General features: G+C 62.9%; 53 protein-coding genes (2 of these 53 cut by a window edge). 30 read left to right on the top strand and 23 right to left on the bottom strand.

Annotation, left to right across the window (positions count from 1 at the left end; all coding sequences use genetic code 11):
* A protein-coding gene (rfbD, locus tag RA302_RS10635; protein ID WP_020907092.1) for a dTDP-4-dehydrorhamnose reductase crosses the window boundary here: on the bottom strand, nt 1–548 show its 5' portion. The gene continues 292 nt to the left of window position 1, outside the view; 548 of the gene's 840 nt are visible here — the first part of the coding sequence; its start codon is at nt 546–548; its stop codon lies off the left edge, out of view.
* A 114-nt stretch (nt 549–662) separates the two neighbouring features.
* Here rfbD and RA302_RS10630 point away from each other — a divergent pair, with 114 nt between their 5' ends.
* Together RA302_RS10630 and RA302_RS10625 are read left to right on the top strand one after the other, a co-directional pair.
* Nucleotides 663–2,147, top strand: a complete 1,485-nt coding sequence (locus RA302_RS10630; protein WP_046379866.1) for an LCP family protein — start codon at nt 663–665, stop codon at nt 2,145–2,147.
* Between the two features lie 70 nt (nt 2,148–2,217).
* The gene (locus RA302_RS10625; protein ID WP_020969208.1) at nt 2,218–2,931 is read left to right on the top strand and encodes a TIGR03089 family protein; all 714 of its coding nucleotides are present in this window, start codon (nt 2,218–2,220) and stop codon (nt 2,929–2,931) included.
* A 3-nt stretch (nt 2,932–2,934) separates the two neighbouring features.
* Here RA302_RS10625 and RA302_RS10620 read toward each other — a convergent pair whose 3' ends face one another.
* From RA302_RS10620 to RA302_RS10590, 7 genes are all read right to left on the bottom strand, one after another.
* On the bottom strand, nt 2,935–5,385 hold the full coding sequence (locus tag RA302_RS10620) for an ABC transporter permease (protein ID WP_338480564.1): 2,451 nt from the start codon (nt 5,383–5,385) through the stop codon (nt 2,935–2,937).
* Entirely contained in the window at nt 5,382–6,179 is a 798-nt protein-coding gene (locus RA302_RS10615) for an ABC transporter ATP-binding protein (protein ID WP_019747760.1), read from the bottom strand. The genes RA302_RS10620 and RA302_RS10615 overlap by 4 nt, the downstream gene beginning before the upstream one ends.
* A gap of 135 nt (nt 6,180–6,314) precedes the next feature.
* Nucleotides 6,315–7,007: a response regulator transcription factor gene (locus RA302_RS10610; protein ID WP_338480562.1), complete on the bottom strand. Its 693-nt coding sequence runs from the start codon at nt 7,005–7,007 to the stop codon at nt 6,315–6,317.
* 35 nt (nt 7,008–7,042) lie between these two features.
* The gene (locus RA302_RS10605) at nt 7,043–8,230 is read right to left on the bottom strand and encodes a sensor histidine kinase (RefSeq protein WP_019747758.1); all 1,188 of its coding nucleotides are present in this window, start codon (nt 8,228–8,230) and stop codon (nt 7,043–7,045) included.
* Nucleotides 8,231–8,265: 35 nt separating this feature from the next.
* A complete protein-coding gene (locus RA302_RS10600) occupies nt 8,266–8,643 on the bottom strand; it encodes a hypothetical protein (protein ID WP_019747757.1) in 378 nt (125 codons plus the stop codon).
* A 7-nt stretch (nt 8,644–8,650) separates the two neighbouring features.
* Nucleotides 8,651–9,163, bottom strand: coding sequence for a 5-(carboxyamino)imidazole ribonucleotide mutase (gene purE, locus RA302_RS10595; RefSeq protein WP_019747756.1), 513 nt, complete (start codon nt 9,161–9,163; stop codon nt 8,651–8,653).
* Entirely contained in the window at nt 9,147–10,415 is a 1,269-nt protein-coding gene (locus RA302_RS10590) for a 5-(carboxyamino)imidazole ribonucleotide synthase (RefSeq protein ID WP_021332551.1), read from the bottom strand. The genes purE and RA302_RS10590 overlap by 17 nt, the downstream gene beginning before the upstream one ends.
* A 122-nt stretch (nt 10,416–10,537) precedes the next feature.
* On the opposite strand from RA302_RS10590, the gene RA302_RS10585 reads away from it, so the two are divergent.
* Entirely contained in the window at nt 10,538–11,119 is a 582-nt protein-coding gene (locus RA302_RS10585; protein ID WP_092763706.1) for a GtrA family protein, read from the top strand.
* A gap of 26 nt (nt 11,120–11,145) precedes the next feature.
* Here the strand turns inward: RA302_RS10585 and RA302_RS10580 are convergent, their stop codons facing one another.
* The 5 genes from RA302_RS10580 to RA302_RS10560 all read right to left on the bottom strand — a co-directional run bounded on the left by RA302_RS10580 (nt 11,146) and on the right by RA302_RS10560 (nt 15,402).
* Nucleotides 11,146–12,468 carry a HAMP domain-containing sensor histidine kinase gene (locus tag RA302_RS10580; RefSeq protein ID WP_019747754.1) on the bottom strand — a complete coding sequence of 441 codons (1,323 nt, stop codon included), beginning with the start codon at nt 12,466–12,468 and terminating at the stop codon, nt 11,146–11,148.
* Between the two features lie 26 nt (nt 12,469–12,494).
* Nucleotides 12,495–13,175 carry a response regulator transcription factor gene (locus tag RA302_RS10575; RefSeq protein WP_003940916.1) on the bottom strand — a complete coding sequence of 227 codons (681 nt, stop codon included), beginning with the start codon at nt 13,173–13,175 and terminating at the stop codon, nt 12,495–12,497.
* 37 nt (nt 13,176–13,212) lie between these two features.
* Nucleotides 13,213–13,779, bottom strand: a complete 567-nt coding sequence (locus tag RA302_RS10570) for a PH domain-containing protein (RefSeq protein WP_021343702.1) — start codon at nt 13,777–13,779, stop codon at nt 13,213–13,215.
* Nucleotides 13,780–13,853: 74 nt separating this feature from the next.
* Nucleotides 13,854–14,429 carry a DUF308 domain-containing protein gene (locus RA302_RS10565; protein WP_003941007.1) on the bottom strand — a complete coding sequence of 192 codons (576 nt, stop codon included), beginning with the start codon at nt 14,427–14,429 and terminating at the stop codon, nt 13,854–13,856.
* A gap of 118 nt (nt 14,430–14,547) precedes the next feature.
* Nucleotides 14,548–15,402 carry a biotin--[acetyl-CoA-carboxylase] ligase gene (locus RA302_RS10560; protein WP_338480554.1) on the bottom strand — a complete coding sequence of 285 codons (855 nt, stop codon included), beginning with the start codon at nt 15,400–15,402 and terminating at the stop codon, nt 14,548–14,550.
* A gap of 115 nt (nt 15,403–15,517) precedes the next feature.
* On the opposite strand from RA302_RS10560, the gene RA302_RS10555 reads away from it, so the two are divergent.
* From RA302_RS10555 to RA302_RS10545, 3 genes are read left to right on the top strand one after another with little or no spacing between them, the layout of a single operon-like run.
* Nucleotides 15,518–17,158: an acyl-CoA carboxylase subunit beta gene (locus RA302_RS10555; RefSeq protein ID WP_003940853.1), complete on the top strand. Its 1,641-nt coding sequence runs from the start codon at nt 15,518–15,520 to the stop codon at nt 17,156–17,158.
* Entirely contained in the window at nt 17,155–17,496 is a 342-nt protein-coding gene (locus RA302_RS10550) for an acyl-CoA carboxylase subunit epsilon (protein WP_019747751.1), read from the top strand. The genes RA302_RS10555 and RA302_RS10550 overlap by 4 nt, the downstream gene beginning before the upstream one ends.
* Nucleotides 17,497–17,511: 15 nt before the next feature.
* Nucleotides 17,512–18,153 (top strand): nucleoside triphosphate pyrophosphatase, encoded by a 642-nt coding sequence (locus tag RA302_RS10545; protein ID WP_007731146.1) that lies wholly within the window; start codon nt 17,512–17,514, stop codon nt 18,151–18,153.
* A gap of 124 nt (nt 18,154–18,277) precedes the next feature.
* On the opposite strand, the gene RA302_RS10540 is transcribed toward RA302_RS10545, so the two are convergent.
* Complete coding sequence (locus tag RA302_RS10540) at nt 18,278–19,582, bottom strand: DUF222 domain-containing protein (protein WP_338480548.1); 1,305 nt, start codon at nt 19,580–19,582, stop codon at nt 18,278–18,280.
* A gap of 64 nt (nt 19,583–19,646) precedes the next feature.
* The gene (locus RA302_RS10535) at nt 19,647–21,344 is read right to left on the bottom strand and encodes an MFS transporter (RefSeq protein ID WP_338480546.1); all 1,698 of its coding nucleotides are present in this window, start codon (nt 21,342–21,344) and stop codon (nt 19,647–19,649) included.
* A gap of 150 nt (nt 21,345–21,494) precedes the next feature.
* On the opposite strand from RA302_RS10535, the gene RA302_RS10530 reads away from it, so the two are divergent.
* The 9 genes from RA302_RS10530 to RA302_RS10490 all read left to right on the top strand — a co-directional run bounded on the left by RA302_RS10530 (nt 21,495) and on the right by RA302_RS10490 (nt 30,439).
* Nucleotides 21,495–22,988, top strand: coding sequence for a condensation domain-containing protein (locus tag RA302_RS10530; protein WP_338480544.1), 1,494 nt, complete (start codon nt 21,495–21,497; stop codon nt 22,986–22,988).
* Nucleotides 22,988–24,451: a condensation domain-containing protein gene (locus RA302_RS10525; RefSeq protein WP_092763712.1), complete on the top strand. Its 1,464-nt coding sequence runs from the start codon at nt 22,988–22,990 to the stop codon at nt 24,449–24,451. Before RA302_RS10530 ends, RA302_RS10525 begins: the two co-directional genes overlap by 1 nt.
* A 118-nt stretch (nt 24,452–24,569) precedes the next feature.
* Nucleotides 24,570–25,475 (top strand): sulfurtransferase, encoded by a 906-nt coding sequence (locus tag RA302_RS10520; RefSeq protein WP_019747746.1) that lies wholly within the window; start codon nt 24,570–24,572, stop codon nt 25,473–25,475.
* The gene (locus RA302_RS10515; protein WP_019747745.1) at nt 25,472–25,888 is read left to right on the top strand and encodes a SufE family protein; all 417 of its coding nucleotides are present in this window, start codon (nt 25,472–25,474) and stop codon (nt 25,886–25,888) included. Before RA302_RS10520 ends, RA302_RS10515 begins: the two co-directional genes overlap by 4 nt.
* A 4-nt stretch (nt 25,889–25,892) precedes the next feature.
* Nucleotides 25,893–27,293, top strand: a complete 1,401-nt coding sequence (locus RA302_RS10510) for a condensation domain-containing protein (protein ID WP_046378325.1) — start codon at nt 25,893–25,895, stop codon at nt 27,291–27,293.
* 138 nt (nt 27,294–27,431) lie between these two features.
* The gene (locus RA302_RS10505; protein ID WP_019747743.1) at nt 27,432–29,228 is read left to right on the top strand and encodes an acetyl/propionyl/methylcrotonyl-CoA carboxylase subunit alpha; all 1,797 of its coding nucleotides are present in this window, start codon (nt 27,432–27,434) and stop codon (nt 29,226–29,228) included.
* Nucleotides 29,229–29,304: 76 nt separating this feature from the next.
* The gene (locus tag RA302_RS10500) at nt 29,305–29,730 is read left to right on the top strand and encodes a DUF1707 domain-containing protein (RefSeq protein WP_029255031.1); all 426 of its coding nucleotides are present in this window, start codon (nt 29,305–29,307) and stop codon (nt 29,728–29,730) included.
* On the top strand, nt 29,730–30,080 hold the full coding sequence (locus tag RA302_RS10495) for a hypothetical protein (RefSeq protein WP_003940792.1): 351 nt from the start codon (nt 29,730–29,732) through the stop codon (nt 30,078–30,080). The genes RA302_RS10500 and RA302_RS10495 overlap by 1 nt, the downstream gene beginning before the upstream one ends.
* On the top strand, nt 30,077–30,439 hold the full coding sequence (locus RA302_RS10490) for a VanZ family protein (protein WP_020969195.1): 363 nt from the start codon (nt 30,077–30,079) through the stop codon (nt 30,437–30,439). Before RA302_RS10495 ends, RA302_RS10490 begins: the two co-directional genes overlap by 4 nt.
* Here RA302_RS10490 and RA302_RS10485 read toward each other — a convergent pair whose 3' ends face one another.
* Nucleotides 30,440–31,240, bottom strand: a complete 801-nt coding sequence (locus RA302_RS10485; protein WP_041814841.1) for a tyrosine-protein phosphatase — start codon at nt 31,238–31,240, stop codon at nt 30,440–30,442.
* Nucleotides 31,241–31,356: 116 nt separating this feature from the next.
* On the opposite strand from RA302_RS10485, the gene uraD reads away from it, so the two are divergent.
* The 6 genes from uraD (at nt 31,357) to RA302_RS10455 (ending at nt 38,075) form a co-directional block, all read left to right on the top strand.
* On the top strand, nt 31,357–31,875 hold the full coding sequence (gene uraD, locus RA302_RS10480) for a 2-oxo-4-hydroxy-4-carboxy-5-ureidoimidazoline decarboxylase (RefSeq protein ID WP_019747739.1): 519 nt from the start codon (nt 31,357–31,359) through the stop codon (nt 31,873–31,875).
* Nucleotides 31,872–32,201: a hydroxyisourate hydrolase gene (gene uraH, locus RA302_RS10475; protein WP_020907070.1), complete on the top strand. Its 330-nt coding sequence runs from the start codon at nt 31,872–31,874 to the stop codon at nt 32,199–32,201. Before uraD ends, uraH begins: the two co-directional genes overlap by 4 nt.
* 64 nt (nt 32,202–32,265) lie before the next feature.
* Entirely contained in the window at nt 32,266–33,183 is a 918-nt protein-coding gene (pucL, locus tag RA302_RS10470) for a factor-independent urate hydroxylase (RefSeq protein ID WP_338481167.1), read from the top strand.
* 53 nt (nt 33,184–33,236) lie between these two features.
* On the top strand, nt 33,237–34,550 hold the full coding sequence (locus tag RA302_RS10465; RefSeq protein ID WP_242459955.1) for an 8-oxoguanine deaminase: 1,314 nt from the start codon (nt 33,237–33,239) through the stop codon (nt 34,548–34,550).
* A 7-nt stretch (nt 34,551–34,557) separates the two neighbouring features.
* A complete protein-coding gene (locus tag RA302_RS10460; RefSeq protein WP_060938629.1) occupies nt 34,558–35,367 on the top strand; it encodes an FAD binding domain-containing protein in 810 nt (269 codons plus the stop codon).
* A complete protein-coding gene (locus RA302_RS10455) occupies nt 35,364–38,075 on the top strand; it encodes a molybdopterin cofactor-binding domain-containing protein (protein WP_338480528.1) in 2,712 nt (903 codons plus the stop codon). Before RA302_RS10460 ends, RA302_RS10455 begins: the two co-directional genes overlap by 4 nt.
* Here RA302_RS10455 and lat read toward each other — a convergent pair.
* On the bottom strand, nt 38,072–39,400 hold the full coding sequence (lat, locus tag RA302_RS10450) for an L-lysine 6-transaminase (protein WP_338480526.1): 1,329 nt from the start codon (nt 39,398–39,400) through the stop codon (nt 38,072–38,074). The two genes, RA302_RS10455 and lat, sit on opposite strands and share 4 nt — an antisense overlap.
* A 66-nt stretch (nt 39,401–39,466) precedes the next feature.
* Nucleotides 39,467–39,931, bottom strand: a complete 465-nt coding sequence (locus RA302_RS10445) for an Lrp/AsnC family transcriptional regulator (RefSeq protein WP_019747732.1) — start codon at nt 39,929–39,931, stop codon at nt 39,467–39,469.
* Between the two features lie 30 nt (nt 39,932–39,961).
* On the opposite strand from RA302_RS10445, the gene RA302_RS10440 reads away from it, so the two are divergent.
* Nucleotides 39,962–41,278 carry a VOC family protein gene (locus RA302_RS10440; protein ID WP_338480523.1) on the top strand — a complete coding sequence of 439 codons (1,317 nt, stop codon included), beginning with the start codon at nt 39,962–39,964 and terminating at the stop codon, nt 41,276–41,278.
* Nucleotides 41,275–42,780 (top strand): aldehyde dehydrogenase family protein, encoded by a 1,506-nt coding sequence (locus RA302_RS10435; RefSeq protein ID WP_338480521.1) that lies wholly within the window; start codon nt 41,275–41,277, stop codon nt 42,778–42,780. Before RA302_RS10440 ends, RA302_RS10435 begins: the two co-directional genes overlap by 4 nt.
* On the opposite strand, the gene RA302_RS10430 is transcribed toward RA302_RS10435, so the two are convergent.
* Genes RA302_RS10430 through RA302_RS10420 form a run of 3 tightly spaced genes read right to left on the bottom strand, consistent with a single transcriptional unit; the run spans nt 42,731 to nt 45,934 of the window.
* On the bottom strand, nt 42,731–43,516 hold the full coding sequence (locus tag RA302_RS10430) for an alpha/beta fold hydrolase (protein ID WP_211917041.1): 786 nt from the start codon (nt 43,514–43,516) through the stop codon (nt 42,731–42,733). The two genes, RA302_RS10435 and RA302_RS10430, sit on opposite strands and share 50 nt — an antisense overlap.
* Nucleotides 43,513–44,577, bottom strand: coding sequence for a 2-oxoglutarate and iron-dependent oxygenase domain-containing protein (locus RA302_RS10425; RefSeq protein ID WP_338480517.1), 1,065 nt, complete (start codon nt 44,575–44,577; stop codon nt 43,513–43,515). The genes RA302_RS10430 and RA302_RS10425 overlap by 4 nt, the downstream gene beginning before the upstream one ends.
* Nucleotides 44,558–45,934, bottom strand: a complete 1,377-nt coding sequence (locus tag RA302_RS10420) for a nucleobase:cation symporter-2 family protein (RefSeq protein ID WP_338480515.1) — start codon at nt 45,932–45,934, stop codon at nt 44,558–44,560. Before RA302_RS10420 ends, RA302_RS10425 begins: the two co-directional genes overlap by 20 nt.
* Before the next feature lie 134 nt (nt 45,935–46,068).
* Here RA302_RS10420 and RA302_RS10415 point away from each other — a divergent pair, with 134 nt between their 5' ends.
* Genes RA302_RS10415 through RA302_RS10405 form a run of 3 tightly spaced genes read left to right on the top strand, consistent with a single transcriptional unit; the run spans nt 46,069 to nt 48,820 of the window.
* Complete coding sequence (locus RA302_RS10415; protein ID WP_003940980.1) at nt 46,069–46,632, top strand: cupin domain-containing protein; 564 nt, start codon at nt 46,069–46,071, stop codon at nt 46,630–46,632.
* 57 nt (nt 46,633–46,689) lie between these two features.
* On the top strand, nt 46,690–47,694 hold the full coding sequence (locus tag RA302_RS10410) for an acyl-CoA dehydrogenase family protein (protein ID WP_020907059.1): 1,005 nt from the start codon (nt 46,690–46,692) through the stop codon (nt 47,692–47,694).
* A gap of 34 nt (nt 47,695–47,728) precedes the next feature.
* Complete coding sequence (locus RA302_RS10405) at nt 47,729–48,820, top strand: N-formylglutamate amidohydrolase (protein WP_020907058.1); 1,092 nt, start codon at nt 47,729–47,731, stop codon at nt 48,818–48,820.
* Nucleotide 48,821: 1 nt separating this feature from the next.
* Here RA302_RS10405 and RA302_RS10400 read toward each other — a convergent pair whose 3' ends face one another.
* The gene (locus RA302_RS10400) at nt 48,822–50,153 is read right to left on the bottom strand and encodes an anaerobic C4-dicarboxylate transporter family protein (protein WP_020907057.1); all 1,332 of its coding nucleotides are present in this window, start codon (nt 50,151–50,153) and stop codon (nt 48,822–48,824) included.
* A 106-nt stretch (nt 50,154–50,259) separates the two neighbouring features.
* Between RA302_RS10400 and RA302_RS10395 the strand changes: the two genes are divergently transcribed.
* Together RA302_RS10395 and RA302_RS10390 are read left to right on the top strand one after the other, a co-directional pair.
* Nucleotides 50,260–54,807 (top strand): ATP-dependent helicase, encoded by a 4,548-nt coding sequence (locus RA302_RS10395; RefSeq protein ID WP_256063545.1) that lies wholly within the window; start codon nt 50,260–50,262, stop codon nt 54,805–54,807.
* 48 nt (nt 54,808–54,855) lie between these two features.
* On the top strand, nt 54,856–55,647 hold the full coding sequence (locus RA302_RS10390) for a DNA-formamidopyrimidine glycosylase family protein (protein ID WP_264614190.1): 792 nt from the start codon (nt 54,856–54,858) through the stop codon (nt 55,645–55,647).
* On the opposite strand, the gene RA302_RS10385 is transcribed toward RA302_RS10390, so the two are convergent.
* Entirely contained in the window at nt 55,634–56,203 is a 570-nt protein-coding gene (locus RA302_RS10385; RefSeq protein WP_019747721.1) for a TetR/AcrR family transcriptional regulator, read from the bottom strand. The two genes, RA302_RS10390 and RA302_RS10385, sit on opposite strands and share 14 nt — an antisense overlap.
* Nucleotides 56,204–56,290: 87 nt before the next feature.
* On the opposite strand from RA302_RS10385, the gene RA302_RS10380 reads away from it, so the two are divergent.
* Both RA302_RS10380 and RA302_RS10375 read left to right on the top strand, forming a co-directional pair.
* Nucleotides 56,291–57,232, top strand: a complete 942-nt coding sequence (locus RA302_RS10380) for an oxygenase MpaB family protein (protein WP_019747720.1) — start codon at nt 56,291–56,293, stop codon at nt 57,230–57,232.
* A gap of 17 nt (nt 57,233–57,249) precedes the next feature.
* Nucleotides 57,250–57,671 carry the 5' portion of a hypothetical protein gene (locus RA302_RS10375; RefSeq protein ID WP_019747719.1) on the top strand. It continues 115 nt past the right edge of the window, so only the first 422 of its 537 coding nucleotides appear in the window; the start codon lies at nt 57,250–57,252; its stop codon lies beyond the right edge, outside the window.

The following is a 57,671-nucleotide window of genomic DNA, read 5'->3' as shown; positions in this document are numbered from 1 at the left end:
GTGGGTGACCCGATCTGGTCGTCCACGACGTTCACGAATTCTCGTTCGGCTTCGAGCCTGCGCATCGTGGCGACAAAATCCGTACCGACACCCGAATACACCCACGCGGTACGGACAACGGCCACGTCGGCGCCCGACTCTCGTACTGCGATCTCGCCGTCCAGCTTGGTTCGGCCGTAGACCGTCGCGGGACCGGTCGGTGCATCGACGTCGTATGGAGTGCTCGCGTCACCCGGAAAGACGTAGTCCGTCGAAACGTGGATCAACCGCGAACCGGCCCGCGCACACGCTCGCGCGAGATTCAGCGGTCCGATCTCGTTGACCGCCCTCGCTGCCTCCTGGTCGGTCTCGGCGGCGTCGACCGCCGTGTACGCAGCGCAGTTGATCAGCACCGAATCGGGCGAGACGAAGTCGTCGACCGCGCGGCTGTCTGTGATGTCGAGCTCGCGGGAACCGACGGCCGTCACAGTGTGACCCGCCGACGTTGCGAGAGCATCGATACGTGTTCCGAGCTGCCCTCGGGCGCCGGTGAGCAGGATATTCGTCACATGGTTGAGTCTGGCACGCCGCGTCGAGGTACCCGCGGCCGAGCATCGGACCAGTAACCTGAAGGGGTGTCCCACCAGCAACCGCAGCGCCGCGCGCGTCCACGACCTGCGCCGATTCGGACCAAGACGAGCCCGGCTCGCATAGCGGTCGCGGTGCTCTCCGTGCTCGTACTGCTGGTCACCGGGTTCGCATGGCGAGGTGTGGACTCGTTGAGAAACAGCCTTGCCACTGCAAGCGGACTCGGCCTCGGTGGGGGCAAGGACGGAGCCATCGACATTCTGATGGTGGGAACCGACAGTCGCACCGACGCACACGGCAACCCGCTTTCACAAAGCGAGCTCGACTCGTTGCGCGCTGGTGAGGAAGTTGCGTCCAACACCGACACCATCATCTTGATCCGCGTCCCCAACGACGGAAGTTCGGCAACCGCGATCTCGATTCCCCGAGACGCGTACGTCAACGTCCCCGGTATCGGTATGTCGAAGATCAACGCCGCGTTCGGTGCCACCAAGGAAACCGAGCGACTGAAGTTGGTCAACAACGGGTCGTCCGACAGCGACGCAGACAAGAAGTCGACGGAAGCCGGCCGGACCGCGCTCATCGGGGCGGTAGGGAATCTGACCGGCATCACCGTCGATCACTACGCCGAAGTCGGTCTACTCGGATTCGTCCTGCTGACAAACGCAGTGGGCGGAGTCGACGTCTGCCTCAACGCGCCAGTCGACGAACCGATGTCCGGGGCCAACTTCGCAGCCGGGAAACAGACACTCGACGGCGCCGACGCGCTGAGCTTCGTGCGACAACGACACGACCTTCCCCGCGGCGACCTGGACCGGATCGTTCGCCAGCAGGTGTTCATGGCGTCCCTCGTCAGTAAGGTACTCAGCGCAAAAACCCTCAGTGACCCGGGCAAGCTCAGTCAGTTGACCTCGGCCGTTCAGCGTTCCGTCGTCATCGACGACGACTGGGACATCATCGAATTCGCCAAGCAGTTGCAGAATCTGGCCGGCGGAAAGGTGCAATTCGAGACCATTCCCGTTCTCGACATCAACGGCATGACCGATTACGGCGAGTCCATCGTCAAGGTCGATCCCAAGGCCGTCAAGAAGTACATCGCCGGATTGGTCGGCGCCGACAGCGAAGACTCGGAAGAGACCTCCGAGGCACCGACCACCGTGAATGCATCCTCGATCACGGTCGACGTCGCTAATGCCAGTGACGTCGCGGGGTTGGCCAGCGGGGTTTCCGAGGCATTGAGTGCCCTCGGGTACAAGCAGGGACAGGTCGGCAACAACACCGGCTCCGACGTCTCCGAATCGACGGTGTTCGCAAAGTCCGCGGACGACGACGCTGCACTCGCGGTGGCCGAGGCACTCGGCGGTCTGACGGTCAAGGCGGATTCGTCATTGTCCTCGGGCAAGGTTCGGGTTGTCATTGCCGAGGACTACTCCGGACCGCAATCCGCGGACGCGGTATCCCCGTCCGAAGGCGCGACAAGCACGACTGAATCGGCGAGCACCACCGAGACCAGTCCCACCCCTGCCCCTCCCGGTCCGCCGATCGACGCAGCCTCCAACGGCCCGCGCTGTGTCAACTGAAAACTGTGTCAACTGAAAAACTGTGTGAACTGAAAGCGGTGTGAACTGAACGGCTGCGTAAGCTGATTACGTGCCTTCGCCTGTAGACAACCTGACCGACGCCCTCCTCGGACCGATCCTGGCTGCCGACCCGGCCGGCCCTCGCGTGACCTACTACGACGACGCCACCGGCGAGCGCATCGAATTGTCTGCGAGCACTCTGGCCAACTGGGCGGCAAAGACAGCGAACATGGTTCGGGACGAGTTCGCCCTCGAGCCCGGCGGCAAAGTTGCCGTGCTGCTGCCCGCACACTGGCAGAGCGTCGCCGTCTTGCTGGGTGTGTGGTGGGCAGGCGGTGAGGTCGTCCTCTCCCCCGACGCCGACGCCGAACTGGCTTTTGTCACTGCCGACCGCCTGGACGATGTTGCGGACGTACCGGAAGTAGCCGCACTCTCACTCGACGCGTTCGGCAAAGGTTTGAGCGATCTTCCGCTCGGCGTCGCCGACTACGCAACCTCCATTCGTGTCCACGGGGACCAGTTCCGTAGCGCCGGAGCCGGTTCGGCGCTGGAAGGCCGGTCCGTAGCGGACACGATCGACGCCGCACGGGCATCGGCGAAGAACGTCGAATTGGCGTCGACGGATCGTGTCCTCTCCAGCCGCACGTGGGACACGGCAGACGAATTGATCGACGGGCTTCTGGCCGTTCTCGCCGCGGGCGCCTCACTCGTGCAGGTAGCCCACCCGGACGCGGAAGCTACCGCGCGCCGAGTGGGCACCGAGAAGGTCACGAAGCAGTTCTGAACGCTAGCTCGCGAGAGCTGTCACCGGTGACACCAGCCCCGCCCGCCTAGCGGGGAGCAGTGACGCGATCACACCGCAGATTCCGCCGATCAACACGATGGCTACCAATTGCGCCCACGGCACTGCGCTGAGGGCGACGTCCTCGATCCCGAACACCGATGCGGTACCGGCTACACCGAACACCATCCCGAACAGCACTCCGATCACCGATGCGACTCCTGCCACCAGCAGTGCTTCCCAGATCAACATGGCTCGAATTCCCTTCTTGGTCAGTCCGAGTGCGCGAAGCAGTCCGGATTCGCGGCGCCGTTCGAGAACCGACAGTGCCATGGTGTTTCCCACCCCGATCAGAGCGATCAACACCGCTACCGACAGCAACCCGGCAACCACCATGAGCATGGTGTCGAGGATCGAATCGAGAGCCGAGCGCATTTCGGTCATTCCTTGAACATCGCTGCCCGGAGCTTCCTGGCGTGCCAGTTCGGTGATGCGGTCGGTGACAGCGAGCGCCTCTTCGTCGGTGTCCGTCCCCAACCTGACCCAGTAGGAATCGGTGGTCGGCGTGGTGGCCGCTGCACCCAGATCGCCTCGATCCAACAGCGCTGGTTGACCTTTCACACCCTCGACCACGCTGACGTTCACGGCACCGCGATCCCCACGCACCGTCGCCGTCTCACCCGCCGAGAGTTTGTATTCGGTCAGGTCAGCGGGCGAGAGCACCAACTGACCGGCCGCGGGTACCGAGATCTCGGTACGCAGAACATCTTTCACCCGAGCAGTGTCGACACCGAACCCGGCCAACGAACCGCGCCCGTCGATCGTCAGTTCGGCCTTGTCCAGACCGCTCACCGCGCCGACGCCGTTGACCGCGGCGATGTCTGTGCCCAACCCTGCGGGAAGCGGTGCCGAACCGGAACTGCTCACCATGACGTCGACGGGGAATTGACTGTCCATCGCCGCGGGTGCGGCTTCCTTGACCGTCGCGATTCCCACGACGAGCGTGCTCGTCAAGGCCACCCCGATCAACAGGGCCGTAGCTGTCGCCGAGGTCCGGCGTGGGTTCCGACCGGCGTTGCCTGCTGCCAGGCTTCCCACCGGACCGATCAGTCTCGCCAGCACTCCGCCGGCGGCATTGATCAGCGCGGGCACGATTCGCCCGGACAGTGCTGCGATCCCCAGGAACGAAAAGAGTCCACCGGCAGTCGCCGCCGGCACCTGCTGATTCGTCACTCCCAGAACGGTCATCGCGATTCCCGCGAGCAGTATCACGACGCCCAGAACCCGGCGCACGACCGATACCTGAACGCTCTCGGGCTTGGACTCCATCGGCTGCAGTGCCGCCAGCGGGGAGAGCCTCGTTGCCGCCCGCCCGGGCGCAGATGCAGCGAGCATCGTCATCACGATGCCGACGGCAAGACCGACCAGCACGGTCACCGGGGTGACGCTCAGTGACGACAGAGGAACCGGCACATCTGCGGCCGTTGCTACGCGACCGATCGCCCAGGCAAGTCCGACACCGAGTCCGACGCCGATCACCGAGGCGATCACGCCGACCGCAGCGGCTTCGCTGCGAATGCTCCGGCGAACCTGTTTGGCTGTGGCGCCGACGCATCGCAGCAACGCGAGTTCCTGAGTGCGCGCGGCGAGCAGAACGGCAAACGTGTTGGCGATCACCAGCGCGGCAACAACAACGGCGATGGCACCGAAGGCGAGCAACACCGTGCTGAGGATCTTGGTGCCACCCATGTATTCCGCTGCCGCGTTGTCGGTTGCTTCTTCTCCTGTCAACACGGTGGAGTCCGCGGGCAACGCGCTCGCGATCGAATCCACGAGTTGTTGCTGAGAGCGCGAACCGTCACCGGCGACACGGAACTCACGTTTGGCGCTGTCCCCGGCCCACGCGCTCACCTGCTCGGCGGTGGTGAATATCTTGATCCCGCCCAGTCTTTGCGCCGAACCGGAGAGATCGACCAGTCCGACCACCTGTGCGGTGGGCGCAGCGGCACCGACCGTCGAATCCCTTGCCGTGACAGTGATTCGGGCACCCGTCGGTATCCCGGAGTCCGCGCTCACCAACACCTGCCCCAGACCGGCCGGAAGCGAACCCTCCGACAAGTTCTCCCAACGCAATTCGGGATTGTCGGCGATCGAGAGAGCATCCCCGTAGGACGCGCCCTTTGCCTCGGAGTCGACACGAACATACGTCGACACGTCGTCGGCGACTGCCGAAACGCCCGGCACCGCACTCAGCAGTGCTTCCGTCACGCCTGGACCGGAGGCGACGACATCCGTGGTTTCGTATTGCGTCGCAAGTGATTTACTCACACTCGCATCGACCGTCGAGCTCAATGTCAAAGTCGCGACGATGTATCCGACTGCGATCACCACGGCGAGTATCGAAGCCACATAGCGCCCGGCATGTGCCCGCGCCTGGGCAAAAGCCAGACCCCTCATCGCAGTGCACCCGAAACTGCAGGAACATCAGCCAGGTCGTCGGCACCGAGTGCTCGCATGGCACCGATCACCGAGTCGACGGTGGGATGGTCGATCTCTCCGGCAATACGCCCGTCCGCGATCAACACGACTCGGTCCGCATACGACGCCGCCACCGGATCGTGTGTCACCATGACAACCGTCTGACCGGTCTCCCGAACACTGGTGCGCAAGAGGCCCAGAACCTCGGTCCCGGAACGGGAATCCAAATTTCCCGTGGGCTCGTCGGCAAAAATCACGTCGGGCTGCGGCAGTAGTGCGCGGGCGACAGCTACACGCTGCTGCTGACCACCGGACAACTCGTGCGGCAGGTGGTCGAGGCGCTTCGACAGGCCCAGTTTCCCGATCACCTCGTCCATCCACTCGGGCGAGGGTTCACTACCCGCCAGCTTCATCGGCAGCAGCATGTTCTCCCGAGCAGTGAGCACCGGCAGCAGGTTGAACGCTTGGAAGACGAATCCGATTCGCTCGCGTCGAAGTTCGGTGAGTTCTGTGTCGCCGAGTTTCGTGACTTCGGTGTCGCCCAGGAAGACCTGTCCGCCCGAAACCGTGTCGAGCCCGGCCAGGCAGTGCATGAGCGTCGACTTTCCGGAGCCGGACGGGCCCATGATCGCGGTGAACCGCTCACGACCGAAGTCCACGTCGACCCCGCCGAGCGCGTGAACCGTGGTCTCACCGGTGCCGTACACCTTGGTGACACCGCGGGCAGTGATCGCCGGCACTGCGGCTGGTTCCGTCGTGGTGTGCGCATGCATTTTTTTGCCCTCCGTAAAGCTTCTCGCTATGACGGAATCGACGTTATTGCAGCGCAAGTGGTCTCCGCGTCGGAGCGCGGGGCGATCTTGGAGAGCCCGGTGTCATCCCGGGGTAGGACTGAACAGGGCTGCGCGTCAGCCCTCGGTTCCCAGGAGATCTGCGCGCCGGACAAGTCCGATCTGGAAGGCAAAGACGACGGCCTGCACACGATCACGTGAATGAGTCTTCGAAAGAACCCGTCCGACATGGGTTTTCACTGTCGTTTCGGAGACGTGGAATTTTGCGGCGATCTCCGAATTCGACAGCCCGTACGCCATGGCCTCGAGCACCTCGACCTCGCGCGGTGTCAGCTCTTCGGGCAACTGCGATTCGGGCGCCGAACCTTCCAGGAGAGGTCCGACGTGCTGAAGCAGTCGCCGAGTGGCCCGAGCTTCGATCACCGCGTCCCCGCGATGCACGGTGCGGATGGCGTCGAGCAACTGTTCCGGTGGTAAGTCCTTGAGCAGGAAACCGCTGGCGCCCGCCCTGATTGCCGACATCACGTACTCGTCGTTGTCGAAGGTGGTGAGCACCACGACCTTCGGCGCATCGGGGTCGGCCAGGAGCCGACGGGTCGCCTCGATGCCGTCCATCTTCGGCATCTGGACATCCATCAGGACGACGTCGACATGTCGGGCCGCCAACTCGGTCAATGCCTGCTGACCGTCCGAAGCCTCGACCACCACGGACAGATCCGGCTGCGAGTCGATGACCATTCGAAAACCTGCGCGGACCAGCTGCTGATCGTCGATCAGTGCCACTGCGATCGGAGCCACGTGTTCGTCCATGCCACTCACCTTAAGACCTTCAGACGTTTCAAGACCTACCCAGACGTTCGTTCGTACGGCAGGACGGCCCGGACACTGTATCCGCCGCCAGATTTCGGCCCGGCAGTTACTTTGCCTCCGTGCAGTTTGGCGCGCTCGGCCATTCCGATCAGTCCCTGTCCACCTGGTGACGATTCGACCAGCGCGGCGCTGCCGCCTCGTCCGTCGTCGGTGATGCCGAGAACGAGTTCGGTTTCAGCCCACGTCATCTCGACGCTCGCCTGTGCTCCTGGCCCCGCATGTTTGAGAACGTTCGTCAGCGATTCCTGGACGATGCGATACGCCGTCAACCCCGCACCCGCAGAGAGTTCGCGTGGTTCACCGGTCACACTGACGGCGATGTCGAGTCCGCTGCTGCGTAACTCGTGGAAGAGACTGTCGATATCACCGGCGCCCGGGATCACCGAGAAATCCCGGGGCGTGTCCTCACGCAGGACGGACAGAAGCGATCGCATGTCGGTCAACGCTTGGCGACCGGTGGAGGCAATGGTTTCGAGCGCCTGGATTGCAGCCTGAGGATCCTTGGCCGCGCTGTAGCGTCCGCCGTCGGCCTGAGCGATGACAACGGTCAACGAATGCGCGACGATGTCGTGCATCTCGCGCGCAATCCTCGAGCGTTCGCTGATCGTCGCGATTTCCGCTTCCTGCGCACGCTCGAGTTCGAGCAACCGTGCGCGCTCGGTCAGACCTTCCAATTGTTTGGTGCGAACTCGACGCAAATCACCGAACGCCCAGACCGCGAGCATGAAGATCATGACGGCCACGGACTGCATGACCTGCGAAGACACCGGGATTCCGTCGTAGCCGAAGTATCGAACAGTTCCGGCAATCGAGCCGAGCAACGCGAGCACCAGGCCGGTGAGCGAACTCCACCGAGCGCCATAGGCGGCCAGCGCGTACAGGGAGATGGGCACGACAACGGCCGATGCGAGCAGTGTGTTGCCGATGAAGATCACGTGTAGAACTGCGAACCCTGCGATCACCATGCCGGAGAGTTCGGGGCGCGAGCGTCGCCATGCCAACGGAACGGTCATACCCAGCGAGACGAACACCGCCAGCGGACTCGCCTCGACCGCAACGACAACGCTGAACAGTGCGGCAACCGTCGCAATGCAGATGTCCACACCGCGAGCATGTTCCGCGCTCCAGCGGACGAAGCGTTCACTAGTCGGAAAACGAGCCATGCCGCCAAGAGTAGCTTTTACTGACGAGCTTTCACTCAGGTGCGGTAACCGCCGTCTTCGAGACCGGCCTCGATTTCGAATCGGTTCCGCGGACCGCGATGACGCAACTCCTCACGCAGGTACAGCAGCCCGAATACGATTCCGTACCTGGCCCATTGGTCCGCGTGAACTGCCTCGTGGCGAAGGACGGATCGAGTCGTGTTTCGCCGGGTGAGGTACACACCACCGAGAGTTGTTCCGCCTCTGGCGAACCCGCCGCGCAGCCCGGAAGCGACAAAGATCCCGGACTCGTTGTCGAAGCGGATGTCCGCGCCGAGAATCCCGGCGTAGAACAGCGCGACGCGAGTGACGAATGCGGACTGCGCGCTGCCCCGACTCGCTCGGATCAGCGGCAGCCCACGCCGTGCACACACGAGAAGATCAGCCCAGCAGTTTCTCGCGAAGCGCCTTGTCCTTGTCGAGCACCATCGCCTCGAGGCTCTCCTGGAAAGCCACCATCCGCTGCTGCAGTGCGGGATCCGAAGCGCCGAGGATCCGAGCAGCCAACAGACCGGCGTTGCGAGCGCCGCCGATCGAGACCGTCGCCACCGGGACGCCGGCCGGCATCTGCACGATCGAGAGGAGTGAATCCATACCGTCGAGGTACTTGAGCGGCACCGGAACACCGATGACCGGCAACGGTGTAGCCGAGGCAACCATGCCCGGAAGATGCGCGGCGCCACCGGCACCGGCGATGATGACCTTGATTCCGCGGCCCGCGGCTTCCTTGGCGTAGTCGAGCATCCGCTGAGGCGTGCGATGCGCCGAGACGACACCGACCTCGAAGCGGATACCGAACTCGGCCAGAGCTTCGGCTGCAGCTTCCATGGTCGGCCAATCCGAATCGCTGCCCATGATCAGGCCGACCTGCGCGCTCTCACTCACCGTGTACATCCCATCCGTCGGTCCAAACTGCATACGAAAGCCAATGTGCTGCGCGCTCGGCGCGTTCCCGAACTGCGGCAACGTAATTCGGATCGTCGATGGATCCGGCGCCGCCGACGATGTTGACGTGGCCGATCTTGCGATCCTTGCGCTCGCCCTTGCCGTACAGGTGGATCTTCGCATCGGGCATCCGCGCGAAGAGGTGATGGACACGCTCGTCCATCGTCATCTCGGGCGCTTCCGGTGCACCCAGAACGTTTGCCATCACCGTGACCGGCGCGATCGGCGAGGTGTCGCCGAGCGGGTAGTCGAGAACGGCACGCAGATGCTGTTCGAACTGAGAGGTGCGTGCGCCGTCCATCGTCCAGTGACCGGAGTTGTGCGGGCGCATTGCCAGCTCGTTGACCACGAGAGTGCCGTCAGTCGTCTCGAAGAGTTCGACGGCCATCGAGCCGACGACACCCAACTCGGAAGCGATGCGTAGCGCCAATTGTTCGGCTTCCTCGGCAACGGCACTCGAAAGGGCGGGGGCAGGTGCGATCACGACGGCGCACTGGCCGTTGCGCTGAACGGTCTCTACGACCGGCCACGTAGCGCCCTGTCCGAACGGCGACCGCGCAACCATGGCAGACAGTTCCCGACGCATCGAGACCATTTCCTCGACGATCAGCGGAACAGCCTTGTCCAACTGCTCGGTGACAATGGCTTCTGCTTCGTCCTGATCATCGGTGATCCAGACGCCCCGGCCGTCGTAGCCTCCGCGGGTTGCCTTGATGACAAGCGGCCAACCGTGTTCGGCACCGAAACGCACGACGTCTTCCGCCCACGTCACTTCGGCGTACGCGGGTACAGGTGCGCCCAGTTCGGCAAGTTTGCGACGCATCAGCAATTTGTCCTGAGCGAAGATCAGAGCCTGCGGCGGAGGCTGAACGTTCACGCCTTCGGCAACAAGAACCTCGAGATGTTCGGTCGGCACGTGCTCGTGGTCGAACGTCAACGCGTTGGAACCGACCGCTGCGCGGCGAAGAGCGTCGAGGTCGGTGTGGCTACCGAGCACGACATCGGGGCTGACCTGAGCTGCCGGCTCGTCCGCAGTCCCGGAGAGCACTCGGAGCGTCTGGCCCAGGGCCACCGCCGCCTGGTGAGTCATCCTGGCCAACTGTCCGCCACCGATCATGGTGACGACGGGCATGGATGCTTTTGCCGGTCGAGGGGTGGTCGGGCGGGCGGGGATCTGCGCGGGATCGTTGTTGCCGGTCACGGCTCTCTATGTTGTCATGTGCCGCGTTCGCCCGTTCATTCAGCGTTCCCAATCTGTGATTCTGCTGATGAATCCGCGGCAAATTGGTGGTAACGCGGTTTCGTTTCGTAAACTCATCTGTTGTGCCATTTGTCGACGGGGTCATTGCCCGCATACCCCAACCGTTTCGTGACATCGCTCTGCGTCACAGCGAGCTGATCAAATTCGCGATCGTCGGCGGAACTACCTTCCTGATCGACTCAGGCATCTTCTACACGCTCAAGCTGTCGATCCTCGAATCCAAGCCGATCACGGCCAAGATCATCGCCGGCGTCGTCGCGGTGATCGCGTCGTACATTCTCAACCGCGAGTGGTCGTTCAAGAATCGTGGTGGCCGTGAACCAGCGCACGAAGCTGCGCTGTTCTTCATCATCAGCGCCATCGGCGTCGTCATCAGCTTCATCCCGCTCTACATCTCCAGTTACGTCTTCAACCTGCGCGTACCCGAAGTCAGCTTGGCGACGGAGAACATCGCCGACTTCATCAGTGCGTACGTCATCGGCAACCTGCTGCAGATGGCGTTCCGATTCTGGGCCTTCCGCAAGTTCGTGTTTCCCGACGAGAATCCGGAACCGCTCGAACTGTCCGACACCACAGGATTGTCCGAAACCACGGCGCCTGACCCGGTCATTCCTGATGCCGAAGAGGAGCTCGGGCACTCCTGAGTTTTCCGTCTGCGCGAGCCTTTCGGTCAGCGCGGTTCGCGGTGCGGAACGACGTCCGCGGTCGGCGCAGTGTTGGCCACCGGCAGGAAGACCGCGAACAAGGCAGGCTTACGCCTCTGCAGTTCCAGTCGGCCCCCGTCGGCTTCGATCAGTGCACGTGCGAGCGCCAACCCGACGCCGGTGGACCCGGCCCCCGAAAATCCTCTGTCGAAGATGTGCGGTGCAAGATCGTTCTCCACGCCGGAGCCTTCGTCGGTGACCTCGACGCACACCATCGAGTCACGACGAGACGAACTGCGACCGGTACCGTCGATCAATCGGACAGACACCGTGCACGTACCTTCACCGTGTTCGAACGAATTGTCGACCAAAACGGAAACAGCTTCACGCAGACGCGAACCTGTGGTCGCGGCCATCACCGCGCGATCGCCGCGTAGGCGGAGCCTGCGTCCCTCTCCGTCGAATTGAGCCTGCCAGTCGCGGGTCACCTGTTCCAGCTCGCCGACTACCGACACCAGACTCGCCGATGACCCACTGGTGCGCGACGAGCGAATCAGGTCGTCGATTCCGTCGGTGAGCCTGTCCACTTGCGCCATGGCTTCCTCGGCCTCGTTCACGACGTCAGGATCTTCGTGAACGGACAACTCGTCCAGGCGCAGCCGCACTGCAGTCAGTCGACTGCGCAGTTGATGCGAGACGTCCGCGACCAGCGCGCGTTCTCGTTGCAGCCGCACCGAAATCTCCACAGTTGCCGCGTCGAGGACGTCGGACACGCGGTCGAGTTCGGGGATGTCGTGCCGACGAGGATCCGGCCGGAAGTCACCTTCGGCGAGGCGCGCCGCCCGGTCGGCCACATCCTGCAGCGGATCGGCAAGCCGACGTGCAGTGACCACAGCGACCACGGTGCCTGCCGTGATGGACAGAAGCACGAGCACACCGACGGCCATCACCGCTTGCTTCTGCTGGGTGCGCAAGTTCTCCGACGGCACCTCGAGGCGCAACGAGCCGGACGTTCCCATCGCGAGCGATTCGACGAGTGCGTTCTTGACCGTCGCCTCACCGACGTCGACGCGTGCAGCGCCGTCGACGACGGTCGGATACACGACGACGAGGCGCCCGTCGTTCGGGGTGAGAACCTTGAGCGAATCGGTGTTCAACGCACCTTCGACGAGCCCGTTCGTCCCCTCTTGCGCGATGACCTCAGCGGCCATCCGGTCGAGGCGCACCCGGAGATCACTTCGCGTCACGTCCTCCACCCAGAGCCACGCCGTGTAGATCAGCGGAACTCCCAGCAGCAACGCCGTCATGATCACGACAGCGAGAATCGACTGCAATATGCGACGCCGCATGCCGGCAGTTCCTGATTCTCGAGAAGTTAGTCGGTGTTGATTCGGAAACCGACACCGCGGACGGTGGCAATTCTGCGTTCCACGGCAGGGCCCTCGTCACCGATCTTGCGGCGCAGCCACGACATGTGCATGTCGAGCGTCTTCGATCCACGAAGCTCGACGTCGCCCCACACCTCACGAAGGATCGTATCGCGCGATACTACTTCCCCGGCATGCTCGAGGAGGACCCGCAGAAGTTCGTATTCCTTGTTGGCCAAGGCGATTTCGGAGCCGTTGACGAGTACGCGTCGTGCCGCGGGCTCGAGCCTGATGCCACCGACTTCGACGATCGTGTCCTCGCGGCCACCGTGGCGACGCAGGAGTGCTCGCACACGTGCCATCAACTCGGCGAGACGAAACGGCTTGCTGACGTAGTCGTCGGCGCCGGCGTCCAACCCGACCACGAAGTCGACTTCGTCGGTCCTGGCGGTCAACATCAGCACGGCGAGCGAGGTGCGATGCGCACGAATCTGTCGACAGACCTCGAGGCCGTCCATGCCCGGAAGGCCGAGATCGAGAATCAACAGATCGAAATCACCTTCGAGCGCCTGCTGCAACGCAGCGGGTCCGGTCGGTTCGACCGTCACCGAATACCCTTCACGCCCCAGTGCGCGGGAGAGGGGTGCGGCAATGGCCTCGTCGTCTTCGGCTAGCAATACGGCAGTCACACGAACAGACTACGGACAACACGCCTTTGCACGTTGATTACCAGCCATTTCGATCGTTCGGGTCGTCGTTTTCACCCGCCGGCCGCTGCGGTGGCTGCGATGGTGGCTGCTGCATGGAATCGAAAACCTGGTGATACAGCAGGGCGTGAACGTGCTCGACGTCAGGAATGTCGTCGAACTCGAGCGGATCGTCACTGGCAGAGGCGATGACCAGAGTTCCGGTCTTGAGCATTCGATCGATCAAGCCGTGGCGGAACTGAACATTGCTGATCCGCCCCATGGGGATGTCGATACCGGTATGCGTGAGCACTCCGTGGCGGATGAGCACCCGCCGATCGGTGACGATGAAATGCGTGAACTTCCAGACCGTGAACGGTGCAACCGATCGCCAGGCCACGACACCGAGCCAGATGATTCCGATGGCGATGGACGACACGGTGCGAGCCGTGCCGTCCAATCTCGTCTGTGCGAGGCCCAACAAGAACCCGGCGACGGCCGTCGCAAGCACGAACGTCAGCGCCGGAAGCACCAACATCTTCCAATGAGGATGGCGATGCAGTATCAGTTCCTCGTCCTGAGCGAGGGCGTCTTCGGGATATCCCATGACGGGAAGTCTGCCATCCCGCACCGACTTTCAGGCACACCGACTTTCAGGCACACCCACGTTCAGGGCAACGCTCAGGGCTGAGCGATCTTTCGCAGCACCAACGGGGTCACGACGATGATGATGCCGTACAGCACCATCCACACGCCGACCACGATGCGGAAGACGTCGAGCGAGAGTTCGGGCTGCAGAAGGACGATTGCACCCGCGACGATGCTGATGACTCCGAGCACGATCGACAGACCGCGATCGACGGTGTGCCCGGACGCCGCGTCGACCAGATCGAGAACGCCACGGAATACCCACCAGGCACCGATCACCAATGCGATCAGAACCACCGTCTGCAAAGGGCTACGGAGAACCAGGAATCCGAGGAGCACTGCCAACGCGCCGGAGATTGCGACAAGCGTCCGAGTTCCACCCGAAGCCGTCACGTCCGCGAACGAACGGATGATCTGGACGATTCCGAATCCGAACAACTGAATCGCAATGACCACCGCGACCACGAAAAGGGTGGCATCCGGCCATGCGAGTACGGCGATACCCAGGCCCAATGTGAGGACACCGAGCAGCACCGTCACACCGGTGAGTACGCGGCGAGCGCTCTCGGCCGTCTCGGCTTCGGTCGGAACAACGATCGGTGTGGTCATGACGCCCCTAGGCAGCTCAGTAAATCCCGCAGTTAAATGAAATGAAGGACGGACGGTTGGTTCGAAAACCGGCCAGGGCCAAAAATTAGCACTTTGGTGCCAGAAAATCCGGCAAGGCTCACGATTCGGCTACCGGGGCGGCCCGAAGGTGCGTGATATCACCCGCAGCGACCGCAAAGGTCTCCCCATCTGTTCCCTCGATTTCGATGACAACGCGGCCGGAAGTGTCGACGTCGGTCGCGATACCGAACACCTCCTTGTCGCCCGGCAAGACCGCGCGGACTCGTTTGCCCAGCGTCCCGCAACGCTGCCGGTATTCGGCAGCCAACACAGATGTATCCCATTTCGATGATTCCCAAGCACGGAATTGCGTCGCCAACTCACGGGCAATTGCTCGAACGAGGGTGTCGCGGTCGACAGTCGATGCTTCTTCGATGAGGAGTGATGTAGCGGTCGGGACGGGCAGCTCCTCGACACCCAGGCTCACGTTCAACCCGATGCCCACCACCACCGCGGGATCGGGCGCTGTCCTTGCCACCTCGGCCAGAATTCCGGCGACCTTCTTGCCACCGATGAGAACGTCGTTCGGCCACTTGAGTTCTGCGGGCACTTCGGCCACGTTCCGCAGCGCGTCGACGACCGCGATCCCCGACAGTAGCGGGAGCCAACCCATGTCCGTGAGATTCATTCCGGGCATCGACAGCAGAACCGACATCGAGATCTGCGCTTGCGGCGGACTCACCCAAGTGCGCGAATGACGGCCGCGGGCACTCGCCTGATACTCGGCGATCAGAACGTGACGGTCGGCATCCGGATCTGCCGCTCGCGCAAGGAGATCCGCGTTCGTCGAACCGGTCTCCTCGACAACGTCGAGGCGGTTCCAGAAAACGCGCGCGTCGTCGTTGTCACTGCGCACGAGTGCGCGTCGTAGGGCATTGCCGTCGAGGGGCGGTCGGTTCAAGTCGGTCCACATAGCCCCAGCCTATGACGACAGCGAGAATGTACTGGTCAGTAGCTTGAGCCTGCAAGACAGCGACAATCGGACCTGCCTTCGAAGCCCCCCACGCACTCTCGTTAAGCTCACGTCCATGACCACTGTCCAAGAGCCGAACGCGCCGGAGGCGGCGGCCGCACCCGATATCCACACGACCGCGGGAAAGCTCGCGGACCTGCGGAATCGCCAAGCCCAGGCGCAGGCACCGAGCGGCGAAGCCGCCATCGACAAGGTGCACGCCAAAGGCAAGCTGACCGCCCGCGAGCGCATCACCGCCCTCCTCGACGAGGGCTCCTTCGTCGAACTCGACGCACTGGCACGGCACCGAAGTGTGAACTTCGGTCTCGCTGACAACCGCCCGGTCGGCGACGGCGTCGTCACCGGTTACGGCACCATCGACGGCCGCGACGTCTGTGTCTTCTCACAGGACGCCACCGTTTTCGGCGGATCGCTCGGCGAAATCTACGGTGAGAAGATCGTCAAGGTCATGGACCTCGCGATCCGCACCGGTCGCCCCCTCGTCGGCATCAACGAAGGTGCAGGCGCGCGCATTCAGGAAGGCGTCGTCTCGCTCGGCCTCTACGGCGAGATCTTCCACCGCAACGTCCAGGCCTCGGGTGTCATCCCCCAGATCTCACTGATCATGGGACCCGCCGCCGGCGGCCACGTCTACTCCCCCGCACTGACCGACTTCGTCGTGATGGTCGACGAGACTTCCCAGATGTTCGTCACCGGCCCCGACGTCATCAAGACAGTCACCGGCGAAGACGTCACGATGGAAGACCTCGGTGGTGCTCGCACCCACATGGTCAAGTCCGGAGTCGCCCACTACGTCGCTTCCGGCGAGCAGGATGCCCTCGACTACGTCAAGGACCTGCTCAGCTACCTGCCGTCCAACAACCAGGCAGCAGCTCCCCGCGGCGAGATCACCGACCCGATCGTCGGTTCGATCGAAGACAGCCTGACCGCTGAGGACATCGAACTCGACACCCTCATCCCGGATTCGGCCAACCAGCCGTACGACATGCACGAGGTCATCCGTCGCATCCTCGACGACGACGAGTTCCTCGAGGTCCAGGCCGAGCGCGCGATGAACATCATCGTCGGTTTCGGTCGCGTCGACGGCCGCTCGGTCGGCATCGTCGCCAACCAGCCCACCCAGTTCGCGGGCTGCCTCGACATCGACGCCTCGGAGAAGGCCGCACGCTTCGTGCGTACCTGCGACGCGTTCAACGTCCCGATCATCACCCTCGTCGACGTTCCCGGTTTCCTCCCCGGAACCGAACAGGAATACAACGGCATCATCCGTCGCGGCGCGAAGCTCCTCTACGCGTACGGCGAAGCAACGGTCGGCAAGATCACGGTCATCACCCGCAAGGCTTACGGCGGAGCGTACGACGTCATGGGCTCCAAGCACATGGGCGCCGACGTGAACCTGGCATGGCCGACCGCTCAGATCGCCGTCATGGGTGCATCCGGAGCTGTCGGATTCGTCTACCGCAAGCAGCTTCTCGAAGCCGCGAAGAACGGCGAAGACGTCGATGCACTGCGCCTCAAGCTGCAGAACGAGTACGAGGACACCCTCGTCAACCCGTACGTCGCCGCTGAGCGCGGATACGTCGACGCTGTCATTCCTCCGTCGCACACCCGCGGACAAATCGTTTCCGCGTTGCGACTGCTCGAGCGCAAGGCCGTTTCCCTTCCGCCCAAGAAGCATGGGAACATTCCCCTATGACCGCAACCACCGAGGACATTCTCAGCGAAGATGTCGCACTGGCGGAGACTGCACCGACCAACGGTGCGGTCGTCGAGGGAAGCGCGACGGACGCTTCGCTCACGGAGCTGACCGAGACGTCGACCTCCGACGCGTCGGTCATCAAGATCGTCAAGGGTTCGCCCACCGACGTCGAGATCGCGGCACTGGTAAGCGTGCTTGCCGCGGCTGCCGGCAGCGGTCAGGCTCCCGAGTCGAATGTTCCCGCGGAGACCTGGGGCGATCCGACTCAGTTCCACCGCACGCGTGCGCCGTTCTCGCCGTACGCGTACCTGAACCCCGCGATCCGTCGCAGCTGACGATCACTTGCTGACGTGACTCAACTGGTTCTAGCTTCAGCGTCCCCGGCTCGCCTCGCAGTTCTGCGGGCGGCCGGGGTTTCGCCGCTTGTGCGTGTCTCCGGCGTCGACGAGGACAAGATTGCCGACAACCTCGGCCCCGACGCCGCTCCCGAAAAAGTCGTGACGGTGCTGGCGGAGGCCAAGGCCGCCGAGATCGTTCCCGGTCTTGCCGCCGACAATCTCACCGACGTAGTCGTTGTCGGGTGCGATTCGATGCTCCTGATCGACGGGCAACTTCAAGGCAAGCCGGGCAGCGTAGACATCGCCCGAAAGCGATGGGCCGCAATGGCCGGACGCAGCGCCACTCTCTTGACCGGGCACTGTGTCCTGCGCGTCGCCGACGGCCGCATCGTTCGCATGGCCTCGGATCACAGCGCAACAGTGGTTCATTTCGCGCAACCGTCCACCGAAGATCTCGAGGCGTACCTGGCAACGGGCGAACCGCTCCAAGTCGCCGGAGCATTCACGCTCGACAGTCTCGGCGGCTGGTTCGTGGAGAGAATCGAGGGTGATCCATCGAGCGTCATCGGTATCGGATTACCTTTGGTACGAACACTTCTCGAGCGTGTCGGGGTTTCCGTCTCGGATCTCTGGCGCACGCAGAGCATCTTCTGACACGATTTCTCCAAGCACGGTTTCTCCAAGCAAGTTTTTTTCAAGCACCACTGACCAGCCTCGCATCGGGTTCATGCCGATGCGAAGCTGGTCGTTTTTGTTGTCGCCGAAGAGGTTTGACCCCTCAGGTTTTGAATGTGGTGTTCGCCGGTCGCGGGTGCTGCCGCGGGTCGATCGAGGGCGGCGGGATGAACCACGGTTTGTTGTCGACCCCGATGCGGATCACCCATTTCCCGACGAACCCGGATTTTCGGTGCATCAACCGGTGATGTGAACGGCACAGCAGGACAAGGTTGTTCATCACCGTCGGGCCGCCGTTCGCCCAGTGCCGGATGTGGTGCGCGTCGGTCCACGCCGGTACACAAGTGCAGCCGGGGAAGGAGCAGCCTTTGTCCCTCGCAATCAACGCCACTCGCTGCTCCGCAGAGACCAACCGTTTCCCGGGTTTCGCATCGAGTGGCGCCCCGTGATCGTCGAGCAGAACAGTCGAGAGGAAACAATCGCACCCGAGAAGCCTGGTCTGCGATACCGACAGTGGCCCCAGCCAGGGCATGTGACCGACATCGAGATCCGACACAGCCACTCCACCACCATCGGGCGAGGGTGCGGCGGCGCAGTCCCGGTGCTCCGCAAGATCACGGGCGTTGATGTGCACGTTCACGTGCGGACGCTGACCACCATCGACACCGGTCTTCGCGCAGTCCAGATAGCGGCGGATCAGTTCCGTGAACCCGTCCGCCGTCCGTTTCGCCGCAGACCGAGCATCGGGGGTTCCATCGGGTGCCGGGGTGGGCATCGTCAGATTCGACAACGCCGACAACAACATTTCCCCGGTGAGGGCATCGAAATCTCCGCGCACCACCACCCGACCGTTCAACGTCGACGCGATCCGGAGCTCGTTCCGATCGGTATCTTCGGCGGGCGGAATCTCATCGGATTCGAACACTCGCTCCAAGGTCGCGATCACGTTCCGTACCTTCGTGGTCGTGGCCTCCACCCCCGAGGCAGCAGCCAACAACAAATCGATACAGCGAGGGAGCGCCTCCTCCGGCATGCCCTTCGGTGGTGACTCGCAGAACGCCACGATCAACACGGCATGATCGAAGGAGCAGTCCCCGACATCGAACCGGGCAGCCACCGCCGGAAACAGCCGCAGCGCCGCACCCAGGGCGGCGATCTTCTTCCCGTCCCGAACCTGCAGCATCGTGTTCGCCGCCAACCAGCAACCCACCCCGCGGCTGGCGATCACCTGATCATCCGGCCGCAACGACAACTCGTCCACCACCGCCACCCGCACAGCCTCGAGACGAAGAATCTCCGCGCTCGCCGACACCGCAGCCGCACGCAACTCAGAAGCCGTCAACCGCCACAGTCGTCCGCGCAACCCCACTGCAGAACCGGACACCACATCCGACAACAGCACGCTCATTGAATCCCCCGATCCCCTACTCAGGAGAATACTCGAACACCCGTTCGAGTCAAGGGTATTTTTTTCAGACTGGGGAATTGACCCGCGGCAGGGCAGTCGAGGCCAATCCGATGCCGAGCGCAATTGCTGCGATGATCGCGAGCACGCGGCGTTGGGCTTCGAGAAACGCTTCGCCAGCCGCCGCGCGAGTAGATGCGTACGCGGCATCAACTGCCACTTGAACGGATTGGCCCCCGGCGCCGGCAGTTCCTTCGCGGCGACATTCCGGCGCCACCTCCATCGGTGTTCCGGATGCCAATTGACTTGTCGCGCAATCGACAAATGCCTTTTCGGCGATGTCGACCAGGCCGGGATTCACGCCGGCAGCTTCAAGATTCGCAACGTACTCGGGCCGCTCCCCCTGCACTGCTTGCGGAGCTTGCCCCGCGACCAGCGAGAAGAACACCACTCCGATCAAGGCCAGTCCGATCGAGCTGCCAACCTGCTGAACGGTCGGTAGCAGTCCCGACACCGAACCCGCGTGCGCGGGTTCGACCGTCGCGAGGATCGCGGTCTGCAGTGGCGCCACGAACAGTCCGAGCCCTGCGCCCCCGAGGAGGAGAGGACCGGCGAGCGCGAGCCAGCGTGGATCAGTTCCTTCGTGTTCGAGGATGACCGACAACGCGATCAGAGAGCCGGCAAAGACGACCATCCCCAAGATCAGGACGCGGTTTCCAAGCACCCGGTACACCGCGGATGAGAGAACCGCAGCCACGCCCATGCCGACGGCCCACGGGAGCGTCATCACGCCCGCTCGCAATGCGGAAAACCCGAACCCGAACTGAAGCGTGAGACTGATGGTGAAGATCAACGAAGTCAGGGTTCCGAAGAATACGAACGCAAGAACCGCGCCGATCGCGAAGGCTCGGTCGCGGAAAAGCTCCAGACGAAGGACCGGATCGCCGCCTCGTTTCGCCAGACGCGATTCGTAGAGCACAAACGCCAATGCCACCGGCACCGACATCGCGAGCATGACAACAAGACCTGTGGGCCATCCACGCGCCCTTCCCTCGGCCAGGGGAAGGATCAGCAGGAACAGCGCCAGCGATGACAGTGCGGCGCCGATGAGGTCCAGTGAGCGCACATGCTCAGCGCGAGCATCGACGAGATGGAAATACCCGAGAATCAAGGCGGCGATGCCGATCGGAATGTTGACGAAGAAGATCAGGCGCCAGCCCCAGTCGAAGAGATTCCACTCGATCAGCAGCCCGCCGATCAGAGGCCCACTGACCGTTGCGAGCCCGATGGTCGCACCGTAGATCCCGAACACTCGCGGATGCCTGGCCTTCGGAAACAGACCCGAGATGATGGCAAACGTCTGGGCGGACATCGAACCGGCCGCCAACCCTTGCAAACCCCGGAAGACGATCAACATCGTCGCGCTCTGAGCGAGTCCGCACAGCAACGAGGCCGCGACGAATACGAACAGGGCGGTCAGAAAAACAACCCTACGACCGAACAGGTCCCCCAACCTGGCCGCGGTGATCAACGAACACGCAAAAGCCAGGATGTACACGCTGACCATGAGCAACTGCGCCGATACGCCTGCTTGAAGATCGACGGCGATACTCGGAAGCGCGACGTTGACGATCGTCGCGTCGAGCAACTGCATGAACGCCGCCGCCAGACTCGTCGCCAACCCGAGCCAGGGCGTCAGAGAACCAGCTCGCCGTCCGCCCTTGTGGTCGGCGCCGACAGCGTCACCTAAAGGGTCCGGAAGCACCGAATGATCCTAATCGAACAGGACGCTTCTAGAACCTGTTCTTGTTTAGATTGTAGTATTTCGGACAATTCAGTCCCCCAGATGGGATAGTTCGTCGTCTGCCCATTTTCAGAGCAGGCTTCTCGACGACACACGCAGGAGTTCTACTCGATGGATCTGAACTTGATCACCCATTGGCACCCGCTTCCTGGACGGGTAATCGAATGGGGCGTCACGCATGCTTCCGCTCAACGAGCCGCCGAAGCCGAGATCGACCGAGAACTACCCCCGACCACGATGCAGGATCGCCACCTGCGACGCGCCCGCGTCACCGCAGAGAAAGGCGATCCGCAGTCTCCGTGGATCGGTATCGCCTTCGATTTCGCAGGAACACTCGACCGCGACGCCATGACGCGAGCCCTGCAGCGCTACGTCCGTCGCCACGACACGCTGCACAGCTGGTTCTCCTTCGACGAAGCAACCACCGACGCTGCGGACACCGCGTTCGAGGTCCGTCGACACGTGGTGCCGGTCGAGAGCATCGAACTCGAGTACCGCGTCGGCGACGACGTCTCCGAATCCGAGGCGATCCGCGCACTCGTCGCAACCAAGTTCGCAACGGAAACCAGTGCCCTTCAGTGGCCGGCCTTCGTGTTCGGCGCCGTCGAGCACCACCATGCCGACCTCGAAGCCGATCCGAGCTTCACCCTGTTCCACGCAGTCGACCACGCCCATTCGGACATGAACTCGATGGTGCTGATGTACGCGGAATTGCGTCAGCTCTACGCCGCGGAAACGACCGGGTCACATCCCGAACTAGGCCCCGCGGGAAGTTACGCACAGTTCGGTCGCGTCGAACGCGAGCGAACAACCGAACTGACTATGCAGTCCCCCGAAGTGCACCAGTGGCTCGGTTACCTCATGCGCAGCGGCGGCTCGTTCCCCGGATTTCCGCTCCCGCTCGGGGCGGAAGACGCGCCCAAACAGGCTATCGGTTCACGCTTCGACCTGGCCGACGACAATGAGTGCGAAAGGTTCGGTGCGGTCTGTAAAGCCAACGGCGCCAACTTCATCGGTGGAATATTCACCGCCCTCGCGATTGCGGAATTCGAACTGGCCGGACGCGACAAGTACATCGCCCTCTCGCCGGTCAGCACACGAACCGAGGCCGACTCGTTTGCACAGGGCTGGTACATCAACCTGATCCCGGTCGGCATCGACGTCGACGACAAGCGACGCTTCACCGAGTTGGCAAAGCTCGGGCAGCAGGGGTACCACGACGGCAAGGCACTCCTCGATGTCTCTGTGCAGCAAGTCATCGATCTGGTTCTGTCGAGCTTGGCCGAGTCGGATTCCGCACCCGGCGGATTGTCGAAGACGCTCACCCCACCGCCGATCGTCTCGTACATCGACGGCCGCCGCATGCCGGATCCATACAGTTACGCCGAGACGAAGGCAACGGGAATCGTCGGCGGCAAAGAGACGCAGATCGCGTCGATGTGGATCAACCGGATGCACACCGGCACCTGGATCGCCGTGTCCCACCCTGACACCCCCATTGCCCACGAATCGGCCACCCGCTTCGCCGAGCACGTCTCCAAGATCATCAAAACTGTTGCAGCTCAGGGCGACTACTCGTTCTCGGCACCAGAGGGAGCATCCTGATGCACGTCACCTCGATCGATCGATACGGACTCGAGCCCGGAATCGTCACCGAATGGTCGCTCCAGCCCGCGGACGGCGCCGTCACCGAGTCGGAAGTACCACCGTCGTACAACCAACATTTCCATCTCGAGACTGCGCGAACACACGGCATGGGCCGGAGTGTGTGGATGGCAGCCGCATTCGACCTTCCCGGAGAACTGAATCGGCCCGCACTCGATCTCGCGCTGCGCCTGTTCATCAGTCGCCATGACACTCTGCACACAGGATTCGAGGTGGGCGAGTTCACCACCACCCGAATGGGACTCGATCCCGGCGGCACACACATCGAGACTTCGGAACCTGTGAAGTTCGATTCGACCGAAGACCTCCGAGCGCACCTCAAGAAGCGATTCACGACGGTATGCGATCCACTGACCTTCCCCGCCTACACGTTTGCCACGGTCGAACGCGAAGAGCACTACACGGTCCTGAGCGCCTTCGATCACACCCTCGTCGACGGCTACTCGTTGGTCATCGCTCTCGGGGAACTGCGACAGATCTACGAGGGACTGATCGCCATACCCGAACTGACCGACCACGAGGCCGTCGACGCAGTGATGAGCCGACTGGGTGACCCGGGAAGTTTCGTGCGGTACTGCGAACTGGAGGCCGACGCTCTGCTTCCCGTCGACAACGACCCTCGAATCCGAGAGTGGGCAAGGTTCTACGAGATTTGTGGTGGCACATCGCCGAGTTTCCCCTTGGATCTCGGCGTCGAGGCAGGAAAGCCCGCGCCTCAGGGCGCCGATGTGCGCGTGCTGCTCGACGAGGAACTGACCGCGACGTTCGACGAGATCTGCCTATCCGCCGGCGGCAGCGTGTTCACCGGAATCCTCACTGCGATGGGACTTTCCGTCCACTCGTTCACCGGACAGGCGACGCTTCCACTGCAATTCCCGCTGCACATCCGCAAAGATCCACGCTGGGCCGACGCCATCGGCTGGCTCACCACGAGCGCGCCGATCACGGTCCAGATCACTCCCGATGCGGATTTCGGTGCATCCCTTGCACATACGCACGCGTCGTTCCGAGTTGCGTTGACGCTCGAGGGCGTCACCATGGCCCAGGTTCGAGATGCTTTGGGCGACAAGATTCGACGCACGCGCACTGACGTCTTCATGGTGTCGTACATCGATTACCGCAAACTACCCGGCACCGACGATCATGATCTCCTCAACGCTCATCACATCAGCAATGTGACTGTCGCCGACGATGCCCAGTTCTGGATTTCGCGAACGAACCGTGGTCTCTCGCTGCGTTCGCGCTTCCCGGACACCGACACGGCAAACGAAACCATGGTGAATTTCCTCACCGATCTCGACCGGATTCTGAGGGAAGTCTGCGCCCGGGGCGTGACGCCGATCGGAAGTGTCACCGAACAATTGAGAGATTCGAGCGTCGGGGCAGGAACACCGAGGATTTAGTGTCGGCAACGGGTACGAGCAGGCAGAACCTGCTTCCGGGCGTCTCCCCTTGCGCGCAGCGCATAGAATCGATCAAGTCCGTGTTCGAACCGAACGATTCGTCTTCAGGAGTACGCCCGTGCCCGTTGCCCCCGATCCCTCAACCGCGTTTGCCGAGTTCGCGCATCCCGACCGGTTGGTCTCGACGGAATGGCTCTCGGCGAATCTCGGTACGCCGGGCCTCAAGGTCGTCGAATCCGATGAAGACGTGTTGTTGTACGACGTCGGCCACATTCCCGGCGCAGTGAAGATCGACTGGCATCTCGACCTCAACGATCCGGTCACCCGCGATTACATCGACGGTGCGAAGTTCGCAGAGTTGATGAACCGCAAGGGCATCAGCCGCGACGACACCGTCGTCATCTACGGCGACAAGAGCAACTGGTGGGCCGCCTACGCACTGTGGGTCTTCACTCTCTTCGGCCACGAGGACGTCCGTCTTCTCGACGGCGGCCGCGATGCGTGGATCGCCGAGAACCGTGACACCGCATTCGACGTTCCCGACATCACGTCAACGGATTACCCGGTCGTCAAGCGCAACGACGCTCCCATCCGCGCATTCAAGGACGACGTACTCGCGCACTTGGGCGACGGGCCGCTCATCGACGTGCGATCTCCGCAGGAGTACACCGGCGAGCGCACCCACATGCCCGACTACCCCGAAGAGGGTGCGTTGCGCGGTGGACACATTCCCAGCGCTCTCAGCATCCCGTGGGCGAAGGCGGCGGCACCGGACAGCCGCTTCCGCACCCGCACCGAACTCGGCGAGATCTACGGCGGTCTGTCGGCCGACGACAACATCGTCGCGTACTGCCGCATCGGTGAGCGTTCCAGCCACACCTGGTTCGTGTTGACCCATCTTCTCGGCTACCCGAATGTTCGTAACTACGACGGTTCCTGGACCGAGTGGGGCAATGCAGTGCGCGTCCCGATCGTCCAGGGCGAAGAGCCCGGCGCAGTTCCTTCCTCCGTATCGGCGTCATGAGCACTCTTCCTTCGGCTCTGGCCGAGATCGTCGACGACTTCGCAGCCGTCGGCGCCTCGGACAAGCTCACCCTTCTTCTCGAGTTCAGCCGAGAGCTACCGCCGTTGCCGGCGGAGCTCGAGCAGAGCGCGATGGAGCCGGTCCCCGAATGTCAGTCGCCGCTGTTCCTCTCGGTCGACGATTCGGATCGCGACAACGTCCGTCTGTACTTCAGCGCGCCCCCCGAGGCTCCCACGACGCGTGGTTTCGCATCGATCCTCGCGCAGGGGCTCGACGGTCACAGCGCGGACGAGATCCTCGGTGTACCCGACGACTTCTATTCGGCGCTCGGTCTCGCAGAAGCTGTGAGCCCGCTCCGTCTGCGCGGAATGTCGGCCATGCTCGCGCGCATCAAGCGGCACTTGCGGGGCTGAAAACATGGAGTTCACCGAACTGGCCGACTATGCGATTCCGGCCGGCGCACTCGTCGAATGGTTGCCGTGCGCAACCGGGCCCTGGGTTCCGGATCCGCGGCCCGTCTCCTACATTCACGAGGCACATCTCAACCGTTCCGCTGCAGGCGCAGGCGACAAGTCTTGGCTGGGAACAGCTTTCGAGATTTCCGGCCCGCTCGACGTCGATGCGTTCCGAGTCGCCCTCGGCCGCTGGATCGACCGTCATGAAGTTCTGCGCTCGCATACCGTCCTCGAGCCCTCGAGTGGCGAGATCACCCGGCACACCGTCCCGATCGGCGGAATCGACATCGGGGTCGTCAGCCACGGCTACGACGCGTCCAGCCAGGACAACTTCGACCACCTTCACCGCCTGTTCGACGATTACGCGTCCCCGCACAGTTGGCCGTCGTACGTCTTCGCGACGTTGACGCCCCGCGGTGGCGACGGTCCGTTCACCGTGTTCTTCGCGGCGGACCACTCGATCATCGACGGTTTCTCGATCGTGCTGGTCGCTCACGAGATTGCAGCGCTGTACCGCGAGGCCTCGACCGGCAGCGCTGCAAATCTGTTCCCGGTGGGCAGCTACGTCGATTTCGGTGCCGTCGAACGCGAGCAGATGGCCGACATGGAAGCCGAGAAGGCTGCGGTGGAGATCTGGCGTAAGGCTCTCGGAACGGACGGGTTACCCCAGTTCCCGCTACCGATCGGTGAACGCGGAACCGATTCTCAGAACGGCCTGTCGACCTGGCTACTCGACGCCGAGCAGTCCAAGGCCTTCAGTTCGACGTGTGCAGCCGCCGGCGTGGGGTATTTCGCCGGACTACTCGGCGGACTTGCGGCCGTAGGTCGCGAAGTCGCGGGATCCGATCAATTCGAGGTCGTGACGCCGGTTCACACCCGCAGCGCTCAGGAGTGGGCGGGTGCGCTCGGCTGGTTCGTCGGACTGTGCCCGGTCGAGTTCGCCGTTGGATCGGACTGTTCGTTCGGCGACCTCGCGACACGCGCCGCCGAATCGATCGCTTCGGTCAAGCCTGCCGCCGCGGTCCCGTTCGATCGGATCGGTGAGCACCTCGAAACCCCGATTCGACCGCGATTCGTGGTGTCCTACATGGACGTTCGCTTTGTACCCGAGGCCGCACAGTGGCCCGAATGGAACGCCAGAGCACTTCGAAGCAAGGCATACACGCACGACGTCTACATCTGGATCAACCGCACACCCCAAGGCCTCAATCTCGCAGTCAGGTATCCAGGCAACGAGACGGCGAACGCCGCGGTTCACGCCTACGTGGCCACACTGCGCCGGACCGTCGAAGAAATCGTCGCCGAACCGGACACCGGCACCTCCGGCAGCTACTCATCGGTAGTTTTCGAAACCGTTTCCTAAGCCGGAGTGGGCTTTAGCGATCCGGTTACAGCCAGCGCCGAAGCGATGCATACACTCCGAAGTGATGCCAATCCCCCGATGGTGAAATCCCAGAGGAATACACCGCGGAGACAGACTATGCGAACCACAGGAGGCTCAGTGCCCAGTCATGCCAGCGCGCACATTACGAAGGTGCTTGTCGCGAACCGCGGTGAAATCGCGGTACGGGTCATCCGGGCGGCCAAGGATGCCGGTTACGGCAGCGTTGCCGTTTACGCCGAGCCCGACGCAGAAGCGCAGTTCGTGAAGCTCGCAGACGAGGCATTTGCCCTCGGCGGACAGACGTCCGCCGAGTCCTACCTCGTGTTCGACAAGATCCTCGATGCCGCCAAGAAGTCCGGCGCCGACGCCATCCACCCCGGCTACGGCTTCCTCTCCGAGAACGCCGACTTCGCCCAGGCCGTCATCGACGCGAACCTCATCTGGATCGGTCCGTCACCGCAGTCCATCCGCGACCTCGGCGACAAGGTCACCGCTCGCCACATCGCAGAACGCGCGAAGGCTCCGATGGCTGCCGGCACCAAGGACCCCGTCAAGGGCGCAGACGAGGTCGTCGCATTCGCCAAGGAATACGGCGTACCGGTTGCGATCAAGGCTGCCTTCGGCGGCGGTGGACGCGGCATGAAGGTCGCCCAGACCATCGAGGAAATCCCCGAGCTGTTCGAGTCGGCCACCCGTGAGGCCATCGCAGCCTTCGGTCGCGGCGAGTGCTTCGTCGAGCAGTACCTGGACAAGGCCCGCCACGTCGAGGCTCAGGTCATCGCCGACCAGCACGGCAACGTCGTCGTCGCCGGTACCCGCGACTGCTCACTGCAGCGTCGCTTCCAGAAGCTCGTCGAAGAGGCTCCGGCTCCGTTCCTGACGGACGACCAGCGCGCACGCATCCACGCGTCCGCCAAGGCCATCTGCAAGGAAGCCGGCTACTACGGCGCTGGAACGGTCGAGTACCTGGTTCAGGGCGACACCATCTCCTTCCTCGAGGTCAACACCCGCCTGCAGGTCGAGCACCCCGTCACGGAAGAGACCGCGGGCATCGACCTGGTGCGTCAGCAGTTCCTCATCGCCAACGGTGAAGAGCTCTCCATCAAGGAAGATCCCACCCCGCGTGGACACTCCTTCGAGTTCCGCATCAACGGTGAAGACGCCGGCCGCGGCTTCATGCCCGCCCCCGGCCCGGTCTCCGTCTACCGTGAGCCCACGGGCCCCGGCGTCCGCGTCGATTCCGGTGTCGTCGCCGGCGACGTCATCGGCGGACAGTTCGACTCCATGCTCGCCAAGCTCATCGTCACCGGCGCCACCCGCGAAGAAGCCCTCCAGCGGGCATCGCGCGCTCTGGCCGAGTTCGAAATCGACGGCCTCGCGACCGTCCTCCCGTTCCACCGCCACATCGTCGAGAACCCGGCATTCGTCGGTGACGGCGAGAAGTTCGACATCTACACCAAGTGGATCGAAACCGACTGGGAAAACACCATCGAGCCGTACGCCGGTTCCGGTGCACCGGTCGACGACGAGGACGAGGCTCTGCCGCGTCAGAACGTCGTCGTCGAGGTCGGTGGACGTCGCGTCGAGGTTTCCCTCCCGGGCCAGTTCTCGCTCGGCAACGGCGGCGGCGCAGCATCCGGTGCCATCCGCAAGAAGCCGAAGGCACGCAAGCGCGGCGGCGCCGGCGGCGGCGCAGCATCCGGTGACGCCGTCACCGCTCCGATGCAGGGCACCGTCGTCAAGGTCGCAGTGACCGAAGGCCAGGAAGTCGCAGAAGGCGACCTGATCGCGGTTCTCGAAGCCATGAAGATGGAAAACCCCGTCAACGCGCACAAGGCCGGTGTCGTCACCGGACTGTCCGTCGAGCCGGGTGCAGCAATCACGCAGGGAACGGTTCTCGCAGAACTGAAGTAAGGCCTCCGGCCCCGTGCGCCTTTCCGGTAGTCCCCACTACCGGAAAGGCGCACAGTCGTTTGAGTAGGCTGTAACGATGGCTGACGTCCCCGACATTCGCATCGGCACTGCAGAACGCGAGCAGGCACTCGATCTCCTGAGCGAGCACTTCGCCGCAGGCCGCCTCACCGTCACGGAGTTCGACGAGAGAAGCGGAATCGTCAGTGCCGCAACAACTCGCAGTGAACTCGTTCCGGTGTTCGCCGATCTACCGGGCAACTATCAAGCTCCAGGCACCGCTCCCCTGTCGATGGTGACACCTCCCGCCGCACCGGCGGAGCGACGATTCAACCCCGACTGGTCCGGACGCGTCATGGCCGTCATCCCGATTCTCGCGGTGATCCTGTTCTTCGTCACCGGCACCTGGTTGTGGTTCCTCGCGATTCCCCTCGCCGGTGCACTGCTGTTCGGTACCGACAGGGAACGCAAAGCCAAGCGTCGCCGCGAGCGGGGCTCCGACTGATGGAGCCGATCGAGATCAACGCAGGCGGATGGTATCTGCGAGCACTGCGCGCAGACGAGCGTGTGGACGACCGCCCTGCCCTTGCCGACGGCGGTATCACCGACCCCGATTACGTGAGTCAGCGGAGCGCTCAGTGGCACGAAAACAGCGTCTACTCCTGGGCCGTGTGCCAGCCCAACACCGGTGAGCTTCTCGCCGAGGTCGTTCTGACGCCTCTCGACTCCACCGCCCTGCTGACCGGCTGGGCCCGCGACGGGCACACCGAGGCGCTCACGACAGCCGCCGACGCCGTCACCAGATTCGCCGAAGGTGCACTCGGACTCGTCGTCGTCGAGGGGCAGACGAATTGAAGAACAACCGATACTGGCCGTTGGCGATCGCCGTGGTCATTGCCCTGATCATGCTCTTCTCCCCGGGCTCCACCGTCCCGTCGAGCCCGGAGAACACCGACAAGATCACTCACACGTTGATGTTCGCGGTGCTGGCGATCACCTCGTTGCACGCCCGGATCCCGGCGTGGCTCACCGCGGTGTGGCTCGTGATTTTTGCTGCGACGTCCGAGGTTCTTCAAGCAGCGCTGCCCATTTCGCGTTCCGGTTCGATCTGGGACGGCACCGCCGACCTGCTCGGCATCGCCATCGGGATCGGTATCGTCAGCCTCGTGATGCGGCGTCGAACGGCCCGCGACGACGAGCCGAGCAGGTCCTGATCAGCTGAGCAGGTTGCTCCGCAATTGTTCCTGGGTCGACGCGTCGATCTTCAGGCCGTCGGTGAAGTAGGCCTCGATCGATCCGTGGACCTGCGCAAGCTCTGCCATCGACGCCTCCAGGTACTCGCGCCTGACACCGAGGACACCTTCGAGCAGGGTCGGATCGATACCCTTGGCCTCGAATCGCTCGAGGAGCGGCGCGAACATCGGCAACAGAACCTTGTTGGTTTCGAGGTAGTCCGCGAAGACCGCGTCCTCGGAGGCACCCAGGAACAGCAGTAGCGCGGCTGCGGCCCAGCCCGTGCGGTCTTTGCCCGTGGTGCAGTGAATGAGTGCCGGCGAGCTGGGCGGCTGCGCCAAGTCGACGAACAGTTGCCGGTACGACGCGACCGCACTCGGCAAGGTCACGAAATCGCGGTAACTTCCCTGAAAGTACTCGAGCGCCTGGCCGCTACCCAACGCTTCGGCAGCAAACGCCGGGTCGGCGATCATCTGCTGCATCTGAGCCGGAATGGCGCGATACTGCTTGTCCGCCAATACGTCCAGGCCGAGTTCTCGGATTCCGTCCGGCGTCAGATCCGGCGCCGTCTCGCGTTCGGACTCGGTGCGCAGATCGTAGATCGTGACGATGCCCAGATCGGCGAGGGTCTGTGCGCCCTCCGCACTGAGCGATGCCAGATCGGTGGAACGAAACACACTCCCGGTGCGGACGGTGCCACCGAAGCTCGATTCGGGGCCACCGATGTCTCGGAGGTTCGCCAGGGACGGTACGACGGAAGACAGCTTCGGAGTATCGGTCATACCTAAGAATGTATCTGTCACCGGAAAAGGGCGGCCGGAGAAATAAGATCGAGACACATCATCTCCCGTAATTGCTGCGCTACAGATCCGTAACATGCTCAAGTAATCCTGTGGACATGCCTACAACGAATTCCAGTGGTCTCGGAGCCTTCGATGCGCTCGGTGACCACCAGGCAGTCGCGGCGCTGCTCGAGTGTTGCCATTCCGCCGTGTGGGCACAGGAAATCGCCTCGTCTCGCCCGTTCACCGATCTGGAAGCTCTGTTCGACAAAGCAGATGCGGTGCTGGCCGAGCTTCCCGAGTCCGAGATCGACGACGCTCTGTCCGGCCACCCACGAATCGGTGAGCGAAGCGAAAGCGCGGCCTCGACCCGTGAACAGTCGGGAGTCTCGTCCGCGACAGAAGACGTCCTCGCGGAACTTCGACAGAAGAACGCCGAGTACGAAGAGACATTCGGCCATGTTTACCTGGTCTGCGCGTCGGGGAAATCTGGAACGGAGCTCCTCGACATCCTTCGAGGCCGTCTCCGAAACGACCCGGCGACCGAGCGTTCCGTGCTTCGAACCGAATTGGCCGCCATCAATCGAATCAGACTTGCCCGTCTGATCGATTCACTCGCCGGAGGCGCAGCATGAGCAAGACCCTGAGCACGCACGTTCTCGACGCGACGACGGGCATTCCCGCGGCGGGGATTCGCGTCGAACTTCGTGATCGAGACGGCGTCACGATCACCAGCGCCGAGACCGACTCCGACGGCCGCATCCCCGAACTTGCTCCTGGTGGTCTGGTCACCGGTCACTACACCCTGACTTTCGACACGGGAACGTATTTCGAGACCAACGGACAAGAGAACTTCTACCCGGAAGTGACAGTGACCTTCCGGGTGGACGACACGGCGCGGGGCTATCACGTCCCACTGTTGCTGTCGCCCTTTGCTTATTCCACCTATCGCGGGAGCTGAACACGTGACTACCGAAAACATCACGACCGGCAACATCACGACCGGTGTTACAAGCACCGACCGGTTGAGCGGATCCATCGAACTTACCGGTCACCAGTACGGCAAAGCTGAGAACAGGGTAGTCCGAATCTACCGCGACACTCCTCGTCACGAGATCCACGACATCAACGTCTCCACCTGCCTGCGTGGAGATTTCGCCGACGCGTACCTCACCGGCGATCAGTCGAAGGTTCTGCCGACCGACACGCAGAAACAAACGGCCTATTCCTACGCCAAGGAAAAGGGTCTGATCTCGATCGAGACGTACGGACTCGAACTCGCCCGTCATTTCGTCGACGACATCGAACCGGTCAGTGGCGCGCGGATCGAGATCGAGGAATACGCTTGGGAGCGTGCAATTGTCGACGGCAGCGAGCACGACTACACCTGGATTCGGAAGGGTCAGGAAGTTCGGACGGCGTCGATCACAATCTCCGATACTGGGACAGCCGATGCCGGGACGTGGGTGATCGGCGGCTTGAAGGACCTGGTGATCCTCAAATCGACCGGTAGTGAGTTCTCGGGTTTCCTCGAAGACCCGTACACGATCCTCGAGCCGACAGACGACCGCGTCATGGCGACGACGTTGGTCGCCCAGTGGCGATTCGTCACCACCGACGTCGACTGGGAATCGGTCTACGTGGGTATCAAGGCACAAATCGTCAAACAGTTCGCGCAGGTGCATTCACTTGCCTTGCAGCAGACGCTCTTCCACATCGGCAAGGCAATTCTCGAAGAGCTTCCGATCATTGCCGAGGTTCGACTGTCGGCACCCAACAAGCATCATTTCGAATATGCACTCGGCCGCTTCGGAGTCGAGAACGACAACGAGGTGTTCCACGCCGCCGATCGTCCGTACGGGCTGATCCAAGCTGCGGTCAGCCGATCCGACGCACCAGACGCGGGGCCGTCGTGGACACCCTATTCAGGCTGGTTGTCGTGACCGACCCGGCCCTCGGGACCACTCTCGTCGTCGCCAATGCCCATGTGGTCACGATGGACAGCGAGCGTTCCGAGCACCCCGACGGCTACGTCGTGATCTCGGGCAACAAGATTGTCGACGTGGGGGCCGGAAAGGCTCCCGTGTACCCGAATGCGCACGTGATCGACGGCAACGGTTGCCTGATCACGCCCGGTCTGGTGAACACACATCATCATCTCTACCAATGGATCACCCGTGGCCTGGCAGCAGACTCGACGCTCTTCGAGTGGCTGACCACGCTGTACCCCGTCTGGGCGGGTATCGACGCCGACGCCGTTCACGTGGCGGCCACCGGCGGACTCACCTGGTTGGCAAAAACCGGATGTACGACCACCACCGACCACCACTACGTCGTTCCCCGCGACGCCGGCGACGTTTTCGAAGCCGAGATCACCGCCGCTGCGCAGGTTGGCCTTCGATTCCACCCGTGTCGTGGGTCGATGGACCTCGGTCAGAGTTCCGGCGGCCTGCCACCGGATCACGTCGTGGAAAAACTCGACGACATCCTGACCGGCACGCAGTCGGTGATCGACCGCTGGCACGATCCGAATGCGGGGTCGATGCTGCAGATCGCGGTAGCTCCCTGCTCACCCTTCTCGGTGACGGAGTCACTGCTCCGAGAGTCCGCGACGCTGGCCCGCGAAAACGGCGTGCGAATGCACACGCATCTCGCCGAGACCCTGGACGAGGAAAGCTTCTGCCGAGAGCTTTTCGGTTGCACGCCGGTCGAATACATGGAACGCGTCGGTTGGGTGGGTCCGGACGTCTGGTACGCACACGCAGTCCATCTCGACGACGCCGGTATCGAGACGATGGCGCGAACCGGAACTGCCGCGGCACACTGTCCGACCTCCAATGCGCGACTGGGGGCCGGTATCGCCCGTGCCGCCGATCTGGTGAAGGGCGGGGTCACCGTGGGGCTCGGTGTGGACGGCGCGGCGAGCAACGAAGCATGCAGTCTGATCGAGGAGTCTCGTCATGCGCTTCTGTTTGCTCGCGCCAAGGGCGGACCGCAGACGATGACGGTGCGAAAAGCCTTGGAATTGGGAACGATCGGCGGCGCACGAGTTCTGGGCCGCGAGGGCGAAATCGGATCGATCGAGGTCGGAAAACTTGCCGACCTGGCGGTGTGGAAACTCGACACCGTCGCGCACGCCGGCATCACCGATCCGGTGGCGGCGCTCGTACTCGGCTCGACGCCCCCGCTGAAGTTACTACTCGTCAACGGGCAAATCGTAGTTGCCGACGGACGAGTCACCACCGTCGACGAGGACGTCGTGGCCTCGGATGTCGCACGCGCACACCGCGACCTACTCGGAAAGGCTTGAGGCAGCGATGGATCTGCACAGCGTCGACGAAGTTCTGGTGCCGCGGACCCGCTCCGAGCTCCCCTGTGCCTCACCCGGTATCGGGTTCATCGGCGGCGGCACCTGGCTGTACTCGGAACCGCAGCCGCACCTGACCACTCTTGTCGACCTTGCGGGCTTCGACTGGAAAGCTGTCGTGGTCGGCGATCTCGGTCTCGAAATCGCGGCCACCTGCACCATCGAGGAACTGTGCCGCGCCGGTCTTCCCACCTCATGGTCCGCCGCAGCGCTGTTCCAACACTGCGCTGACGCACTGCTCGCATCGTGGAAGGTGTTGCGATACGCGACCGTCGGCGGCAACATCGCGCTCTCCTTCCCGGCCGGAGCGATGACGACTCTGTGCACCGCTCTCGATGCCGAACTGACGATCTGGCGTCCGGACGGTACCGAATACTCAGTCCCCGTAGTCGATTTCGTCATCGACGATTCTCGCAACGTGCTCGGCCCCGGCGAGATCATCCGCAGTATCCGGATTCCCGTGCATGCACTGACCGCACGTACCGCGATGCGAAAACTGGCACAGACGTCACTCGGGCGATCGGCCGTAGCCGTTGCCGGACGCTGCGGTGCCGACGGTTTCACACTGGCGATCACCGCCGCGACCCGCCGTCCGTACGCTCTGAAATTCGACGAACTCCCCGACGCCGCTGCACTTGCGGATGCGTTGCACAGCAGGATTCCGGAAGACGCTTACTTCACCGATGTCCATGGAACTGCGCCGTGGCGGAAGGCGATGACTGACCTTCTCGCCGAAGAAATCCGAGGTGAACTGGAATGAAGTACTCGGTGGACGGAGTTCCCCGCGACGACCAGCCCCGCCCAGGACAGTGCCTGCGAACCTTCCTCCGCGAGCACGGAGCGAACTCCGTCAAGAAGGGGTGCGATGCCGGAGACTGCGGCGCCTGCTCGGTTCTGGTCGACGGACACCCCACCCATTCGTGCATATTTCCCGCCCACCGCCTCGGCGGCCGCGACGTCGTCACCGCCGCCGGCCTCGGAACACCGGAGAAACTTCACCCCATTCAACAGGCATTCGTGGACGCCGGTGGATTCCAATGTGGTTTCTGTACAGCGGGAATGGTAGTCACCGCATCAGCGCTGTCGGTCGAACAAAAATCCGATCTCGCGTGCTCGATGAAAGGTAACCTGTGCCGTTGCACCGGTTATCGGTCCATTCGTGACGCCCTCGCGGGTACATCCAATACCGAGACCGCCAAAACAGGCGGGGCACAAGGGCGTTCCATCGCAGCCCCGGCGTCCGCACGCATCGTCACGGGGACCGAGCAGTACACCATGGACTTCTCCCCGGGTGAGAAGCCGATCGGCCTGCTTCACGTCGCAGTACTCGGCAGTCCGCACGCACACGCACACATAACCCGGATAGACACGGCAGCAGCGGAAGCGGCGCCGGGCGTCGCCGCGGTCCTCACCTTTCAGGACAGTCCGGACGTGCTGTTCTCGACCGCCCGGCACGAGGACCGCAACGACGATCCGGACGACACGCGGGTGTTCGACAGGACCGTCCGTTTCCGCGGCCAGCGAGTCGCCGCGGTCATCGCCGAAACCCCGACGCAGGCGGAACGTGCACTCTCGCTGATCGAAGTCGACTACGAGGTACTCGACGCGGTATTCGAACCAGATCTGGCGCGTTCCCCCGGCGCTCCGCTTCTGCACGGCGACAAAGACGAGAGCTCGCGGATCGCAGAAGTCCCTCGCAACGTGGTTGCCGCGCTTCACGCTGGTGTCGGCGATCTGGACCGTGCGCTCGCGGATGCCACTGCAGTCGTCGAAGGTACGTGGAAAACTGCGCGAGTCCAGCACGTGGCCTTGGAAACTCACGGCGCAGTGGGGTGGCTCGACGAGGACGGCCGTCTCGTCATCAGAAGCAGCACACAGGTGCCGTTTCTGGTTCGGGACGAATTGGCGCACATCTTCGATCTCGATCGCAGCCGAATCCGGGTGTTCGCCAAGCGGGTCGGTGGAGGCTTCGGCGGGAAGCAGGAACTACTCACCGAAGATCTGGTCGCACTCGCCGTCCTGCGAACGGGTAGGCCCGTTGCTTACGAGTTCAGCCGCAGCGATCAGTTCACCATCGCACCGTCACGGCACCCGATGCGAGTTTCGGTTCGCGCCGGCGCCGATGCCGACGGAACTCTCACTGCACTGGCCATCGACGTCCTTTCCGACGCCGGGGCGTACGGGAACCATTCGATCGGAGTCATGTTCCACGGTTGCGCCGAATCCATGGCGGTCTATCGCGCTGCAACCAAACGCGTCGACGCCGAAGCGGTCTACACGGACAACGTTCCGTCCGGCGCCTTCCGTGGTTACGGGCTCGGCCAGATCATCTTCGCCGTCGAGTCGGCCATGGATCAGCTCGCTGATCGTCTCGGCATGGACCCCTTCGAGTTTCGGCGGCGAAACGTCGTCGTACCCGGAGACGATTTTGTCGACTGGCACGTCGAGGACGGTGATCTCGAATTCGGCAGCTACGGACTGGACCAGTGCATCGACCTCGTCGACAGTGCACTGTCGAGCGGACGCGGGGAGGCTGCACCGGCAGGGTCGCGTTGGCAGATCGGCCGGGGCATGGCAATTGCCATGATCGCGACGATCCCGCCGCGTGGTCACTTCTCCGACACCACTGTCGCACTCGAGGCCGACGGTCGGTACGTGGTGAACATCGGCACCGCTGAGTTCGGCAACGGAACCACCACGATTCACCAACAGATCGCGGCCACCGAATTGCGGACGACAGTCGATCGCATCACGATTGTTCAATCCGACACCGATGCAGGCGGATACGACACCGGAGCATTCGGGTCGACGGGAACGGTGGTCGCCGGCAAGGCGCTCCTGATCGCCTGCGAGCGCCTTCGCGAGCGAATACTGACCCGTGCGGTGCGATTGAGTGGCCGCGGCGCGCAGATCGACGATCTTTCGCCGGACGGGGTCGAAACGTCCCACGGTTGCCTCGATTTCGCGACGCTACTCGAAGGTGGCCCGCTCGCCGCTGACGGTCGCCACGACGGAACACCGCGCTCGGTCTCGTTCAACGTTCACGGTTTTCGCGTTGCCGTCGACACGGATACCGGCCGGGTGAAGATCCTGCAGTCGGTTCAGGCCGCCGATGCCGGCACCGTCATGAACCCGGCACAACTGCGAGGGCAGGTGGAAGGCGGTGTGGGACAGGCCCTCGGCGCTGCACTGTCGGAGGAAATCGTCATCGAAGAAGGCCGAGTGATCAATCCTCAGCTACGCAATTACCACGTTCCACAGATCGGAGATTTGCCGATCACCGAAGTACTGTTTGCCGACACGTACGACAAACTCGGGCCTTTCGGCGCAAAATCGATGAGTGAGGCCCCCTTCAATCCGGTAGCACCGGCGTTGGCAAACGCGATAGCCAACGCGTGTGGAGTGCGTATGTACTCCACACCGATGACACCGGATCGAGTGTGGAGCGAACTCCAGGCCAGAGCCTAGACTTCGCGCTCGAGCACTCGCTCGACTGCGTCGACCGCGTCGTCCAACTCACCGGTGGTCACCGTCAGCGCGGGACGGAATCTGATTCCTCTCTTCCCGGTTGGCAGTATCATCACATGCTCGTCTTCTCGCAGTCGCTGGACGACGCGATCACGAAGGTCACTGTCCGCCAACGTAATCGCGCACATCAGACCACGACCGCGCGGCTCGGTCGCCGCCGCGTAGCGCCCGCAGACTTCGGTCAACCGGGCAAGGAGATGCGCACCCGTGAATCGCGCGCGGTCGATCAGTCGGTCCTGCTCGATGACTTCGAGTATCCGCCGGGCGCGCACCATGTCGGTGAGGTTGCCACCCCACGTCGAATTGATCCGGGAACTGACGTGAAACACATTGTCGTGCACTTCATCCACTCGACCGCCGGCCATGATGCCGCACACCTGCGTTTTCTTACCGAAGGCCACCACATCCGGATGCAATCCCAATTGCTGATAGGCCCAAGCGGTTCCGGTGATTCCGCATCCCGTTTGCACCTCGTCGAGAATGAAGAGGGCGTCATTCTCACGACACAGCTCTTGCATCGCCTGCAGGAATTCCGGCCTGAGGTGATGGTCACCGCCTTCGCCTTGGATCGGCTCGGCGATGAAACAGGCTATATCGTCGGGGTTGTCGGAAAACGCTCGGCGCGCTTGCTCGAGAGCTTGCCTCTCCGCAGCTTCGACATCGCGACCGTCTGCGAGATACGGCGAGTCGATCCGGGGCCAGTCGAACTTGGGGAATCTCGCGACCTTGCCCGGTTCGGTATTGGTGAGCGACATCGTGTATCCGCTACGACCGTGGAAGGCCTCGGTCAAATGCAGGACCTTCGTCCCCAGATCGCTTGACAATCCACGGCTTTCGTTCAACCGACTCTTCCAGTCGAAGGCAACCTTGAGCGCATTTTCCACCGCAAGTGCCCCGCCGTCCACGAAGAACAAATGTGGGAGCGCCGAATCCCCCAGGACCCGAGCGAAAGCCGCAACGAAGCGCGCCATAGGCTCGGTGTAGATGTCGGAATTACTCGGCTTGTTGGAGGCGACAACGGCCAATTCCTGCTGGAATTCCTCGTCGTCGGCGATCGCCGGGTGATTCATCCCCAGGGCGGAAGAGCCGAAGAAACCGAACATGTCCAGAAACTCGGTGCCGTCTCGCAGGTCGCGGAGATACGAACCCTGCGACCTTTGCAGATCGAGAATCAGATCGAATCCGTCGACGAGAATGCTGGCCTTCAGCACCTCGTAGACCGGAAAGAGCGCACTGTCACCGAAGTCTCGCATCGCAGTACTCATACTGCGAAGATTATGTCAATTTTACGAAAGTGTCGATAGGAAGCCGCAAAAGTTACGGAACACCCGTCATTCGTCGTAAAAAGTTTGTAGGATGATGGTGCTTCGCGTGTTGACGTTGGCTGCCGTACGGATCTCCTGCAGCAATCGTTCCAACGCGCGAGGTGACGCCACCCGGACCAGGAGGACGTAGCTTTCGCTCCCGGCCACGGAGTGACACGAGACGACGGCCGGTAGATGACGCAAGCGAGCAGGCGCATCGTCGGGCTGCGAAGGATCGAGAGGAGTGATGGCGACAAATGCGGACAGATTATGACCGAGTGCCTCCGGATCGATCTTCGCCGAGTAGCCACGGATCACCTTGCGAGACTCCAATCGACGCACTCTCGACTGGACTGCAGAGATCGAGAGTCCTGCCTTCTCAGCAAGACTCGCGAGAGTGGCACGGCCGTCCAAGACCAATTCACGCATCAAAAGTCGATCGGTTTCGTCGACCGGAACCCCGGCAGCGTCACTGGTTTCTGTTTCTCGCACCTGCGAAGGCTAACGCAATCGGACATTCGTATGGTTGAAACCTGGGAGCTACGTGCACGGTTCGCAGCGGCCCTCGCCAAGATGTATGGCGACGAGGTCCCCGCTTACAACACCTTGGTAGATGTAACGATGCAGGTGAACCGCGATTTTGCCACCGAACACCCGGATTCGGCGGAGCGCCTGGGCAGCCTGGCGAGAGTCAGCGCCGAGCGTCACGGCGCCATCAGACTGGGGACTCTCGACGAACTACGTGACGTAGCCACCGTCTTCGGCGGATTCGGTATGTTTCCGGTCGGCTACTACGACCTCCGGCTCACCGACTCCCCCATTCCCGTTGTCTCGACGGCGTTTCGCCCCACCGAACCTGCCGAACTCGCCCGGAACCCGTTCCGTGTTTTCACTTCGGTACTGACCGGCTCCGATTCCAGGTTCTTCGACACCGACCTCGAGCGTCGGATCACCGGGTTCCTGCGTCGCCGCACCCTGTTCTCTCCAGAGCTTCTGCAGTGGGCACGGCAAGCGAACCGCGAGTTCGGCCTACCGGAGCCCGAGGCGACACAATTCGTCGAAGCGGCGACCTCGGCGTTTCGGCTCGGCACCGATCCCATCGACGCCGGTTGGTATCGCGAACTTGCCGCGATCTCACCTGTCGCCGCAGACATCGCCGGCCAGGGCTCGACACATGTCAACCACCTCACCCCGCGAGTGCTCGACATCGACGAGTTGTACCGCCGAATGACCGAGCGCGGCATCACCATGATCGACCGCATCCAAGGCCCGCCGAGATGGAATGGACCGCCACTGCTTCTGCGGCAGACGTCGTTTCGCGCACTCGCCGAAGACAGACGTTTTCGCCGGCCGGACGGAACGGTCACCACAGAACCTGTCCGCGTCAGATTCGGCGAGGTCGAGGCACGCGGAATCGCGTTGACCCGCAGCGGGCGTGCAATCTACGAGCGACTGATCGCAAGGCCCGCGGACGCCGACTGGGACAGCGAATTTCCGCACACCGAGGACGGACTCGACGACGCGGGGTTGGCGTACTTCACGTACCGAAACGAAGGAACTGTTGTCGTCCGCGACCCGATCGTCTACGAGGACTTCCTACCGGCGTCCGCGGCCGGGATCTTCGCGTCCAATCTCGATTCCGTGACCGGATTCGTTTCCGATGCGCCCGGCGCCGAATACGGGCAGGATCGATTGGAGGGCGCCATCGACCGCACCATCGAAGATCCGTTCGAGCTGTACCGCGCACAACAAGAGGCATCACGTGCCCTGCTTTCTCCCGCCAACAACCACTCCCGCCTACAAACACTCCCGCCTTCTAACACAGAGGACTCCCCGTGAACCTGCCTGATCCTTCGAGCCTCGCCGATCGCGCCGAGAGAGCCCTCGCTGCCTGCGGTGTCGAGTGGCCCGCCGGTGATCTGAGCGCACACACGCCGATCACCGGCACACAGCTGCGTACGGTCCGGCAGCACTCCGGCCGAGAGGTCGACGACGCCGTCGAGGCGGCTCATCGAGCGTTCCTCACCTGGCGCACCGTCCCCGCTCCGGCGCGCGGCGCGGTCGTGCGGCGGCTGGGCAGCCTACTGACCGAGCACAAGGAGGATCTCGCGGAGATCGTGACGCTGGAGGCAGGCAAGGTCACCTCGGAAGCTCTCGGCGAGGTACAGGAGATGATCGACATCTGCGAGTTCGCGGTCGGTCTCTCCAGGCAGCTCTACGGGCGCACCATGCCGTCCGAACGTCCCGGCCACCGGTTGTCGGAAACGTGGCACCCGCTCGGCGTTGTCGGGGTCATCTCTGCGTTCAACTTTCCGGTAGCGGTGTGGTCGTGGAATACCGCCATTGCTCTGGTCTGCGGCGACTCCGTCGTCTGGAAGCCTTCGGAAACCACTCCGTTGACCGCTCTGGCATGTCATGCACTCCTGCGACGTGCGCTCGCGGATTGTGAAGCACCGATCGACGTGCACCAGTTGGTCGTCGGCGGACGTGACGTCGGTGAGGCGCTGGTGGACAACCCACTCGTGGCCTTGGTCAGCGCCACGGGTTCCGTGCGGATGGGCCGCGCCGTGGCTCCGCGGGTCGCCGCGCGCTTCGGACGAAGTCTTCTGGAGTTGGGTGGGAACAACGCCGCAGTCGCCACGCCGTCGGCGGATCTCGAGCTTGCCGTGCGCGGAATTGTCTTCTCCGCCGCGGGAACTGCCGGGCAGCGCTGCACCTCACTGCGCCGACTCATCGTTCACGAGTCGATCGCCGACAACGTCGTCGACCGCATTGCGTCCGCGTACGCGCAACTCCAGGTCGGTAGTCCCTTCGATTCCGGTGTTCTGGTCGGACCGCTGATCAACGAAGCCGCGTACGAGGCAATGCAGAAGTCCCTCTCGGCCGCGCGCGGCGACGGCGGAACCGTGGTGTGTGGCGGTGATCGCGTCGGCGAATCCGGGTTCTACGTGACACCTGCTCTCGTTCGCATGCCCGCACAGACCGAGGTGGTACGGGCGGAAACATTTGCACCCATCCTCTATGTCTTGACCTACACCGACTTCGACGACGCTATTGCGCTGCACAACGGTGTACCTCAAGGACTTTCATCCTCGATCTTCACACTCGATCAGCGAGAAGCAGAGCGCTTCCTCGCCGCCGACGGCTCCGATTGCGGCATCGCGAACGTGAACATCGGAACGTCCGGTGCGGAGATCGGCGGCGCATTCGGCGGCGAGAAGGAGACGGGCGGCGGACGCGAATCGGGTTCGGATTCATGGAAGGCCTACATGCGCCGAGCCACCAATACCGTCAACTACTCGGACCAGTTGCCGCTGGCTCAAGGCGTCGAGTTCGGCTGAACGCGTTCTGGGCAAAATCGGCGATCGCTTCGATCAACTCCGGGAGCGTCGACAACTGCGGGGCGTGGTCGGTGTCCAGGCTGACCACCTGGGCACCGGGAACAAGTTTTTGCATTGCACGTTGAGCTTCGATCGGCACGGTTCGATCGAGCGTGCATTCGACATACAAACGCGGGACGGTTCCGAATCGTTCTTCCGTCCAGACGGGTGCCATCAGGCGGGCCGACTCCAGTTGTGGAACGAGCATGCGGGCGGCGAAGATCGCATCAGCCACCGGCGCTTCGTGGAAGAACACAGCGGCACCGGCTTCGGGCGGAACCACCGTCGCATTCCCGTCGTCCACGGGGACCAACCAACGTGAGATCCCGACCGGACTTGCCAGACCGACTTCGATGCAGAGCATCCCGAAGTCCATCTGAGATGGAAGCATCATCCCCGCGACGTACACAAGACCCGTTACCCGCAAAGGCAGCAACTCAGCCACCTGTGAGGCCACGATGCCTCCGCCGGAGTGACCGACGAGGGTGCACTGCCCGTCCAAGGACTCGACAACTGCCACAACATGTTCGGCAACTACGTCGAGATCGATCACGTCGTCTGGGTTCCAACTTCCCGAGCCTGGAAGCTCCACCACAACGGGATTGAAGCCGGCCGATTTCAGTGGGCCACACACACGATCCCAGACCCAACCGCCAGCCCACGCTCCGTGGATGAGGACGATGTTCCGTGCACTCACTGCTTGATCTCGAGCTCTGCAGCCGAAAGTACCCGAGCCGCCTCACGACCTGCGGCGGCGTTGGACTTTCCCTGCCTCGACCCGGCCAATTTGGCCTTGATGTGATCGCGAACGGTAATGGATTCGTACTCCAAGCCGGAGTCGTCCTGAAAACTCGGCAGAGTCGCAATCACCGCGTCGACGTTTCCGTCGTGGAAGAAGGCCGCCGATCGCCGACGCTTGATGGTGCCGTTCACCACCGGAGGCGCAACTCGGTGCAGCGTGGACATCCACCTGTCGTTGGTCAGTCGCGCGGTGAGATCCCCGAGATTGACCAGTAGCGCGCCGTCGACCGGCCAGACATCGTGCCAGCGTCGGTCGCTCCCGAGTACTTGCAAACCTTCGACCTGATCCGCCCACAGCACGGTGACCAGCCCGAAATCGGTATGTTCGCCCATACCCTTCAACTCACCGTCCAATGTCACCGTCCCTTCGGGTAATGCGTAGTTGTTCATCCGCAGTACGTCGATGGAATGATCGGTGATCGACTCGAAGAATCCTGGGGTCAGACCGAGCGCATCTTCGAAAATGGTGGTCAGTGTGCGTGCCACCCGCTCGCCATGGGCATAGTAATTCTCCACTCGTTCCGTGAAACCTGGCACTGCGGGCCACAGATTGATTCCGTAATCATCCTCCGACAGTTCGAGTTCGGTGAATGATCTGGCTTCGGTTCCGACGTTGAAGGCCTCGAAGAAGTCATTCATCCGAGTCGCGGATTCGACGCCGAGGCTCAAGCTCAGCGACTCGCTCTTGGGCGGGCTGTACCCACGATTCGCGCCCTCGATTCGGTAGCCCGACTTCGTCTCCATCGGCAGTCCGAAGAAGTCGTCCATGGCTTCGGCGAGGCCGGAAGAAACATCGGTCGGAACACCGTGGCCCCGAATCTGGATGAAACCGACAGTCCGACAGGCATGGTCGACTTCGGCGGCCACTCGCGCCTTGTCCTGGTCGGCACCACCGAGCACGTAGGGCGAGATGTCGATGACGGGAACTTCGAAGGGATCAGAATGGGACTGTGACACTGGCGTCTCCTGCAGAGCTGGTAGCGGGTTCAGGAAGGCTCTCTCGCGATCGCCTCGCGAGTTCACCGAGTCGGGTGTGATTGAACAGCAGATTGAGTGAAAAGGCAGAGGCCGCAGCCAACGTGATGCCGCTACCGAGGAGGATCTGAGCCGAGGAGGGGAATCGCTCGAACATCCCCTCCGCAAATTCCGGCAGAATACCGATCCCCACCGATACGGCGGCGATCGTGGTGTTGATCGGGTCACTGAGATCGACCTTGCGCAGTGTGTTGATTCCGACCACGGCGACAGTGGAGAACAAGATGATTCCGACGCCGCCGACCACCGGATCAGGCAGGGCTGCAACCACTTCACCCATTCGCGGGATGAGGCCGAGAACGATCAGAATGGCACCGCTGGTAGCGGTCACGTACCGGCTGTACACCCGGGTCGTGGCAACGGCGCCGACATTCTGCGAGAAAACGGTGTCGACAAAGGCATTGAAGATTCCGCCCAGAACTCCCGACATGCCGTCGGCCACCAGCCCGCGTGCGAGATCTGCTTTTTTCAAAGGCTTTCCGGTGATCTCGCTGACCGCCAGCATGCTCGCCGTCGATTCTGCGAAGACGACTGCCATGACGATACTCATCGCCACCACGGCGGTGACGGGAAACTCCGGAGCGCCGAAGTGGAACGGCATCGGGAAGCCCACCCAGGCCGAGCCGCCGACGCCACTCAGATCGATCAGACCCATCGGGATGGCGATCACGGTACCGATCACCAGTGCCATCAGTACACCGAGTTGCGTCCACATCCCGCGACCGAGGCAGATGAACGCCACCGCGACCACAACGACTGCGGCAGCCAGCGCCAGGTTCTTCGGATCGGCGAACGACGGGGAGGTCGGGTCGTTTCCGACGATCAGTCCTCCCGCGACACCGATCAACGAGATGCCGATGACTGTGAGGACGACGCCGGTGACCAGGGGTGGGAAGTATCGGACGATTTTGGCGAACGGAACGGCCAACGCTATGCCGACCACGCCACCGACCAGCATGGACCCGTACACGGCCTGCAGGCCGTACTCCTTGGCGATCAGAATCATCGGCGTCAGCCCGGCGAACGTCGCACCGCAGACGATCGGCAGGCGGACACCGGCAACCTTGCCGACGCCCAGGCTCTGAATGATCGTGATGATGCCTGCAACGAGCAAGTCCGCACTGATCAGCATCGCGACCGTGCTGCGGTCCAGCCCGACTGCGGCACCGAAAACCAGCGGAACCGTGATGCAACCGGTGTACATGATGAGGACGTGCTGAAGAGCAAAAGCAGACTGGCGGGCAATGGGGAGCCGCTGGTCGACTGGATGGATGGCCATGCGCCGATCTCCGTCCGAAGCTGGAAGTGTTTCGTGTACGGGACTATTCAGCACGTCGATAATTTCTTACCGTGGTCGAATTTGTTTCGTCTGTGTAATCAAAACTTTCACCAGAGCACTGCTATCTTCGGCACATGGACGACGACCAGAGAGCGATAGCGACCGCAATCGGGGCAGCCGTGCGGACAGCGAGAAAAGAAGCCGGTTTGACGTTGCGTGAGGTTGCCGTGAAGTCAGGGTTGTCGCAGCCATTCCTGAGCCAAACCGAAAACGGGCACGCAGTACCCAGCGTCATGAACCTTCATCGCCTCGCGCAATCGCTCGGCACCACGGCGCACTCACTCTTGGCACAGGGCGAGCGAACTCCGTCCAGCCTCGTCCGCGCCGGCGAGGGGCGAACCTTCGAACTGGCACACGATTCGGTGATCCGATTCTGCTCGACCGGTTCACGGACCATGGAACCCAACGAGATCACGGCAGCACCTCACTCCGAGGCAGGTGAGCACACCGAGCATGCCGGCGAAGAATTCATTCATGTTCTCGAAGGATCTGTCGAGGTCGAGGTCGGGCTGGACGAGCATCACGTTCTTCATGTCGGCGATACCCTCCTCTACACCTCGACCATCCCGCATCGGTGGTTCAATCGCACCGCTGCAGTTGCGAGATTCCTCATCGTGAGTTCACCGCCGTCCTTCTAGATACGCCACCGCTGCAGTTCCACACCACAACCCCGGCTCACGGCTTACCCTGACAGCGTGACCAAGTGGCCGGAACTTGCGCGTGAGATCGCCGATACCGTTCTGTTTCCCGTCGCCGACAGCGTCGACGCCGACGGAGAAATCCCCAGCAGCCATTTCGACGCGCTCGCCGCCGACGGCTTCTACGGCATCGCCGCCCTCGGTGAGGGTGGCCCCAGCAGCGAAGAACTGGTCGAGGTCCTCGAAACCTTGTGCGGCGGTTGCCTCGCGACGACGTTCACCTGGATGCAGCATCACGGCGTCGTCGGAGCCCTGGCAGCGAGTACCAATACGTCTCTGCGCGAACAATACTGGGACGGTCTGGTTTCCGGCACGATTCGCGGTGGGGTTGCCTATGCCGGCGCCATCCCCCGCCCACCGCTCCTGTGGGCGAAGCGGGTGAACGACGGCTACGTCCTCGACGGGATCGCACCCTTCGTCACCGGTTGGGGCATCGTCGATGTTCTCTTGGTGTCGGCGCGCGACGAGTTCGACAATTCCATCGTTCATTCCGTCGTACCGGTGGGCGAGGCCCCGGGTCTGACGATCGAGGAGCTTCCACTGATCGCGGCGCGCGGGAGCAACACCGTCCGAATCGTGTTCGACGCTTTCGAAATTCCCGATACCGACGTCTGTGCTGTCGTCAGCGACGAACAGTTCCAGAGCACCCAACTCCCCGGCTTGTGGCTCAACGGCGCGATGGCCATGGGCATCACCCGCCGCGCCGTGACCGAACTCGCGGATCTGGGAGTCGACGCCGACGCGTTCGAAGAACAAGCCGCCCGGGCGCGCGCCGATCTCGATGCAGCACTGCGCGGCGGCGGCGACATGTCGGCCGCACGCGCCCGCGCATCGGAACTTGCGATACGAGCATCGGCCGCGCTCGTCACTGCGACCGGAAGCCGCGCCCTCGTCGGCAGCAACACCCCCGAGCGGCTCATGCGAGAAGCCACCTTCACTCTTGTCGCGGCTGGTCGACCGGAGATCAAGACAGCTCTCGTGGAACGACTCAGCGGATACTGAGTCCGCACGGTTGCACTCGATTACGCTGGGGCTCATGACCAGTGGAGAACCAGTACTCATCCCGGCCGGAACCGTGTTCACGCCGGAGGACCTGACGTTCTATGCCGATCGCGACTCCCGCAGTCTCGACGACGCCATCGCCGAAGCCGACCTTCTTGTCAGTTGCCCACACTCGGGTTCCGCGATTCCAGCAGAACTCTCACGTTTTCTCGCACCCGAGTTCACACAGCGGCTGCAATTCGACTTCACCGACATGTCCACCAGTCCCATCGTGCGCCGTTGGGCCGAAATAGATTCGCGCATCGTGTACGTGGAGAATCCGCACCCTCGCATGATTCGCGATCCCAACCGTGCGAAGCCCGAAAACCTGGAAGCGTCACTGCGCGAAGCCTTCGCCCGCGTCCACAAGGCCGGTGCAGGCAACAAGGCAGACCTCACCGGCGTCGACGCAGTTCGCCCTGTCACGTTCTCGTTCTACCCCCTGTTGCTCGAGCCGACCGACGACGCGGGCTGGAAGAACCTCGCCGAGACCTTCACCGAGACAGCCGAACACGGTTTGGGTGTCTACGAAAGAACTCGCGACGCACTGATCGAAGGCATGGTGGAGAAGAGCTTCGAACTCGGTCGATCGTTCACGACGTTGTCGTTCCACGACACGATGAACCACACCACCCGGCGGGACGGCGCCGTCAATGTCGAACGGCCGGAAGCAGATCGACTCCCCGACGTCGTCGCACTCTCCAATCGTGGCGACCACCACGGCAATCGACGCGGCGACAATCCCGTGACGATGGATCCGGAGCTCATTCGCACACTTGCGGTCTCACATCGCAAGGGATTTCAGGTCGACGATCCAGATGCCGTCGCTCTCAATCAGCCGTACCTCGGCAGTTTCGAAATCATCCGAGCCGGAGCCAGATTCGCCGAATTGAGCGCCCGCGCCGCCGAAGCCGGGATCACGTTGAGTGCGGTTCAGGCCGAATTCAAACGAGAATTCCTACTGGGGAACGAACTGGCCGCATACATCATGAAACCCGGCCTCGACTGGCCTACACCCGACGCCGAACGGGTGGACCAGCTCGCCCACGCGTGCAAGGCGAGCTGGGACCACTACCGCAACAGCTGACTCAGCCGAGCACCACTCCGAACACCGCGCCGGCCGCAATCGTCGTGACGGCCAAGATGATGGTCGGCAGGAAGAACGAGTGGTCGACGAGCTTGGAGCCGAGCTTCGTGCTGCCCGAGAGGTCGAAGTTCGCAGCTGCGATCTGCGAACCGTTTGTCGGCAACAGATAGACACCGGCAAACGCTCCGGCCCACATGCCGCTCACCAGGCCGGGTGCAATCCCGGCAGCGAGACCGATCGGCACGATGGTCCTCGTCGCGGTCGACTGGCTGGTCGTCAGGACACAGACCAGGAAGACACCGAGCGCGAAGATCCATGGCGCGGCGTTGACCCAGTCGCCGACGGTGCTCGTGATCAGCTCCGAATGTGCACTGATGAACGTGTCCGTCAGCCATGCCAGACCGAACAGCGCGATGGCCGAGACCATGCCGGCACGGAACACCGTCGACGAGGGCACGTCGGCAACGTTCGGGCGGCACACCAGCAGGATCAACGTACCCACGACGAACATCAGCATTTCGATGATCGGTGTCATCCCCATCGGGGAACCGTCGGCGGCTTCGGGGCGAATTCCCTTGAACAGGCCGAAGATCACGATGGCCAGAACGCCGGCCAGGAAGATCAGTGCCGCGTTTCGTCCGGTCTTCGTCGAGACGAGTTCGGTCTTGGACGCTGCACCAGGTCCGGCCAATTCGCCCGACTTCATCTTCGCCTGTATGTCCGGGTCGTCGTCGAGATCCTTACCGAGCCTGTTGACCGCGATGGAGGAGAGGACGATGCCGACGACAGCGGCCGGGAAGGTGATCTTGATGATGTCGATGAGTTCGAAATCGTAAGGCGGCACGTCGGTCAGCGTGACCATCGCCGCCATCGCCGCGGACACCGGACTACACGCCAGCGCCACACCGGTCGAGACAACCGACAGCGACAGCGGCCGTGACGGCCGCACACCGTTCTTGTACGAGACGTCGTAGATGACGGGGAGCAGCGGGTAGAGGATGTTGGACGTACCGGCACCGACCGAGAACAGGAATGACACCAACGGCGCGATCAGCGTGATCTGTTTCGGGCGAGATTCGATCAACTTGGCCGCGATGGTGACCATCCAGTCGATACCACCGGCCGCCTGCATCATCGACGACGCGAGGACAACGGACAGGACGATGAGGAGAGCGTCGACCGGCGGACTGCCGACGTCCTCTCCGAAGACGAACACGAGGACGGCAACACCTGCGCCGCCCCACAGACCGAGAGCGACACCGCTCGATCTGGTACCCATGACAATCGCCCCGAGCACTACCGCCAGCTCGAGGACAATCTTGACTGCTTCCATCAGGCACTCGCCTTCTCGATAACAAGAGAATCGCTATAACAGGGCAAATAGTATGCTCTGCACTTCGGCTGCGGGCACGAACACGCTGTCGGTGGGAAGGGGCAATATGGTGGTCGTGACCAATGTCCTCGGTAGGTTCTCGCCCGCCACACGCGAGTGGTTCGGTGGCGCGTTCAGCGCTCCGACTGCTGCGCAGCTCGGTGCCTGGGAATCCATCGCAAGTGGCTCTCACACACTTGTCGTCGCACCAACCGGCTCCGGCAAGACATTGTCGGCGTTCCTGTGGGCTCTCGATCAACTCGCCGCGAAGGACGAAGGCGAACGCGCCACCAAAGTCCTCTACATTTCGCCACTCAAAGCGCTGGGCGTGGACGTCGAACGGAACCTTCGCGCGCCGCTGGTCGGCATCACACAGACTGCGAAACGTCTGGGCCTCACCCCGCCCGAGATCACCGTCGGTGTTCGTTCCGGCGATACGTCACAGGCCGATCGGCGCTCGTTGATCAAGCGTCCTCCGGACATCCTGATCACGACGCCGGAGTCGTTGTTCCTCATGCTCACCTCCGCTGCCCGGGAAACACTGGTCGGCGTCGACACCGTGATCGTCGACGAGGTTCACGCGGTGGCGGGTACCAAGCGCGGCTCGCACCTTGCGCTCTCTCTGGAACGTCTGGACGGCTTGCTCGAGCGTCCGGCGCAACGCATCGGATTGTCGGCCACTGTCCGTCCCCACGAGGAGATCGGGCGGTTCCTCGCAGGTTCGGCACCGATCCGAATCGTGGCACCGCCTGCCGCCAAGACCTTCGATCTCACGGTCCGTGTCCCCGTCGAGGACATGACCGAATTGGGTATCGCGACGCCCGCCGACGGTTCCGAATCCCCCACCCCGCAAGCCGGTTCGATCTGGCCCCACGTCGAGGAACAGATCGTCGACCTCGTGCTCGATCACCGATCGTCCATCGTATTCGCCAACTCTCGTCGCCTCGCCGAACGATTGACGGCCAGGCTCAACGAGATTCATGCAGAACGCATCGGTCTGGCCGTCGAGAAAACACCTCGCCCGCCCGCGCAGATCGGAGCTCCCACCGAGGTCAACTACGGCGCAGAACCCCTCCTTGCTCGCGCCCACCACGGATCGGTCAGCAAAGACCAGCGAGCCCTCATCGAAGACGATCTCAAATCGGGTCGATTGCGATGCGTCGTCGCCACCAGCAGTCTCGAACTCGGAATCGACATGGGCGCCGTCGACTTGGTCATCCAGGTGGAGGCGCCGCCCTCGGTTGCCAGCGGCCTGCAACGTGTCGGTCGCGCCGGCCACCAGGTCGGCGAGATCTCACGAGGCGTCGTCTTCCCCAAACATCGCACCGACCTGATTCACTGCGCGGTGACCGTCGAGCGCATGGTCGAAGGCAAGATCGAGGCGATGGCCGTTCCCGCCAATCCCCTCGACATCCTTGCCCAGCAAACTGTTGCGGCCACCGCTCTGGAACCGATCGACGTCGACGACTGGTTCGAGACGGTGCGCCGAAGCGGTTCCTTTGCAACGCTTCCCCGTTCGGCCTACGAGTCGACTCTGGATCTGCTCGCCGGGCGGTACCCCTCGGACGAGTTCGCCGAATTACGTCCGCGCCTGGTCTGGGATCGCGAGTCCAACACTCTGACGGGCCGCCCGGGTTCGCAGCGCTTGGCAGTCACTTCCGGCGGCGCCATCCCCGACCGCGGCCTCTTCACGGTCTACATGGTCGGTGAGAAAGCATCAAGAGTCGGCGAACTCGACGAAGAAATGGTCTACGAATCCCGGGTAGGCGACGTCTTTGCGCTCGGCGCCACCAGTTGGCGGATCGAGGAGATCACCTTCGATCGGGTTCTGGTCAGCCCCGCCTACGGCATGCCCGGTCGTTTGCCCTTCTGGCATGGCGACGGACTCGGTCGCCCTGCCGAACTCGGACAGGCGTTGGGACAATTCGTTCGAGAGACCGCGCTGGGTAATGAAGCCGACGTCGTCGAGCGTTGTCGCGTGGGCGGGCTCGATCACAACGCCACAACCAATCTGATCCAACTCGTCGGTGAGCAGAAGAATGCCACCGGGCAGGTCCCGTCGGATCGAACATTGGTTGTCGAGCGCTTCCGCGACGAACTCGGCGATTGGCGTCTGGTGCTGCATTCCCCGTACGGCCAACGGGTACACGCACCGTGGGCCCTCGCCATCGGGGCCCGCTTGCAGGAACGATACGGCGTCGATTCCAGTCCGACGGCCTCCGACGACGGCATCATCATCCGTCTCCCCGACACCGAGAACGAACCTCCCGGCGCCGAACTGTTCACCTTCGACGTCGAGGACATCGAAGATCTGGTCACCCAGGAGGTGGGTGGCTCGGCATTGTTCGCCTCCCGATTCCGCGAATGTGCCGCCCGCGCACTGCTTCTCCCACGCCGCAATCCCGGCAAGCGTGCCCCACTGTGGCAGCAACGTCAGCGGTCGGCGCAACTGCTGGACGTCGCCCGCAAGTTCCCGACATTCCCGATCCTGCTCGAGACCGTGCGTGAGTGCTTGCAGGACGTCTACGACCTGCCGGCACTGAAGGAATTGTTCGGCAAGATCGAACGGCGCCAGATTCGAATAGTCGAAGTGGAGACGCCCTCGCCTTCACCATTCGCGAGTGCGCTCCTGTTCAACTACGTCGGCGCGTTCATGTACGAGGGCGACAGCCCCCTGGCCGAGCGACGCGCCGCCGCACTGTCGTTGGACTCCACGCTGTTGGCCGAACTCCTCGGCCGCGTCGAACTGCGCGAGCTGCTCGACGCCGGAGTGATCGAGCAGGCAGAACGTGAACTGCAACGTCTCGCTCCGGACCGCAAGGCCAAGGACCTCGAGGGCGTCGCCGACCTCCTCCGCATGCTCGGCCCGCTGACCACCGAAGAAGTCACGGAACGCTGTCTCGAGGATCCGGTCTCGTGGCTCGACAAGTTGGTCGCAGACAAACGTGCCCTCCACGTCTCCTATGCGGGCGAGAGTTGGTGGACCGTCGTCGAAGATGCAGCGCGCCTTCGCGATGGACTCGGCGTTCCCCTACCCATCGGGGTTCCGGCCGCGTTCATCGAGCCGGTCGATCAGCCACTCGACGACCTCCTGAGCCGATACGCACGCACCCACGGACCATTCACTCTCACGGATGCGGCTGCACGCTTCGGTATCGGAGTATCCGTCGCGCGTGACGTTCTCGGTCGGCTCGCGCTCGAAAAGCGTGTTCTCGAAGGAGAATTCCGACCGTCTGCAACTGGGAGCGAATGGTGCGACGCCGAAGTCCTGCGCCGCTTGCGGCGTCGCTCGCTCGCCGCGGCACGGCAAGAGGTCGAGCCGGTCAGTACCGCAACGCTCGGACGTTTCCTTCCCGGTTGGCAGCATGTGGGCGGCACGCTGCGCGGAATCGACGGTGTTGCAACGGTAGTCGATCAACTTGCCGGCGTTCCGATTCCGGCGTCCGCTCTCGAATCGTTGATCCTGCCGAGCCGAGTCGCCGACTACTCCCCCGCGATGTTGGACGAACTCACCTCGACGGGTGAAGTCCTGTGGTCCGGATCCGGAGCAATCTCCGGCAAAGACGGGTGGGTAGTTCTGCACCCCGCCGACCTGGCACCGATCACGCTCAATTCGCCCGCCGACACCGACGTCTCGGAGTTGCAGAAGCGCATCCTCGACCTGCTGTCCGGCGGCGGTGCCTACTTCTTCCGCCAGTTGGTCGACGCGTTGCAAACTACGGAGTCGGCTGCAGACACGGTCGACAGTGCGGTGACGACGGCACTGTGGGAGTTGGTGTGGCTCGGACACATCGGTAACGACACCGTGGCACCGCTGCGCGCACTTCTCTCGGACACCACCAGAACCACCACAAGTCACCGATCGCCTCGACGTGTTCCTCGTGCCCGTCCGTACCGCGGAATGGCGCACGCTTCCACCCCGGCTCGCACGGGACCGGCAACCGCTTCCGGTCGGTGGTTCCAACTGCCGGCCATCGAACCGGACCCGACCATCCGGGCGCACGCCACGGCCGATCTGTTACTCGAACGGTACGGCGTAGTCACCCGCGGTTCTGTGATGAGCGAGAACGTGCCGGGCGGTTTCGCGTTGATCTACAAGGTACTGAGCACGTTCGAGGACAACGGGCGCGCTCGACGCGGATACTTCGTGGACACCCTGGGCGGCGCTCAATTCTCGACGCCTCCCGTGGTCGACCGCTTGCGCACGTTCGGTGATTCCATCGAGGGGCGCCACACCTCCTCGGCTGCAGTCACTCTCGCGGCGTGCGACCCGGCCAATCCCTACGGCGCCGCACTGCCGTGGCCGGCGTCGGGGGGCGAAGAGTCACCCGGACACCGACCCGGACGTAAGGCGGGAGCACTGGTCGTTCTGGTGGAGGGCGAGTTGGTTCTGTTCGTCGAGCGCGGCGGTCGCACCATCCTGACATTCACCGACGACGGCGGAACTTTGCGCCTGGCAGCGCTGTCGCTTGCCCAGAAGGTGACTTCTCGCGCTGTCGACAAGTTGGTAGTGGAGAAGGTCGACGGAGAGACCATCCACGGCAACGATTTTGCTCCCGTCCTGGTCGAAGCCGGCTTCGCGGCCACCCCTCGCGGATTTCGGTTGAGGTCATGAGGATTGAGGTCATGATGGTTGCGATCGTGAAGTGCTGGAGCGGCGACCATGCCTGAGGGCGATACCGTGTGGCGGGCCGCCAACGATCTGCGCGCAGCCCTGGCCGAGAAGGTACTCACCACTTGCGATGTCCGCGTTCCTCGCTATGCCACCGTGGATCTGTCGGGTCATCGTGTGGATTCCGTCGCCAGCCGCGGAAAGCATCTGCTGATCCGCGTGGGCGAAGCGTCCATTCACACGCATCTGAAGATGGAGGGTCAGTGGCAGATTTATCGCCCCGGCGAGCGCTGGCGCAGACCCTCCCACCAAGCGCGCATAATCTTGGCCACCGAAGACTCTGTAGCAGTGGGCTTTTCACTGGGAATCACCGAGATCCTCGAACTGGGGCAGGAACAGGAGGCCGTCGGGCACCTCGGACCGGACCTGCTCGGGACCGATTGGGACAATTCCGTGGCCGTCGAGAATCTTCGCGCTGCAGACTCCGTACCGATCGGAATCGCGCTCCTGGATCAGCGCGTGATGGCCGGACTGGGCAACGTGTACCGCAACGAGATCTGCTTCCTACGAGGCATTCACCCGAAGACGCCGACACACCGCGCCGGGAACCTCGACGCGATTGTGGATCTGTCATTCCGCACCATCAACGTCAACAAGTCGCGTCGCATCCGGGTCACCACCGGCGACACCCGCCCAGGTAGGCAAACGTGGGTGTACGGCAGACGCGGAAAACCTTGCCGCCGATGCGGAACCCGCATCAGAGAAGACACCCTCGGACCGGATCAGCTCACCGAGCGAAATATCTTCTTCTGCCCCGTGTGCCAGCCGTTCACGCCTGGTTAGCGTTGATCAGCAGCCGGACGCAATGGCGCACAAATCGCTCGCGTTCGACGACGATCGAGCCGTCCAGATAACCGATGAACAGTGTGAACAACGCCCCGACCAGCCCGACTGCCACCAGCTGCTTGTCCACCGGATCAGCAATCTCGGACAACTGGTCGTACACCAGGTCCACGAACGCCGGCATCGATTCGATACCGCGTCCGCTCAGCACCGGCTCCGAGAGCGGAGCGATCAGAAGCACTCGCCCCATTGCCGGGTCGTCGACCATCAGCTTGACGAAAGCGTCGACCGCAGCGGTGGCGACTGCCTCGGATGTCGTCTCGGACTCCACTGCCGTCGCGAGCGCCGACTGCGCGCGCTCGGCGACAAACGTGTGGACCGCGACAACGTACTGATCGCGATCGGTGAAGCTCTCGTAGAAGTACCGCTCGGTCAGACCAGCGGCCTTGCAGACCGCTCGCACGTTGACGGCCGGACCGTCGACCGCACCGAGCAGTGTCACTCCGACGTCGAACAACGTCGCCTTTCGAGTGGCCCTGCGTTCTTCGATGCTCACAACTTCCCCACTTCTCCGACACTTGTTCTTCAATGCACCCGGTATTCGATCCTTGACTACCGCTGTTGTCGATCCTAATCTGACAACATGCGTAGTCAACTTGGCGACAGCAGCACCCCGGTTCCCCTCGGTCCGGATTCCCTGACCTGGAAGTATTTCGGCGACTGGCGCGGGATGCTCCAAGGTGTCTGGGCAGGTTCGATGCAAAACATGCACCCTGGTCTCGGCGCCGGGGTCGAGGAGCACTCGCAGTTCTTCGACGAGCGCTGGGAACGGCTGTACCGCTCGCTGTATCCCATTGCCGGCGTGGTCTTCGACGGCGATCGCGCGCAGCAGACAGCCGAAGAAGTCCGTGGCTATCACACACGGATCAAGGGCATCGACAAGCTGGGACGCCGGTACCACGCACTTGATCCCGACACCTTCTACTGGGCGCACGCGACATTCTTCATGGGCACCATCGTCACCGCCGAGAACTTCTCCGGTGGCCTGACCGAGGCCCAGAAACGACAACTCTTCACCGAGCACATTCAGTGGTACCGCCTGTACGGGATGAGCATGCGCCCGGTTCCCGAAACCTGGGAGGCATTTCAGGAGTATTGGGACCACATGTGCCGCAACGTGCTCGAAGACAACAAAGCGACCCGCGACGTCTTGGATTTGTCGGGGCTGGGAAAGCCCCCGTACATGACGTGGCTACCCGATCCGTTGTGGCGGCTCACGCGGATTCCCCTCGCCCGCGGATTCGTGTGGCTGACAGTGGGCATGTACGACCAACCGGTTCGCGACCTTCTCGGCTACTCGTGGACCAGTCGCGATCAGAAAATTCACAACGCTGTCGGCCGCACCGTCAACGCCGTCTTCCGCCTGGTGCCGTGGCGATACCGGTATCAACCGCGCGCTCGCGCGGGGTGGGACCGAGCCAGCGGCAGAATTCCCGCCGGGGCTCCACTGGTCCACACGCCGGCCCGCAATCTACCGCCGCTCGAGCAGCGAGATAATCCGATGCACTACAGCCCGAGGGTCTGATCTGCCATGCTCTGAACATGGAGTGGGACCTGCGAACACTGCTGAACCGGCCGATCACGTCTCACGGTGCGCCGCTGGGACAAGAACGTGTGGCGGCGAGAACCACCGCGTACATCTACGGCAACATTCTTGTCCTCGCCGCACTCGTCCCGGTGACAAAATCTCAGGAATCACTGGGTGCCGCGATTGTGGTCGGCACGGCATTGTCGACGTACATCGCCCACACATTTGCCGAGAGCGTCGGCGAGAGCATTCGCAACGACCGCCGTCTCACCACCGCGGAGAGAATCGACTCGCTGCGCGATTCTGTCCCGATCCTCACCTCCGCGGTTGTTCCTGTCGCCATTCTCGCGACGGCGTGGTTCAACTTCCTGGAACCACGGACGGCGCAGTTGATCGCGGAAATCGTCTTGATCCTGCGCATCGGATCCACCAGTTA

The organism is Rhodococcus sp. DN22, assembly GCF_036669995.1.
Lineage (GTDB): Bacteria > Actinomycetota > Actinomycetes > Mycobacteriales > Mycobacteriaceae > Rhodococcus_F > Rhodococcus_F erythropolis.
The sequence above is the reverse complement of the archived record's forward strand: the minus strand, read 5'-3'. Positions and strand labels throughout refer to the sequence as shown.

Excerpts from the sequence above, each read along its gene's own strand:
- RA302_RS10620 (WP_338480564.1), bottom strand. The coding sequence starts at position 5,385 with ATGAGGGGTCTGGCTTTTGCCCAGGCGCGGGCACATGCCGGGCGCTAT.
- RA302_RS10615 (WP_019747760.1), bottom strand. The coding sequence starts at position 6,179 with ATGCATGCGCACACCACGACGGAACCAGCCGCAGTGCCGGCGATCACT.
- RA302_RS10610 (WP_338480562.1), bottom strand. The coding sequence starts at position 7,007 with ATGGACGAACACGTGGCTCCGATCGCAGTGGCACTGATCGACGATCAG.
- RA302_RS10605 (WP_019747758.1), bottom strand. The coding sequence starts at position 8,230 with ATGGCTCGTTTTCCGACTAGTGAACGCTTCGTCCGCTGGAGCGCGGAA.
- purE (WP_019747756.1), bottom strand. The coding sequence starts at position 9,163 with ATGTACACGGTGAGTGAGAGCGCGCAGGTCGGCCTGATCATGGGCAGC.
- RA302_RS10580 (WP_019747754.1), bottom strand. The coding sequence starts at position 12,468 with ATGCGGCGTCGCATATTGCAGTCGATTCTCGCTGTCGTGATCATGACG.
- RA302_RS10570 (WP_021343702.1), bottom strand. The coding sequence starts at position 13,779 with ATGGGATATCCCGAAGACGCCCTCGCTCAGGACGAGGAACTGATACTG.
- RA302_RS10565 (WP_003941007.1), bottom strand. The coding sequence starts at position 14,429 with ATGACCACACCGATCGTTGTTCCGACCGAAGCCGAGACGGCCGAGAGC.
- RA302_RS10560 (WP_338480554.1), bottom strand. The coding sequence starts at position 15,402 with ATGTGGACCGACTTGAACCGACCGCCCCTCGACGGCAATGCCCTACGA.
- RA302_RS10555 (WP_003940853.1), top strand. The coding sequence starts at position 15,518 with ATGACCACTGTCCAAGAGCCGAACGCGCCGGAGGCGGCGGCCGCACCC.
- RA302_RS10550 (WP_019747751.1), top strand. The coding sequence starts at position 17,155 with ATGACCGCAACCACCGAGGACATTCTCAGCGAAGATGTCGCACTGGCG.
- RA302_RS10540 (WP_338480548.1), bottom strand. The coding sequence starts at position 19,582 with ATGAGCGTGCTGTTGTCGGATGTGGTGTCCGGTTCTGCAGTGGGGTTG.
- RA302_RS10530 (WP_338480544.1), top strand. The coding sequence starts at position 21,495 with ATGGATCTGAACTTGATCACCCATTGGCACCCGCTTCCTGGACGGGTA.
- RA302_RS10525 (WP_092763712.1), top strand. The coding sequence starts at position 22,988 with ATGCACGTCACCTCGATCGATCGATACGGACTCGAGCCCGGAATCGTC.
- RA302_RS10515 (WP_019747745.1), top strand. The coding sequence starts at position 25,472 with ATGAGCACTCTTCCTTCGGCTCTGGCCGAGATCGTCGACGACTTCGCA.
- RA302_RS10510 (WP_046378325.1), top strand. The coding sequence starts at position 25,893 with ATGGAGTTCACCGAACTGGCCGACTATGCGATTCCGGCCGGCGCACTC.
- RA302_RS10500 (WP_029255031.1), top strand. The coding sequence starts at position 29,305 with ATGGCTGACGTCCCCGACATTCGCATCGGCACTGCAGAACGCGAGCAG.
- RA302_RS10495 (WP_003940792.1), top strand. The coding sequence starts at position 29,730 with ATGGAGCCGATCGAGATCAACGCAGGCGGATGGTATCTGCGAGCACTG.
- RA302_RS10485 (WP_041814841.1), bottom strand. The coding sequence starts at position 31,240 with ATGACCGATACTCCGAAGCTGTCTTCCGTCGTACCGTCCCTGGCGAAC.
- uraD (WP_019747739.1), top strand. The coding sequence starts at position 31,357 with ATGCCTACAACGAATTCCAGTGGTCTCGGAGCCTTCGATGCGCTCGGT.
- uraH (WP_020907070.1), top strand. The coding sequence starts at position 31,872 with ATGAGCAAGACCCTGAGCACGCACGTTCTCGACGCGACGACGGGCATT.
- RA302_RS10465 (WP_242459955.1), top strand. The coding sequence starts at position 33,237 with ATGGACAGCGAGCGTTCCGAGCACCCCGACGGCTACGTCGTGATCTCG.
- RA302_RS10460 (WP_060938629.1), top strand. The coding sequence starts at position 34,558 with ATGGATCTGCACAGCGTCGACGAAGTTCTGGTGCCGCGGACCCGCTCC.
- RA302_RS10455 (WP_338480528.1), top strand. The coding sequence starts at position 35,364 with ATGAAGTACTCGGTGGACGGAGTTCCCCGCGACGACCAGCCCCGCCCA.
- lat (WP_338480526.1), bottom strand. The coding sequence starts at position 39,400 with ATGAGTACTGCGATGCGAGACTTCGGTGACAGTGCGCTCTTTCCGGTC.
- RA302_RS10440 (WP_338480523.1), top strand. The coding sequence starts at position 39,962 with ATGGTTGAAACCTGGGAGCTACGTGCACGGTTCGCAGCGGCCCTCGCC.
- RA302_RS10420 (WP_338480515.1), bottom strand. The coding sequence starts at position 45,934 with ATGGCCATCCATCCAGTCGACCAGCGGCTCCCCATTGCCCGCCAGTCT.
- RA302_RS10415 (WP_003940980.1), top strand. The coding sequence starts at position 46,069 with ATGGACGACGACCAGAGAGCGATAGCGACCGCAATCGGGGCAGCCGTG.
- RA302_RS10405 (WP_020907058.1), top strand. The coding sequence starts at position 47,729 with ATGACCAGTGGAGAACCAGTACTCATCCCGGCCGGAACCGTGTTCACG.
- RA302_RS10400 (WP_020907057.1), bottom strand. The coding sequence starts at position 50,153 with ATGGAAGCAGTCAAGATTGTCCTCGAGCTGGCGGTAGTGCTCGGGGCG.
- RA302_RS10395 (WP_256063545.1), top strand. The coding sequence starts at position 50,260 with ATGGTGGTCGTGACCAATGTCCTCGGTAGGTTCTCGCCCGCCACACGC.
- RA302_RS10390 (WP_264614190.1), top strand. The coding sequence starts at position 54,856 with ATGCCTGAGGGCGATACCGTGTGGCGGGCCGCCAACGATCTGCGCGCA.
- RA302_RS10380 (WP_019747720.1), top strand. The coding sequence starts at position 56,291 with ATGCGTAGTCAACTTGGCGACAGCAGCACCCCGGTTCCCCTCGGTCCG.